Source organism: Gilliamella sp. LMG 34361, from assembly GCF_984569075.1.
On the sequence record NZ_OZ474903.1, the window covers coordinates 1 to 57671 of the forward strand.

At 35.6% G+C, this 57671-nt stretch carries 54 protein-coding genes; 25 read left to right on the plus strand and 29 right to left on the minus strand.

Annotated features, from left to right (window positions below; translation table 11 throughout):
• Positions 1-30: 30 nt before the first annotated feature.
• Genes dnaA through gyrB form a run of 4 tightly spaced genes read left to right on the plus strand, consistent with a single transcriptional unit; the run spans position 31 to position 6076 of the window.
• The gene (gene dnaA, locus AC5LXI_RS00005) at positions 31-1386 is read left to right on the plus strand and encodes a chromosomal replication initiator protein DnaA (RefSeq protein ID WP_493442983.1); all 1356 of its coding nucleotides are present in this window, start codon (positions 31-33) and stop codon (positions 1384-1386) included.
• Positions 1387-1400: 14 nt separating this feature from the next.
• Positions 1401-2504 carry a DNA polymerase III subunit beta gene (dnaN, locus tag AC5LXI_RS00010; protein WP_493442984.1) on the plus strand — a complete coding sequence of 368 codons (1104 nt, stop codon included), beginning with the start codon at positions 1401-1403 and terminating at the stop codon, positions 2502-2504.
• Between the two features lie 47 nt (positions 2505-2551).
• A complete protein-coding gene (gene recF / locus AC5LXI_RS00015; protein WP_493442985.1) occupies positions 2552-3622 on the plus strand; it encodes a DNA replication/repair protein RecF in 1071 nt (356 codons plus the stop codon).
• A 42-nt stretch (positions 3623-3664) separates the two neighbouring features.
• Entirely contained in the window at positions 3665-6076 is a 2412-nt protein-coding gene (gene gyrB, locus AC5LXI_RS00020) for a DNA topoisomerase (ATP-hydrolyzing) subunit B (RefSeq protein WP_493442986.1), read from the plus strand.
• A 575-nt stretch (positions 6077-6651) separates the two neighbouring features.
• On the opposite strand, the gene gss is transcribed toward gyrB, so the two are convergent.
• Complete coding sequence (gene gss / locus AC5LXI_RS00025) at positions 6652-8559, minus strand: bifunctional glutathionylspermidine amidase/synthase (RefSeq protein ID WP_493442987.1); 1908 nt, start codon at positions 8557-8559, stop codon at positions 6652-6654.
• A 188-nt stretch (positions 8560-8747) separates the two neighbouring features.
• Here gss and ybeD point away from each other — a divergent pair, with 188 nt between their 5' ends.
• Positions 8748-9014, plus strand: coding sequence for a DUF493 family protein YbeD (ybeD, locus tag AC5LXI_RS00030; protein WP_065577848.1), 267 nt, complete (start codon positions 8748-8750; stop codon positions 9012-9014).
• Positions 9015-9092: 78 nt separating this feature from the next.
• The gene (locus AC5LXI_RS00035; protein ID WP_493442988.1) at positions 9093-10370 is read left to right on the plus strand and encodes a bifunctional O-acetylhomoserine aminocarboxypropyltransferase/cysteine synthase; all 1278 of its coding nucleotides are present in this window, start codon (positions 9093-9095) and stop codon (positions 10368-10370) included.
• A 51-nt stretch (positions 10371-10421) separates the two neighbouring features.
• Here AC5LXI_RS00035 and adk read toward each other — a convergent pair whose 3' ends face one another.
• The 11 genes from adk to putP form a co-directional block, all read right to left on the minus strand.
• Complete coding sequence (gene adk / locus AC5LXI_RS00040) at positions 10422-11066, minus strand: adenylate kinase (RefSeq protein WP_493442989.1); 645 nt, start codon at positions 11064-11066, stop codon at positions 10422-10424.
• Positions 11067-11105: 39 nt separating this feature from the next.
• On the minus strand, positions 11106-11357 hold the full coding sequence (locus tag AC5LXI_RS00045; protein ID WP_493442990.1) for a YfgJ family double zinc ribbon protein: 252 nt from the start codon (positions 11355-11357) through the stop codon (positions 11106-11108).
• A 3-nt stretch (positions 11358-11360) separates the two neighbouring features.
• Positions 11361-12827 (minus strand): ribosome biogenesis GTPase Der, encoded by a 1467-nt coding sequence (gene der, locus AC5LXI_RS00050; protein ID WP_493442991.1) that lies wholly within the window; start codon positions 12825-12827, stop codon positions 11361-11363.
• Positions 12828-12845: 18 nt separating this feature from the next.
• On the minus strand, positions 12846-14018 hold the full coding sequence (gene bamB, locus AC5LXI_RS00055) for an outer membrane protein assembly factor BamB (protein ID WP_493442992.1): 1173 nt from the start codon (positions 14016-14018) through the stop codon (positions 12846-12848).
• Between the two features lie 26 nt (positions 14019-14044).
• Complete coding sequence (locus tag AC5LXI_RS00060) at positions 14045-14812, minus strand: YfgM family protein (RefSeq protein ID WP_493442993.1); 768 nt, start codon at positions 14810-14812, stop codon at positions 14045-14047.
• A 23-nt stretch (positions 14813-14835) separates the two neighbouring features.
• A complete protein-coding gene (gene hisS / locus AC5LXI_RS00065) occupies positions 14836-16113 on the minus strand; it encodes a histidine--tRNA ligase (RefSeq protein ID WP_493442994.1) in 1278 nt (425 codons plus the stop codon).
• A gap of 24 nt (positions 16114-16137) precedes the next feature.
• The gene (gene ispG / locus AC5LXI_RS00070; RefSeq protein WP_493442995.1) at positions 16138-17247 is read right to left on the minus strand and encodes a flavodoxin-dependent (E)-4-hydroxy-3-methylbut-2-enyl-diphosphate synthase; all 1110 of its coding nucleotides are present in this window, start codon (positions 17245-17247) and stop codon (positions 16138-16140) included.
• Positions 17248-17333: 86 nt separating this feature from the next.
• A complete protein-coding gene (locus tag AC5LXI_RS00075) occupies positions 17334-17774 on the minus strand; it encodes a helix-turn-helix domain-containing protein (protein WP_493442996.1) in 441 nt (146 codons plus the stop codon).
• Positions 17775-17830: 56 nt separating this feature from the next.
• Positions 17831-18697, minus strand: a complete 867-nt coding sequence (gene pdxY / locus AC5LXI_RS00080) for a pyridoxal kinase PdxY (protein WP_493442997.1) — start codon at positions 18695-18697, stop codon at positions 17831-17833.
• Between the two features lie 4 nt (positions 18698-18701).
• Entirely contained in the window at positions 18702-19973 is a 1272-nt protein-coding gene (tyrS, locus tag AC5LXI_RS00085; protein ID WP_493442998.1) for a tyrosine--tRNA ligase, read from the minus strand.
• 49 nt (positions 19974-20022) lie between these two features.
• On the minus strand, positions 20023-21510 hold the full coding sequence (gene putP / locus AC5LXI_RS00090) for a sodium/proline symporter PutP (RefSeq protein WP_493444324.1): 1488 nt from the start codon (positions 21508-21510) through the stop codon (positions 20023-20025).
• A gap of 265 nt (positions 21511-21775) precedes the next feature.
• On the opposite strand from putP, the gene nth reads away from it, so the two are divergent.
• Both nth and smrB read left to right on the plus strand, forming a co-directional pair.
• Positions 21776-22414 carry an endonuclease III gene (nth, locus tag AC5LXI_RS00095; protein ID WP_493442999.1) on the plus strand — a complete coding sequence of 213 codons (639 nt, stop codon included), beginning with the start codon at positions 21776-21778 and terminating at the stop codon, positions 22412-22414.
• Between the two features lie 6 nt (positions 22415-22420).
• Positions 22421-22966, plus strand: coding sequence for an endonuclease SmrB (gene smrB, locus AC5LXI_RS00100; RefSeq protein ID WP_493443000.1), 546 nt, complete (start codon positions 22421-22423; stop codon positions 22964-22966).
• A gap of 323 nt (positions 22967-23289) precedes the next feature.
• On the opposite strand, the gene cgtA is transcribed toward smrB, so the two are convergent.
• The 4 genes from cgtA to rplU form a co-directional block, all read right to left on the minus strand.
• Positions 23290-24453 (minus strand): Obg family GTPase CgtA, encoded by a 1164-nt coding sequence (gene cgtA, locus AC5LXI_RS00105; protein WP_493443001.1) that lies wholly within the window; start codon positions 24451-24453, stop codon positions 23290-23292.
• The gene (locus AC5LXI_RS00110) at positions 24453-25418 is read right to left on the minus strand and encodes a DMT family transporter (RefSeq protein ID WP_493443002.1); all 966 of its coding nucleotides are present in this window, start codon (positions 25416-25418) and stop codon (positions 24453-24455) included. Before AC5LXI_RS00110 ends, cgtA begins: the two co-directional genes overlap by 1 nt.
• 86 nt (positions 25419-25504) lie before the next feature.
• Positions 25505-25765: a 50S ribosomal protein L27 gene (gene rpmA, locus AC5LXI_RS00115; protein WP_034883716.1), complete on the minus strand. Its 261-nt coding sequence runs from the start codon at positions 25763-25765 to the stop codon at positions 25505-25507.
• A gap of 15 nt (positions 25766-25780) precedes the next feature.
• On the minus strand, positions 25781-26089 hold the full coding sequence (gene rplU / locus AC5LXI_RS00120; protein WP_034883717.1) for a 50S ribosomal protein L21: 309 nt from the start codon (positions 26087-26089) through the stop codon (positions 25781-25783).
• A gap of 232 nt (positions 26090-26321) precedes the next feature.
• Between rplU and narX the strand changes: the two genes are divergently transcribed.
• The 4 genes from narX to AC5LXI_RS00140 all read left to right on the plus strand — a co-directional run bounded on the left by narX (position 26322) and on the right by AC5LXI_RS00140 (position 29990).
• Positions 26322-28130 carry a nitrate/nitrite two-component system sensor histidine kinase NarX gene (narX, locus tag AC5LXI_RS00125; RefSeq protein WP_493443003.1) on the plus strand — a complete coding sequence of 603 codons (1809 nt, stop codon included), beginning with the start codon at positions 26322-26324 and terminating at the stop codon, positions 28128-28130.
• 3 nt (positions 28131-28133) lie between these two features.
• Positions 28134-28787 carry a two-component system response regulator NarL gene (gene narL, locus AC5LXI_RS00130; protein WP_034883720.1) on the plus strand — a complete coding sequence of 218 codons (654 nt, stop codon included), beginning with the start codon at positions 28134-28136 and terminating at the stop codon, positions 28785-28787.
• A gap of 215 nt (positions 28788-29002) precedes the next feature.
• The gene (locus tag AC5LXI_RS00135; protein WP_493443004.1) at positions 29003-29416 is read left to right on the plus strand and encodes a hypothetical protein; all 414 of its coding nucleotides are present in this window, start codon (positions 29003-29005) and stop codon (positions 29414-29416) included.
• Between the two features lie 187 nt (positions 29417-29603).
• Positions 29604-29990, plus strand: a complete 387-nt coding sequence (locus tag AC5LXI_RS00140; RefSeq protein ID WP_493443005.1) for a DUF4272 domain-containing protein — start codon at positions 29604-29606, stop codon at positions 29988-29990.
• A gap of 157 nt (positions 29991-30147) precedes the next feature.
• On the opposite strand, the gene cysG is transcribed toward AC5LXI_RS00140, so the two are convergent.
• From cysG to nirB, 4 genes are all read right to left on the minus strand, one after another.
• Positions 30148-31521, minus strand: a complete 1374-nt coding sequence (cysG, locus tag AC5LXI_RS00145; protein ID WP_493443006.1) for a siroheme synthase CysG — start codon at positions 31519-31521, stop codon at positions 30148-30150.
• 119 nt (positions 31522-31640) lie between these two features.
• Positions 31641-32408, minus strand: a complete 768-nt coding sequence (gene nirC, locus AC5LXI_RS00150) for a nitrite transporter NirC (protein ID WP_493443007.1) — start codon at positions 32406-32408, stop codon at positions 31641-31643.
• 18 nt (positions 32409-32426) lie between these two features.
• Positions 32427-32759: a nitrite reductase small subunit NirD gene (gene nirD / locus AC5LXI_RS00155; protein WP_493443008.1), complete on the minus strand. Its 333-nt coding sequence runs from the start codon at positions 32757-32759 to the stop codon at positions 32427-32429.
• A gap of 3 nt (positions 32760-32762) precedes the next feature.
• The gene (gene nirB / locus AC5LXI_RS00160) at positions 32763-35285 is read right to left on the minus strand and encodes a nitrite reductase large subunit NirB (RefSeq protein WP_493443009.1); all 2523 of its coding nucleotides are present in this window, start codon (positions 35283-35285) and stop codon (positions 32763-32765) included.
• 280 nt (positions 35286-35565) lie between these two features.
• Here nirB and AC5LXI_RS00165 point away from each other — a divergent pair, with 280 nt between their 5' ends.
• The 11 genes from AC5LXI_RS00165 to agp all read left to right on the plus strand — a co-directional run bounded on the left by AC5LXI_RS00165 (position 35566) and on the right by agp (position 46023).
• Positions 35566-36063, plus strand: a complete 498-nt coding sequence (locus AC5LXI_RS00165) for a MarR family winged helix-turn-helix transcriptional regulator (RefSeq protein ID WP_493443010.1) — start codon at positions 35566-35568, stop codon at positions 36061-36063.
• 58 nt (positions 36064-36121) lie between these two features.
• Positions 36122-37264 carry an HlyD family secretion protein gene (locus AC5LXI_RS00170; protein WP_493443011.1) on the plus strand — a complete coding sequence of 381 codons (1143 nt, stop codon included), beginning with the start codon at positions 36122-36124 and terminating at the stop codon, positions 37262-37264.
• Entirely contained in the window at positions 37261-38421 is a 1161-nt protein-coding gene (locus tag AC5LXI_RS00175; protein ID WP_493443012.1) for an ABC transporter permease, read from the plus strand. The genes AC5LXI_RS00170 and AC5LXI_RS00175 overlap by 4 nt, the downstream gene beginning before the upstream one ends.
• Positions 38422-38820: 399 nt before the next feature.
• Positions 38821-39603, plus strand: a complete 783-nt coding sequence (gene agaR, locus AC5LXI_RS00180) for a transcriptional repressor AgaR (RefSeq protein ID WP_493443013.1) — start codon at positions 38821-38823, stop codon at positions 39601-39603.
• 38 nt (positions 39604-39641) lie between these two features.
• Entirely contained in the window at positions 39642-40805 is a 1164-nt protein-coding gene (locus AC5LXI_RS00185; RefSeq protein ID WP_493443014.1) for an SIS domain-containing protein, read from the plus strand.
• Positions 40806-40848: 43 nt separating this feature from the next.
• Positions 40849-41337, plus strand: a complete 489-nt coding sequence (gene agaV / locus AC5LXI_RS00190) for a PTS N-acetylgalactosamine transporter subunit IIB (protein WP_493443015.1) — start codon at positions 40849-40851, stop codon at positions 41335-41337.
• 16 nt (positions 41338-41353) lie between these two features.
• On the plus strand, positions 41354-42136 hold the full coding sequence (gene agaW, locus AC5LXI_RS00195) for a PTS N-acetylgalactosamine transporter subunit IIC (RefSeq protein WP_493443016.1): 783 nt from the start codon (positions 41354-41356) through the stop codon (positions 42134-42136).
• Complete coding sequence (locus AC5LXI_RS00200) at positions 42126-43022, plus strand: PTS system mannose/fructose/sorbose family transporter subunit IID (protein WP_493443017.1); 897 nt, start codon at positions 42126-42128, stop codon at positions 43020-43022. The genes agaW and AC5LXI_RS00200 overlap by 11 nt, the downstream gene beginning before the upstream one ends.
• A gap of 8 nt (positions 43023-43030) precedes the next feature.
• Positions 43031-43468, plus strand: a complete 438-nt coding sequence (agaF, locus tag AC5LXI_RS00205; protein WP_198201668.1) for a PTS galactosamine/N-acetylgalactosamine transporter subunit IIA — start codon at positions 43031-43033, stop codon at positions 43466-43468.
• Entirely contained in the window at positions 43458-44618 is a 1161-nt protein-coding gene (gene nagA, locus AC5LXI_RS00210; RefSeq protein ID WP_493443018.1) for an N-acetylglucosamine-6-phosphate deacetylase, read from the plus strand. The genes agaF and nagA overlap by 11 nt, the downstream gene beginning before the upstream one ends.
• Before the next feature lie 157 nt (positions 44619-44775).
• A complete protein-coding gene (agp, locus tag AC5LXI_RS00215; RefSeq protein WP_493443019.1) occupies positions 44776-46023 on the plus strand; it encodes a bifunctional glucose-1-phosphatase/inositol phosphatase in 1248 nt (415 codons plus the stop codon).
• Positions 46024-46151: 128 nt separating this feature from the next.
• Here the strand turns inward: agp and AC5LXI_RS00220 are convergent, their stop codons facing one another.
• The 8 genes from AC5LXI_RS00220 to gatA all read right to left on the minus strand — a co-directional run bounded on the left by AC5LXI_RS00220 (position 46152) and on the right by gatA (position 52919).
• Positions 46152-46853 (minus strand): HAD-IA family hydrolase, encoded by a 702-nt coding sequence (locus AC5LXI_RS00220; protein WP_493443020.1) that lies wholly within the window; start codon positions 46851-46853, stop codon positions 46152-46154.
• Positions 46810-47664: a tagatose bisphosphate family class II aldolase gene (locus AC5LXI_RS00225; RefSeq protein ID WP_493443021.1), complete on the minus strand. Its 855-nt coding sequence runs from the start codon at positions 47662-47664 to the stop codon at positions 46810-46812. The genes AC5LXI_RS00220 and AC5LXI_RS00225 overlap by 44 nt, the downstream gene beginning before the upstream one ends.
• Positions 47665-47685: 21 nt before the next feature.
• On the minus strand, positions 47686-48624 hold the full coding sequence (locus tag AC5LXI_RS00230; protein WP_493443022.1) for a hexose kinase: 939 nt from the start codon (positions 48622-48624) through the stop codon (positions 47686-47688).
• Between the two features lie 156 nt (positions 48625-48780).
• Positions 48781-49554: a DeoR/GlpR family DNA-binding transcription regulator gene (locus tag AC5LXI_RS00235; RefSeq protein ID WP_493443023.1), complete on the minus strand. Its 774-nt coding sequence runs from the start codon at positions 49552-49554 to the stop codon at positions 48781-48783.
• Between the two features lie 92 nt (positions 49555-49646).
• Complete coding sequence (locus tag AC5LXI_RS00240) at positions 49647-50690, minus strand: alcohol dehydrogenase catalytic domain-containing protein (protein ID WP_493443024.1); 1044 nt, start codon at positions 50688-50690, stop codon at positions 49647-49649.
• Positions 50691-50810: 120 nt separating this feature from the next.
• Positions 50811-52160 (minus strand): PTS galactitol transporter subunit IIC, encoded by a 1350-nt coding sequence (locus AC5LXI_RS00245; RefSeq protein ID WP_493443025.1) that lies wholly within the window; start codon positions 52158-52160, stop codon positions 50811-50813.
• Between the two features lie 4 nt (positions 52161-52164).
• The gene (gene gatB, locus AC5LXI_RS00250; protein WP_493443026.1) at positions 52165-52449 is read right to left on the minus strand and encodes a PTS galactitol transporter subunit IIB; all 285 of its coding nucleotides are present in this window, start codon (positions 52447-52449) and stop codon (positions 52165-52167) included.
• A 17-nt stretch (positions 52450-52466) separates the two neighbouring features.
• Entirely contained in the window at positions 52467-52919 is a 453-nt protein-coding gene (gene gatA / locus AC5LXI_RS00255; RefSeq protein ID WP_493443027.1) for a PTS galactitol transporter subunit IIA, read from the minus strand.
• 437 nt (positions 52920-53356) lie between these two features.
• On the opposite strand from gatA, the gene AC5LXI_RS00260 reads away from it, so the two are divergent.
• Both AC5LXI_RS00260 and edd read left to right on the plus strand, forming a co-directional pair.
• Positions 53357-53887 carry a gluconokinase, GntK/IdnK-type gene (locus tag AC5LXI_RS00260; protein ID WP_493443028.1) on the plus strand — a complete coding sequence of 177 codons (531 nt, stop codon included), beginning with the start codon at positions 53357-53359 and terminating at the stop codon, positions 53885-53887.
• Between the two features lie 48 nt (positions 53888-53935).
• On the plus strand, positions 53936-55741 hold the full coding sequence (edd, locus tag AC5LXI_RS00265) for a phosphogluconate dehydratase (protein WP_493443029.1): 1806 nt from the start codon (positions 53936-53938) through the stop codon (positions 55739-55741).
• 94 nt (positions 55742-55835) lie between these two features.
• Here edd and AC5LXI_RS00270 read toward each other — a convergent pair whose 3' ends face one another.
• Entirely contained in the window at positions 55836-57557 is a 1722-nt protein-coding gene (locus tag AC5LXI_RS00270) for a thiamine pyrophosphate-dependent enzyme (protein WP_493443030.1), read from the minus strand.
• Positions 57558-57671: the final 114 nt, after the last annotated feature.

The following is a 57671-nucleotide window of genomic DNA, read 5'->3' on the forward strand; positions in this document are numbered from 1 at the left end:
TTGTTAGTATCCCAAGTAAAAGGAGTAGCCGTGTCTACCTCGATTTGGCAAGATTGTCTTTCTCAATTACAAGAATCGCTTCCTACAACAGAATTCAACCTCTGGATTCGACCGTTACAAGTAGAGATGGTTGAGAACAAACTCTATATTTATGCGCCAAACAGATTTGTATTAGATTGGGTGAAAAATAAATATTTAACAACTATTTCTCAATTATTGAATAATTTGTTAGATAATGATTCATTAAAATTATCTTTGGAAGTCGGTTCAACTGTATCTGTAGAGAAAAAATCCGAGGTCAACCAATCTAAATCTGATGTTATGCCTTCTTGGAAGACAACAAAAGAGAGTAATAACCACACTTATTATTCAGGTATTAACCATAAATACACTTTCAATAGCTTTGTTGAAGGTAAATCTAATCAACTTGCTGTTGCAGCGGCTAAACAAGTAGCCGAAAATCCAGGCAAAGCATATAATCCTCTTTTTTTATATGGCTCAACAGGTTTAGGTAAAACTCACTTATTACATGCAGTTGGCAATGAGATTATGGCGAGTAAAGCTAACGCCAAAGTTGTTTATATGCATTCAGAACGATTCGTTCAAGACATGGTAAAAGCGTTACAAAATAATGCTATTGAAGAGTTTAAAAATTATTATCGTTCTGTTGATGCTCTACTTATTGACGATATCCAATTTTTTGCAAATAAAGAGCGTTCCCAAGAAGAGTTCTTCCATACATTTAACTCATTATTAGAAGGTAATCAACAAATCATCCTAACATCTGATCGTTATCCTAAAGAAATTGATGGCGTTGAAGATCGCTTAAAATCGAGATTTGGTTGGGGATTAACCATTGCTATTGAACCACCCGAACTTGAGACTCGAGTTGCTATTTTGATGAAAAAAGCCGAAGAAAACAAAATTAAACTACCTGAAGAGGTCGCTTTTTTCATTGCTAAACGATTACGCTCAAATGTGCGAGAATTAGAAGGAGCACTTAATCGGGTTATTGCCAATGCTAATTTTACAGGAAAATCTATCACTATTGATTTTGTCAAAGATGCTTTAAAAGATTTACTTGCCTTACAAGAAAAATTGGTTACTATTGAAAATATTCAAAAAACGGTTGCTGAATATTATAAAATTAAAGTCTCTGACTTATTATCTAAACGTCGATCTCGTTCTGTTGCAAGGCCAAGACAAGTAGCAATGGCATTGGCGAAAGAGCTCACCAATAAAAGCTTGCCGGAAATCGGTGATGGTTTTGGTGGAAGAGATCATACAACTGTATTACATGCATGCCGAAAAATCGCAGAACTAAAAGAAGAAAGCAATGATATTAAAGAGGATTATTCCAATTTAATTCGAACATTATCAACTTAAAAAGAATTAATACTATGAAATTTACTATAGATCGTGAAAAACTTATCAAACCATTGCAACTTGTTAGTGCACCACTAGGTAGTCGCCCTACCCTACCTATTTTAGGTAATTTATTATTGCAGGTGAGTGAAAACACACTATCAATGACAGGGACGGATTTGGAAATTGAAATGATCTCTCACATTCCTCTAACCGAACCTTGTGAAGCAGGTGCAACGACAGTGCCAGCTAGAAAGTTTCTTGATATCTGTCGAAATCTTCCTAATGATGCGCAAATATTGATAAGCATTGACGATAATCGATTGATTATTCAATCAGGTCGAAGTAAATTTTCTTTATCTACACTACCTGCGTCAGATTTCCCTAATTTAGAAAATTGGCAAAGTGATGTTGAACTTTTTATACCGCAAAAAACAATCAAACGACTTATTGATGCAGTGCAATTTTCAATGGCGAACCAAGATGTTAGATATTATTTAAATGGTATGCTATTCGAAATTGAAGATGGATTATTAAAAACAGTTGCAACTGATGGACATCGCCTAGCCGTATGTGCTCAACCTGTTGGTCAAAATATATCAGAAACCTGTTCAGTAATTTTACCAAGGAAAGGCGTAATTGAGCTTGCAAAACTTGTTGGTGATAACGATGAGCTTGTTAATATGCAAATTGGTAACAATAACTTACGTGTAAGTCTTGGTGATTTTACCTTTACTTCAAAACTCATTGATGGAAAATTCCCAGATTATAAACGTGTAATGCCTCGTAACCCTGATAAACCACTTGAAGTATCATGTGAAGAACTTAGAAATGCCTTATCGCGAGTTGCGATTCTTTCAAATGAAAAATTTCGCGGCATAAGATTATATGTACATAGTAATCAGATAAAAATTACCGCAAACAATCCAGAACAAGAAGAAGCAGAAGAAGTGATTGATGTAAAATATGAATCTCAAGAACTTGAGATTGGTTTTAATGTAACTTATTTATTGGATATACTAAACACACTAAAATGTGATAGCGTACAATTATTATTAACTGATGCCACTTCAAGTGTGCAAATTGAAGATATCAACAACCAATCTGCAACTTATGTTGTTATGCCTATGCGCTTATAATTGACGATCATTTAAAACTTCCGGCTTCGGCCGGCAACTTTACCAGCATGATACTTTCTCAAATCAAAATTCATCACTTTCGAAACATTGCTTATGCTCAATTAACATTATCGAATCATTTCAATTATATAGTTGGTGATAATGGTAGTGGAAAAACCAGCCTGCTTGAAGCAATTTATATGCTTGGCCATGGTCGAGCCTTTAGGCATATTCAATCTAACCGAATAATACAACATGAAAAACCTGAATTAATATTATTTAGCCAAATTGAATCTTCACAACAAACTAGAACTATAGGTTTATCAAAAACCCGTCATAACGATAATACGATAAAAATTGATGGAGATGAGGGATTTCGCTTAACTGATTTAGCAAAGTTATTACCAATTCAACTTATTACACCAGAAGGATTTGATTTACTTACTGGAGGGCCTAAATATCGCCGCTCTTTTATAGATTGGGGTTGTTTTCATCACTATCCTGAATTTGTAGCACTTTGGAATAACTTAAAACGCCTTTTTAAACAGCGTAATGCCTTATTAAGGCAGTCATCAAACTATAATCAATTATTACCTTGGGATAAAGAACTTGCACCAATTGCTGAAAAAATAAGTCAGATTAGAGCTGACTATAGCCAAAATATATTTCCTCAAATTATAGAAACTTGTCATGATTTTCTACCAGAATACCAACTTAACTGCCAATATTACCAAGGTTGGGAACATGGCATCAATTATTCAGATATATTATATAGGCAATTTGAAAGAGATAAGTTTATTAGTTATACCTCACAAGGTCCACATAAGGCAGATTTAAAGTTACGAATAGATAATATTCCTGTCGAAGATTTATTATCTCGCGGACAATTAAAATTACTCATGTGTGCATTACGTTTGTCACAAGGCGAATATTTTTCAGAAAAAACGGGGCAATCATGTATTTATTTAATTGATGACTTTGCTTCTGAGCTGGACAAAAATAAACGTAACTTACTAGCAAAACGATTAAAATCTGCTCATTCTCAAGTTTTTATTACAGCGGTTAATCAAGAGCAAATAACCCACATGATCGATGAAAATGATAAGATTTTTCACATAAATTCTGGTATAATCTCTTAAATATACAAAATGATATAAATAATCAAATAAATCGAGAAATCCATGTCTAACTCTTATGATTCTTCCAGCATTAAAGTACTTAAAGGGCTTGATGCTGTCCGAAAACGCCCTGGTATGTATATTGGTGATACTGATGATGGAACAGGGCTTCATCATATGGTTTTTGAAGTGGTTGATAATGCCATTGATGAAGCATTAGCTGGTTATTGTCACCATATTGAGGTTACAATTCATCCTGATAACTCCGTTTCTGTGCGAGATGATGGTCGAGGGATACCTACTGGTATTCACGAAGAAGAAGGCATTTCCGCCGCAGAAGTTATTATGACTGTTTTACATGCTGGTGGTAAATTTGATGATAATTCTTACAAAGTATCTGGTGGTCTACATGGCGTTGGTGTTTCAGTCGTCAATGCATTATCAGATAAATTAGAATTAGTCATTTATCGTGAAGGTAAAATTCATAAACAAATTTATCATTTGGGAGTTCCAGAAGAACCGCTCAAAATTATTGGTGAAACGACTGAATCAGGTACTTATGTCCGTTTTTGGCCAAGCCCAGAAACTTTTTCTAATATTGAATTTGTATACGATCATCTAGCAAAAAGATTACGCGAACTATCATTCTTAAATTCTGGTGTTTCAATTAAACTCATCGATGAACGTACAGGTAAAAGTGAACACTACCATTACGAAGGTGGTATTCAAGCATTTGTTGAATATTTAAATAAAAATAAAAATCCAATCCATCCAAAGATTTTTTATTTTAGTACTGAGAAAGATAATATTGGCGTCGAAGTTGCACTACAATGGAATGATGGTTATCAAGAAAATATTTATTGCTTTACCAATAACATACCTCAACGCGATGGGGGCACTCACTTAGCTGGTTTTCGTGGTGCAATGACTCGTACATTAAATAACTACATGGAAACCGAAGGCTATAGCAAAAAGGCGAAAATCAGTGCTACAGGTGATGATGCACGTGAAGGGCTAATTGCGGTAGTATCAGTCAAAGTACCAGACCCTAAATTTTCATCACAAACCAAAGATAAATTAGTTTCATCTGAAGTTAAATCTGCAGTTGAATCAGTAATGGGGGAAAAATTAGCTGAGTATCTACTTGAAAACCCATCTGATGCCAAAATTGTGGTGGGTAAAATTATTGATGCGGCCAGAGCTCGTGAGGCCGCAAGAAAAGCACGCGAAATGACTCGCCGTAAGGGTGCTTTGGACTTAGGTGGTTTACCAGGTAAACTTGCTGATTGCCAAGAAAAAGATCCAGCATTATCGGAGCTTTACCTAGTGGAAGGAGACTCTGCGGGTGGCTCAGCAAAGCAAGGGCGTAACCGTAGAAATCAAGCAATTTTACCGTTAAAAGGTAAGATCCTAAATGTTGAAAAAGCTCGTTTTGACAAAATGCTCTCCTCTCAAGAAGTGGCGACATTAATTACTGCACTAGGTTGTGGTATTGGTCGAGATGAATATAATCCAGATAAAATGCGTTATCATAGCATTATCATCATGACCGATGCAGATGTTGATGGCTCGCATATTAGAACTTTATTGTTAACTTTCTTCTACCGTCAAATGCCTGAGATTATTGAACGAGGTTATGTTTATATCGCACAACCACCACTTTATAAAGTTAAAAAAGGCAAACAAGAACAATATATTAAAGATGACGATGCAATGACACAATTCCAAATTGCTTTGGCATTAGAAGATGCATCATTACATGTGAATGATCATGCTCCAGCTTTAGCAGGTGAAGCTCTAGAAAAATTAATTGCCGAATATCAGAAAGTCGAAAAATTAATTACTAAAATGGAACGCCGTTATCCTAAAGCTTTATTATCTGAATTAATATACCAAGATGTATTGGATGAGAATATCTTAAAAGATCAACAAAAAGCTGAAAACTGGGCAAAATCTATTGTTGATAAACTATCTAGTAAGGAACAACATGGTAGTACCTATCTTTATAGTGCCGATTACAACGAGAAAGCAGCGTTATACATACCGGTTATAAAAGTAAGAACACACGGTGTTGATACCAATTACGCGCTGGATCAAGTATTTATTCATAGTAATGAATATCGAAACATCTGCCATTTAGGTTCACAATTGAAAGATTTGCTTGAGGAAGGCGCATTTATACAACGCGGTGAGAGAAAACAACCGGTTAGTTCATTTGAGGATGCGGTTGATTGGTTAATTCGTGAATCTCGTCGTGGATTAACAATCCAACGTTATAAAGGTCTAGGTGAAATGAACCCAGAACAATTATGGGAAACTACCATGGACCCAACAAGTCGAAGAATGTTACAAGTTACCATTAAAGATGCCATTGAAGCAGATCAATTGTTTACTACATTAATGGGCGATGAAGTTGAACCTCGTAGACTATTTATTGAAGAAAATGCCTTAAAAGCTGCTAATTTGGACTTTTAATTGATTTTCTGATAAAAAACCAGACATAATGTCTGGTTTTTTTAACTATTTTATTAATAAATATTAAAAAGTTACTATATAATGATTTATTTATTCACATACAAACGGGCCTATTAATTTTTAAATCTGAAACAGTTTTATTCTTCTGCCTAATCATATCGTTAGGACTTTGTGAAATATATACTTTTCCCCCCTGTAGCATTAGCAATACAGTCTATTTTATGTTCGCCAGCAATATCTACGATATTTATTTTTAAACGAGTTTTTTTGCTGCAATATGATTAGCTAGAAGACAAATAAATGCAGTAATGGTAATCACATAGAAAATAGAACTAAACACACAATCAATAGTTTGCATATTCTCAATCACAGCCACTTTGTCATTATGCTCAAGCACTTTTAAGTTTTTTATATCACCACTTCAAAAGAATATCGTTGTCAACTCCAAATATAATATGATTTCTATCATCTTTAGTAACCTAAAGACAATTAAATTATAATTATTGAATATATAAAATGCTGGATGAGACCATTTATAATCAATAAATCAAATAACTAACTTGTCAAATTAGGACTCAAAAACCCTGTTCCTCAACTTCTTTTGGAATTTCTTTTAAAAATTCTGCATCGGTTAACACGCGCAGTGGTTGCATATCACTTTCGCCTTTTATAACCAAAGAAGGATCCGAACGTAAACATGCGCCACCATAATGGCCGCCAACAGTAAAAGTACAAACTTGCAAATAACGATCATCAACTTTGGGTAAACACCACAGTTCTTGATAAATATTTTCTTGTTTTGCAAATCGACCAACCGTTTTGTCCAACACTTGTTCATGACTACCAACTAACTCAATATCACTACCTCGACGCCCGGCAATAGGCTTAATTGCATAACCTTTTTTGATTAAATTGTCATTGAGTTGAAATGTAGATTCCAGCAGATAACGATGGTTTGGAAATAAAGACCACAGTACAGGTAAAATAGCTTTATTACTTGGAATTACCGTCCATAAGGGCTCAAAAACCGAAACTTCTGGGCGAAGTAATACATCAATTAATCTAACCGCATTTTCAGGATGCCATGTTCGAATCGGTAATCCAGCGATTTGCGCCTCAGTTTCTTGGCGTAATTGTTCAAGTACAGTTTCCCATGCCCAGGTTTTCCAAACACAGGTAACTTGACGATCGTCATCATCAACTAAACGCCCTCTTTTATCCCATCTAAGTCCTGTTAGCCCGCGTAAGATTTTGCTTTTAAATCCAGCTTGGGTTAGGGCCTTTTGCATAAATAATGCGTGATAATTTTCCTCACTGTCATTATCTTGCATAATGTGGACAAACGCTTTTGCGTCGCTATGCTTCCAACAGTTAGCCAATGCATTAAGCAATCCAGCACTCGGATTTACCCCAACATTTAACTCGGCTTGTATTGCCCAATTTTCCAAAATTTTGCCAGCTTCGGTATGACATGATGCCGAATCAGCATTATATTCATAAACTTTGAAACCTCGTTCATCCATACAAAAGTCTAATCGACCAGTGATCATTTGATAACGACGTTGTTGCCAAGATAATCTAAGCCTCGGCCAAAGAATTTCAGGAATATTGAAATTACATAGCAAATTATCATCTTTTAACACTTTATCTGTCGCATGCAAATACATTAAATGGAGCTCGTTTGTGGCACGAATAAGTTCTTGTTCAGCACTTTCAGAAATAGTGAAATAGCGATACTGATCATCATGGCTAATGGCATGACCAGTTGCTGACACATAAGCACTTTCTAAAGGATCGTTTTCATCTAACCATTTACCATCAAATTGACCATAATTTTTAATATGTACACTATGGATATCAAGTAAGTGTTTATCAGCATTAGGTTGCGGTAAACTGTGAAGTGTATTGTCAGTTTGTATCATCCAACCTAAAATTTTAGTATCGTCAAAAGTATCGTGTAAATAATAACCATCATCAGATACTGTCATGTCTAACTCGCGAGTCCATTGTTGGCCAATAGGAAGTCGAGTATGGACAACATTTTGTTCGGCAATTCGAATTTTATTGTCAAAAACTTCGGTAATAATGGCAACATGGCCAGTTCTATCAAACATACCGCCATCATCCCATATCAACAATGCGCCTGCTTCTGGCATTTTTTTGCTACCGTTAGCAAAAGCTTGTAATGGTAAAATGGCTTCGTTGATGACCTGACGAAGAAATCTTAACGAAAAAATCTCATGTGCCATACCAACATCGGTAAACACAATCCCATAATTTAAAAATAGAAATCTTCTAGCAAATTCAACACATTGCCACTTATACCCCATATATTCATGACCAGAATAGCTACGAAATGAAGCATCATTAGGAAATTGCTCAGGATCTAAATTTTCATAATCAGATGAATAAATTGCTACACCACCCGGTGCATAACCAAGTAATGTACCAAAAGGTTCTTTACTAGTAGATTGGGATAACATGTTTTTTTAGCCTTTTATAATAATAGTAAGGTAGGTTTTACTAAGCTATGTTAGAATTTGTTTATCATAGATCAAATTATTAGCTTTAAAAAGTGATGTTTATTGTTTATGGCTTGAAGAATAATAAACTGACTATATATATTTGCTAACGTTAGTAGTTATATTGACAAAACGAGAAAAAGACTATTATGCAACAAACAAAATTAAATGAATTATTAGATTTCCCTTGTTCTTTCACTTATAAAGTAATGGGTGAAGCAAAACCAGAACTAGTTGATAAAGTAGTATCTGTGATTCAACGTCATGCACCTGGGGATTATACGCCGTCGATAAAACCAAGTAGTAAAGGTAATTATCATTCAGTATCCATTACAATTAATGCAACCCATATTGATCAGGTAGAAAATCTATACAAAGAATTAGGTGAAATCGATATCGTAAGAATGGTTTTATAATCCTTTACTTTTCGATAAATTTTTGCACAAAATAAGAGCCTTATAGTTGAAAAATAATTGTAAATATGAGGCTCTAACATGAAACCAGAAACGATCGCTTTGCACACAGGCTATATCCCTGAATCAACAACTCATGCCGTCGCCGTTCCGATCTATCAAACCACATCTTATGCATTCGATGACACCCAGCATGGTGCCGATTTATTTGATTTAAAAGTTGCTGGAAACATCTATACACGTATAACCAATCCAACTAATGCCGTACTTGAAGCGCGTATTGCCGCACTAGAAGGTGGTATAGGAGCATTAGCGGTAGCTTCTGGAATGGCAGCAATTACTTATGCTATACAAGCCATTACATTTGCTGGTGAAAATATTGTATCGGTTTCCAAACTCTATGGTGGCACCTATAACTTATTGGCTCATACCTTGCCTAATTTCGGTATCACAACAAAATTTGCACCACACAATGATTTAAATGCGATTGAAAAGCAAATTGATGACAAAACTAAAGCCATTTACTGTGAAAGTATCGGTAATCCAGCCGGTAATATTGTTGATTTAGCAGCACTGGCTGATATTGCCCATCGTCATGGAATTCCATTAATTGTTGATAATACAGTTGCCAGCCCTGCGCTTTGCCGACCATTTGAATTTGGTGCTGATATAGTGGTACATTCATTAACTAAATATATTGGTGGGCATGGTAATAGTTTAGGCGGAATGATTGTTGACTCAGGTAGATTTCCTTGGAAAGATCATGCAGATAAGTATCCAATGCTCAATCAACCCGATCCTTCTTATCATGGTGTTTCATATACTCAAAGCTTTGGAGAGGCAGCCTATATTGCTCGTTGCCGAGTAATACCACTGCGTAACATGGGAGCAGCTTTATCACCATTTAATACCTTTTTATTATTACAAGGTCTTGAAACACTCTCTTTACGCATTGAGCGACACTGCCAAAATACCATTAAGGTCGCCAATTATTTGGTTACGCATCCTCAAGTTGAATGGGTCAATTATGCAGGGTTGGCTAATCATCCTGAACATCATTTAGCTGTAAAACAGATGGACAATGGTTTACCTGCTGGCATTTTGTCCTTTGGTATCAAAGGAGGTAAACAAGCTGGAGCTAAATTTATCGATGCCCTGAAATTGATTATTCGTTTAGTTAATATTGGTGATACCCGCTCATTAGCTTGTCATCCGGCATCAACTACCCATCGACAACTTAATGATGAGGAATTGCAAAAGGCTGGAGTAAGTCAAGAAATGATACGCCTATCAATTGGCATTGAACATATTGATGATATTATTGCTGATTTAGAACAAGCACTTAAGTTAGCAAAATAATAGATTGAATAAGATGAGGGATGAAAAGTCTATCATCCCTCTTAATAGCAATTAGCCTAAAATTTTAGTCAATTCATTGGTCACAGCGGAAACAGCTTGTGTCCCATCAATACGGAAATATTGAGTTCGACCTTCTTTGGCTTCATGTTGATAATAATTGACTAACGGTTTGGTTAAATCATGATATTCAACAAGACGTTTACGAACGATTTCTTCACTATCATCTTTACGAATTGTTAATGGTTCGCCAGTTACATCATCAATATTTTCAACTTTTGGTGGATTATGACGAACATGGTATACACGTCCTGAGCTTGCATGAATACGACGACCACTCATACGATCAATAATCACTTCATCAGGTACATCAAACTCAAGGACATAATCAACATCGATACCCGCTTCTTTCATTGCATCTGCTTGCGGCACAGTACGAGGAAAACCATCTAATAAAAAGCCATTTTTACAATCGCTTTGCGCAATACGCTCTTTAACTAATGCAATAACTAACTCATCAGTAACAAGCTTACCATGATCCATAAGCTCTTTTGCTTGTAGACCTAATGGACTTCCTGCTTTTACTGCTGCACGCAACATATCGCCAGTTGAAATTTGCGGAATTCCGTATTGTTGCATAATAAATTGTGCTTGGGTTCCTTTTCCTGCTCCCGGTGCGCCTAATAAAATAATTCGCATAAAATAACCTCTTATGGCTTTAAATATAGATACAATTTTCTATTCTGGTAAATAATGAAATATCACTTTACTGCTGGAAATTAAGCCATCAGTGTGACAAATATAGTTAATAGCGCCACAGCCTTTAACCATTTGCGCATTTTGTCGGCAAATTGGGCAAATATACTGTTCTTGATAATGCTGTTGGCAATGAGGACAATCATAATGTTGTGGCGAAACAATACCCATTCTATTATGACACTTAGGACAAATACCTTCTTGCCCACCATCTAGCATCTTTGTTTCTGTCATAAGTTATTTTCGACCTCGTACATGTTTCATTAAACGGCGACGTTTACGTTGTTGCGAAGCAGTCAAACTATTTTTTCGACCTTCGAATGGATTAGCGCCTTCTTTGAATTGAATTCGTATTGGCGACCCCATAATTTTTAATGAACGTCTAAAATAATTCATTAAATAACGTTTGTAAGAATCTGGTAAATCTTCAACTTGATTACCATGAATAACCACAATTGGCGGGTTATAACCTCCGGCATGAGCATATTTTAATTTAACACGACGTCCTCTGACCAATGGTGGTTGATGGTCATCTTGTGCCATTTGCATTATTTTAGTTAATAATGCGGTATTAACACGACGTGTAGCACAATCATATGCTTCTTGAATTGAATCAAATAGGTTACCTACGCCACTACCATGAAGCGCAGAGATAAAGTGTAGACGAGCAAAATCGATAAAATCAAGCCGATCATCTAACGTGGTTTTCACTTGTTCTTTGATATCTTGTGATAATCCATCCCATTTATTAACTGCGATAACCAGTGAGCGCCCACTATTAATAATAAAGCCAAGCAAAGACAAATCTTGATCAGAAATACCTTCTCGGGCATCAATGACCAAAATTACGACGTTAGCATCTTCTATTGCTTGCAGCGTTTTAATAACCGAGAATTTCTCAACGGTTTCGGTTACCTTACCTCGTTTACGAACACCGGCAGTATCAATCATGATATATTCACGATCATCACGTGTCATTGGTATATAAATACTGTCACGTGTTGTACCTGGCATGTCATAAACTACAACCCTTTCTTCACCTAGAATCCGATTAGTTAGTGTTGACTTACCAACATTTGGTCTACCAACAATGGCAACTTTGATTGGTTGATTGATGAGCGACTCGGCTTCATCCTCAATATCATCATAAGATTCAGGAAGCTCTTCATATTGTTCATCATCTGATAAGGCTTCATTTTGGTCATTTACAAAATGAAAAATAGGATCGAGTACCGTTTCGATTAACACATTAACCCCACGACCATGACTGGCGGCAATCGGATGTATGTCACCTAATCCTAAACTATAAAAATCAGAAATTGCGCTATCAGCGTCAATACCATCAATTTTGTTAGCAACTAAAAATGTTGCTTTTTCGCGACATCGAAGATGCTTAGCAATCGCATGATCAGCAGGCATGGTACCTGCTCTTGCATCAACTAAAAAAAGTACTATATCTGCTTCTTCTATTGCTTGTAGGGATTGTTCAGCCATAAAGGTTTCAACCCCATCTTCAGTGCCATCAATACCTCCAGTATCAATGACAATATATTCATGTCCTTTGATTTCTGCTCGACCGTACTTACGGTCACGAGTTAATCCCGGAAAATCAGCTACTAAGGCGTCCCGACTTCGAGTTAATCGATTAAATAAAGTCGACTTTCCTACATTCGGACGACCAACTAGTGCGACAACAGGTACCATATTTATTCTCTAATTACCTTAATTTTTTGTGAATGCATAAATATCACCATTTTTTGCTTGAACAATAATTTTATTGTCAACAACTAATGGTTTCGAAATCAATCCACTACTACTAACTTGTGTTTTAGCAACGACATTACCGTTATCTTTACTTAACCAATATAAATAACCTTCGAAGTCACCAACAACAATATAGTTTTCATATATAACAGGATCGGTTAATTGACGATGTAACAAATCAGCTTGAGTCCATAATACAGCGCCACCATTTTTGCTGACAGCTTGTACATTATCATCTTGATCTACCACAAATAATTGTTGCGTATCAACCGCAAAGCTATGAGTTGATCCCATCTCTTTACGCCATACAATTTGACCATTACTTAAGTCAAGTGCGACAACATTACCATTATATCCAATTGCGTAAGCTAAGTTACCTTCTATAACAGGTGTTGAATCAACATCATTTAATTTTGCGATTTCAGTTGAACCGCTTGGTTGTGAAATCCTTTGTTGCCAAATCAACTGTCCATCATTTATGTAGTAAGCATTTACATGACCAGTATCATCACCAAGTATAGCAGCACCATGTGCAATTGTTGGAGTTGAATTACCTCTTAATGAAAGAGGTGGAACTTCAAGCATGACATCCCACACATCTTCACCGGTATTACGGTTCAAAGCTTGTAAATTACCACTAGCAGTATAAACAATGAGTTTATCTTCGGAAGAAACAGGGCGGGCAAGTACTTCACCTTTAACTGGTTTTTCCCAAATAACACTACCGTCGTTACGATCTAAAGCATATACAACTGCACGTTCGCTACCAACATAAACATATTTATCATCAGCACTTACACCGCCAGAAAATAGCGCTGTTTTGCTACTAAATAATGTACTTTTTGATAAATTTTTGTCCCATATTGTATGACCATTAGATAAATCAATAGCTTTAACTTGCCCGCTTCGGCTAGCAACATAAATAGCATTATCATAATTAATAGGTCCTAATAATGAATAGATACGTGTATTACCTGATGTACTATTTCGCCATACTTCTTTTATTTGAAATTGGTTACTTACTGTCGGTGAAGGAGAAACTTGTACAATCTCTTCTTCACCACCAAACAATGAACATCCAGCAAGTGAAAAGATAAAAACACTAATAAAAAGATATTTTGATAACTTCATTGTACAAACCCTTATATCAGGATAAATTAATTTTTATTTTGTTGTGCAGCATTTTTTCTAGCTTCGACTTCTTGCTTAGCTTCCTCTTTGGCTGCTTCAGCTTCTTGTTCAGCTTGTTGCTTATCTTTAAGATATTGAGCCTGATTTAACTTCATTTTGATGTTTTTACCTAACTGTTCAGTAGGTAATGAAGCTTTAACAACATTTTTATCTGATTCATCAACAGAATCAGGAACTAATGCAATATTATAAGCAGCGACGGCTTCAGCATAATTATTCAGCTTCATATAGGCATCACCACGAATATCATTAACTACCGGCGTCCAACTTTTTTCAGTAACTTTGTTTAATGTTACTAAAGCATCTTGATAACGTTCAAGTTGATATTGTATTTTTGCAATACGAATATAACTGATTGATTTAATAACTTCTGAATCGGTTTTACTTAATGTATCAGTGAGTAACTTTTCAGCTTTTGGATAATCTTTTAGTTCTTCAACATAAAATTTCGCCGCTTTTAAATTAGCAAAAACACTATAGATAGTATCATCACTTTCCGCGAAAGAGACTAATTCATTTACTGAATCTGGATTATTTTTGTCTAAATTAGCAATTAATTGTTCATATCGATCAGAAGATTCTATCGTTTTTGCTAATTTGTGAGATTGCCAATAACGCCAGCCATAAAAAGCCAGTAATCCAATTACAATAACTGCAACAATGATTTTCCACTTTTTAGCAAGAAATTCTTTTATCTCTGAAATTTGTTCTTCGCCAGATAATTGATGACTCACGTTTTTCTCCTATTTTCCTTAATTTACAATATTGCTAAACAAGTTTGAACAATCTCTTTTTGTGCAACTTCAACTTGTTCGCCTGTTTGTAAATTTTTAATCGTTACTGATTGATTGGCAATTTCATTTTCGCCAATAATTACAGCTATTTTAGCACCTAATTTGTCAGCTTTGGTAAATTGTTTCTTAAAATTGCTACTACCATAATTTGTAACAATTCGCTTATTAGGTAAACCATCACGTAATTTTTCCGCCATTTTTTGTGCGGCAGATGTTGTTTTATCATCACCGGAAGATATCATATAAACATCAATAGAACTATCGCGATTTAATGAAGGATTAACTGCTCGCACAAGCAAAACTAAACGCTCAACCCCCATGGCAAAACCAACTGCTGGAGTTGGTTGCCCGCCAAGCTGGCTAACAAGACCATCATAACGCCCACCCCCACAAACAGTACCTTGAGCGCCTAAGTTAGTAGTAACCCATTCAAAAACAGTTCGATTATAATAATCCAAGCCTCGAACTAATCTTTGATTAATGTTATATTTTATCCCAGCATTATCTAATAAATGACATAACCCATCAAAATGATTTTTAGATTCTTCATCTAAATAATCAAATAATTTTGGTGCTTGGTTAAGTAATTCTTGAACATCAGGATTTTTCGAATCCAACACACGTAATGGATTAGAATACATTCTACGCAAACAGTCTTCATCTAATTTATCTTTATGTTGCTCCAAAAAGCTAACTAATGCGTTACGGTAATTTGCTCTTGCTTCAACTGAACCAATAGAATTAAGTTCAAGTGTTGTATGTTCTTCAATACCAAGTGCTTTCCAAAAACGTGCAGTTAATAAGATAAGCTCTGCATCAATATTAGGCCCTTCAAGGCCAAAGACTTCAACACCAAATTGATGAAATTGACGATAACGCCCTTTTTGTGGTTTTTCATAACGAAATGCCGGTCCTAAATACCATAAACGTTGTTCTTGATTATAAAATAGACCATGTTCAATACCAGCACGAACACAACCTGCTGTAATTTCTGGGCGAAGAGTAATACTTTCATCATGACGGTTGTTGAATGTATACATCTCTTTTTCAACAATATCGGTAACTTCACCAACTGCACGTTTAAATAATGCGGTATCTTCAACAATTGGTGTTCTAATTTCATTATAACCGTAACTATTTAGTACACTTTTGACAATTTTTTCAATTTGTTGCCATGTGGCACTATCACTCGGGAGTAAGTCATTCATTCCCCGTATTGATTGGATTTTTTTTTCTGTCATTTTTTTATTCTCTATCTAATAAGATTATAGTTCAGTCGTTGCAATTCTGTTTTTCAATATTAAGGCTTTAGCGCGTATTTTTGCTTCCAACTCATCTATCATTTGTTCATTATCAATACGACCTATGCGCACACCATCTTCATAAAAACCGCTTTTATTGTGCCCACCAGCGACCCCCATAGTGGATGCTAAGGCTTCGCCGGGACCATTAACAACACAGCCAATAATTGAAACATCCATTGGTGTTATAATATCTTCAAGTCGCTGCTCTAGCGCGTTAACGGTATTAATCACATCAAATTCTTGCCTAGAACAAGTTGGGCAAGCAATAAAATTAATTCCTCTAGCTCGGATGCGTAATGATTTCAAAATATCAAATCCAACTTTGACTTCTTCGGTTGGATCGGCTGCTAGTGAAACTCTTAATGTATCACCTATACCTTCAGATAATAATAAACCAAGCCCAATTGCTGATTTTACAGCACCACTTCGAACACCGCCAGCTTCAGTTATACCCAAATGTAAAGGCTGCTTAATTTGTTTTGCCAATAATCGATATGAATCAACTGCAGTAAAAACATCTGACGCCTTAACACTTACTTTAAATTGGTCGAAATCAAGTCGGTCAAGAATATCCACATGGCGCATCGCAGACTCAATTATCGCTTCTGGAGTTGGTTCGCCATACTTTTCTTGGATATCTTTTTCAAGCGAACCAGAGTTAACACCAATACGTATTGGAATATTCTTATCCTTAGCACAATCAACAACCGAACGAATTCGCGATTCATTACCAATATTACCGGGGTTAATCCTTAGGCAATTAACGCCATATTCAGCAACTTTTAAAGCTATTCGATAATCAAAATGAATATCGGCAATTAATGGTACTTTTACTTGCTGCCGTATGAATTTAAACGCTTCAGCAGCATCCATCGTTGGAATAGAAACTCGCACAATATCAACGCCAACGCGTTCAAGAGCCTGAATTTGAGCTACTGTTTTTTCCACATCGGTTGTACGAGTATTCGTCATTGATTGGACAGCAATCGGAGCACCACCACCAATAGGTACATCACCCACATAAATTCGGGTAGATTCTCGCCTAATAATTGGTGATTCTTGATGACTCATAAGATGCCTAATCATATTAAAAAATAACTAGGCCGCAATCTTAACAAGATTTGAGGCAAATGTCTGTATGTGAATTCGAAAATTTGCTAACTGTTAACGTGATCTGAAGGCCCTGGAGAAATATAATGACTAACTTCAACATAATTATTTTTGGTTTGACCGGTAGCGTAATATAACCCAATACCTAATAAGCAAATTAATATGAATAAAACAATAAAGAAAATCTTTTTATTGTGATACTTTTTATTATCTATTGATTTAAGTTTAACGGATTGTTTTGTTAAATATTGTTTTGCTAATGCGTCAAGGTAGGGTTGATATTCTTCATTTGGTAAACCAACAATCTCTGCATAAGTTTGAATGTAACCTTTAACAAGAACAAAAGGGGCTTGAACTAACTGGTTATTTTCAATTTCTGAAATAATTTCCGTTTTTATATAAATTTTAGCAGCAATATCTTTCTGAGTTAAACCCATATTAGCTCTTAAATCGGAAAGAATCTTACCCAACGAAATATTGTTTTCCATAATTCCCACTTACTTTGCTCTCCGTAAACTTGTATAATTTTTACTTATTTTAGGAATTAATCAATCCTTTTTGCATTAAACCACTGTTTTGGAGCTTCAATTTCACTTTGTGCAGCGACTAATTGTAACTCATATTCATTTTGTTTCAATGTTTCAAGCATTACCGCATAAACCGCAGAAGTAGTATGTTCTAACGCTTCAACCATCGATTTACCAAGCATTATATTCGCTAAGAACAACCCACTAGTCATATCGCCAACACCTACAGGTTGTTTAACACCAAAATCAACTAAAGGACGATCTATGTGCCAAGCTTCATCTTGAGTCACAAGCAACATTTCAAAACGATCTTTTTGATAACCTGCACGACTCAAATGCTTAACTAAAATCGCTTTAGGCCCTTTTTGACAAATTGCACGGCATGCTAAAACGGCTTCATTAACATTACTTATGACTTGTTTGCTATTAAGCTCCTCGAGTTCTAAAATATTAGGTGCCATGATATCTGCAACAGGCAAAGCAGTGTTACATAAAAACTCTGATACGCCGGGGGCGACAAAGCAGCCTTTTTCAGGATGGCCCATTACCGGATCACAAAGATAAATTGCTTCTGGATTTTCAGCTTTTACTTTTTTCACAATTTCAATAATTGCATTACCTTGTTCTGCTGAGCCCATATAGCCACTTAATACGGCATTACAGCGTTGCAATTCGCCAATAGCATTAATTCCATCGGCAATATCGGTTAAATGAGATGCTGGCATTACCGTTCCAGTCCATTGATGATATTGAGTATGATTGGAAAATTGAACCGTATTTAACGGCCAAACATTCACCCCCAAACGGCGCATAGGGAATACTGCTGCACTATTCCCCGCATGACCGAAAACAACATGCGACTGAATCGATAATATATTTTTCATGAAATCATCTCCAAATAAGTAGGCAATAGTATTTTTTACCTCGACGCAATAAGGTATAACGATTAAAGAGTTTATCACCATCTGAGAAACGATAATCCGTTGTTGCGTTACGTTGACCATTAACGGAAATAGCATTTGATTCAATCATGGTTCTTGCCTGACCTCTTGACGGTGCGAACTCGGCATTAACAATTGCTTGTTGTAAATCGAGATCTTCTTCAACGGTTAAAGTTGGCATACCATCTTGAGCTAGTTGCTCTAAATCAGCCTCAGATAAATCAGTTAATTTACCTGAAAATAAACTTTCAGTGATACGTTTAGCCGCGGTTAAACCTTCTTCACCATGAACTAGACGAGTCACTTGCTCAGCTAGCACATATTGAGCTCTTGGCGCTACGCCACTATTCTTATCTTCTTCTTCCAATGTATTAATTTCTTCCAATGACATAAAAGTAAAGAATTTAAGGAAGCGATAAACATCAGCATCAGCTGTATTAATCCAAAATTGGTAAAATTTATATGGACTAGTCTTTTTCGGATCTAACCATACCGCACCGCTTTCGGTTTTACCGAATTTGGTTCCATCAGATTTGGTAATTAAAGGTACAGTCAAACCATAAACTTGTTTCTGATGTAAACGACGGGTTAAATCGATACCAGCAGTAATATTACCCCACTGATCAGAACCACCAATTTGTAATACAACATTATGTGCTTTATTAAGACTTGCAAAGTCATAAGACTGTAACAAACTATAAGAGAACTCAGTAAATGAAATACCTGACTCATCGCGGTCAATACGTTGTTTAACCGATTCCTTGTTAATCATGGCATTAACAGAAAAATATTTACCAATATCACGTAAAAAAGATAAAACATTCATGCCACCAAACCAATCATAGTTGTTGGCAACAATAGCGGCGTTATCACTACATGTAAAATCCAAGAACGGTGAAACTTGTTGCTTGATTTTCTCACTCCACTCTATCACGGTATCTTCCGTGTTAAGTTTACGCTCAACCGCTTTGAAACTTGGATCACCAATTAGTCCTGTTGCACCACCAACTAACGCAATTGGTTTATGACCAGCCAATTGAAAACGTTTTAAACAAAGTAATGGAACTAAATGACCAAGATGCAAACTGTCAGCTGTTGGATCAAAACCACAATATAGCGCAATAGGATTTTGTTCAATTAATTCCATTAACGCTTTTTCATCAGTGAGCTGAGCAATCAGTCCACGCTCTTGTAGTTGTTTGATCACATTTTTTGTCATGATATTTTACCTATTAAATTTGTTACATTTCTATTTTATTAAATTACAGTTAATTATTATGATATCTTTTGTACGCTTGTTCAAAATGCTCTTCGACTATTCCATTTGGCTTTTTATCTAATAAACTAAAAATAACTATCGCTATTGATGCAAATAAAAAACCAGGAATTAGTGAATATAAATTAAACCAATTGAAATTAATCCAAAGTAAAACGGTAATGGCGCCAGTTATCATTCCAGCTAGTGCACCATTACGCGTCATTCGAACCCAAAAAACCGAAAATACAACAATAGGACCAAATGCCGCACCAAATCCAGCCCAAGCATGGCTAACCAAGTCAAGTACACTATTATTTGGATTGATAGCGAGTAATATAGCAACAATTGAAACTAATAATACCATTATACGGCCAACCCAAACCAACTCTCGCTGCTTAGCCTTTGGTCGGATAAAAGCACGATAAAAATCTTCTGTTAATGCACTTGAACAAACCAATAACTGACAACTTAAGGTACTCATTACTGCTGCCAAAATAGCGGCAAGCAATATACCAGCAATCCAAGGATTAAATAGTAATTTAGATAATTCAATAAAAATACGTTCATGTTTTCCATTATCAATTAAATAAACTAAGTTAGGGTTATTAGCAAAAAAAGCAATACCAAAAAAACCAACAGTAATCGCGCCAGCTAAACATAAAATCATCCATGTCATACTAATTCGACGAGCATTTTTCATTACTTCATGAGAATCAGCAGCCATAAATCTAGCTAAAATATGTGGTTGACCAAAATAACCAAGTCCCCAACCTAACAATGAAATAATGGCAATCAAATCCATATGAGCAAAAATATTAGTATAATCAGGATTTAATGATTGAATGTTAGCCATTGCATCAGTAAAACCACCGGCATTCACCATAACCATAATTGGCGTTAAGATTAGAGCAAACATCATTAAACTAGCTTGAATTGTATCGGTCCAGCTTACCGCTAAGAAACCACCGATAAAAGTATAAGCAATTGTCGCTCCCGCACCAGCTAGCATTGCCCAGCCATAACTAAGGCCAAATGTGCTTTCAAATAATTTAGCGCCAGCAACTACGCCTGAAGCACAATAAATTGTGAAAAAGATTAAAATTATCACCGCTGAAATAATTCGTAACAATGAACTATTATCATCAAATCGACGAGAAAAATAATCAGGTAAAGTTAATGAATTATGATTTATTTCAGTAAAAACTCTTAGCCTACCGGCAATTAGTAGCCAATTTAAGTAAGCGCCAATTATTAAACCAATTGCAATCCAACTTTGTGAAATACCAAATAAAAAAACCGCTCCTGGCAATCCCATTAATAACCAGCCACTCATATCAGAAGCGCCAGCAGAAAGTGCCGTCACCACACTACCGATACGCCGTCCACCTAATATGTAATCACCAAAATTACGGGTTGCACGAAATGCAAAGAAACCGATAGCAATCATTCCTAATATGTAAACAGCAAAGGTGACAATCATTGGTAATGACATTTTAATAATAAACCTTGAATGATGAAATTAAAAAATAGTTGGCTAGCTTACCATAAAAAGCGAATGCTAAAAAGCAGACGATTTTTGCAGATCAATATAATATGCAAAAGAAAGAAAAATAATTCCAATCACCTAGTAAAAATATTTTATAATTTTTTAAATAGATAGATTTTCAATAGATTTACCCTATATAAAAACTAAAGATATCCTACGGTTAAATTATAAATAAAGTATATAATATTAACCAACCATTTTATGTTTATAATATATTGTGAAACAATCAACTCGAATACAAATTTTAGAAAGACTAAAAGAGCATATTAAAGATCCGACAACAGAATTAGTATATCAAACTCCATTTGAGTTACTTATAGCTGTTGTACTTTCAGCCCAAGCTACCGATATTAGTGTTAATAAAGCAACTAAACCGTTATTTGCGGTTGCAAACACTGCTGAACAAATTTTGGCGTTAGGCGTCAATAGATTAAAAGATTATATTCGAACCATCGGTTTATATAATAGTAAAGCTGAAAATATCATCAAAACTTGTCAGATTTTGGTTGATAAATACCAAGGTGAAGTGCCTGAAAATTTTGATTCATTAATAGCTCTTCCTGGCGTAGGTAGAAAAACAGCTAATGTTGTTTTAAATACCGCGTTTGGTTGGCCAACTATTGCTGTCGATACACATATATTTAGGGTAAGTAACCGAACTGGCTTTGCTCCGGGTAAAACGGTTGAAGCTGTTGAAGAAAAATTACTTAAAGTAGTACCAAAAGAGTACAAAATAAATTGTCACCATTGGTTAATTTTACACGGTAGATATACCTGTATTGCTAGAAAGCCACGTTGTGGTTCTTGCGTTATTGAAGATTTGTGTGAATTTAAAGAAAAAGTTTATCCAGAGTGAGAATCAATGTCGAATAAATTTATATTAGATCATGAAGACATAGACTTATTTAAAAGTAGTATTGGTAAAACCAAACAACTTAAACAAGATACTGTGATTCATAAACCACAAAAGCGATCTCAAAAACTAATAGAAAAGCAAAAAATTCAACATGAAAAAGTAAATAATGAATTTTACTTTTCTGATGATTACCAACCGCTATTACAAGAAGATCCTATCCGTTATAGTCGTGAAAATTCAGATCCCAATGAATTAAAAAAATTACGCCGTGGATTTTATACACCTGAATTCTTTTTAGACTTACATGGTTTAACTCAACAAGAAGCGAAAAAAGAAATCGCTGCTTTGATTGCTGCTTGTTTAAAAGAAAATGCCAACTGCGCGTGCATTATGTATGGACATGGTAAAAACATATTAAAAAAGCAAACACCAATGTGGTTAGCCCAACATCCACATGTAATATGCTTTCATCAAGCGCCTAAAGAGTTTGGTGGTACTGCAGCATTACTGGTTTTATTTGATATCGATAACCCATCAGTTAATCTAAGATAATCTCTAAAAATTAAGTAATAAAAAAGCCAGCTTTGACTAAGCTGGCAAACATTGGAAGCAATGTGAGCAATGTCATACTTTTTCAGAAGTCTTTCGACGCTCTAACAAAGTACAATTGAATGATAATCATTCTCATTCTTGAATGCAAGATATTTTTTGACTTTTTTCAAAAAAACGACAAAAGCTTGGCAATTTGAAAAGCACTATAATATTAACTTATTGTTTTTATATAAACAATAGACAAGGAAGGAGCAGGATAATATCATCCTGCTATTTTGAAATATTTGGTATAAATGGAATATTAAAGCTAATTGACGATATTTCTATTTTTGATAGATAAATTCGACGCCTTCTTCATCACTTTCATCCCAATCATCAAAATCATCGTCATCCAAAGCATCATCCATCACTTGTTGATGGTAATCATCCCACATAAATTCTACTTTTTCAGGAGAGGCATTGTCCTCTTCCGTCTCCCTAGGATGCGCATTGATATATTCCATCAAATCCCAGCATAGTGCTTTTACACCTTCATGATTTACCGCTGAGATAACATAATATTTATCATCCCAATTTAAAGCTTGCGCAATCTCGGCTGCTCGTTTTTCGCTTTCTTCACTGCCTAATACATCCATCTTATTAAACACTAACCAACGCGGTTTATTGGCTAACTTTTCACTATATTGATGTAATTCTTGGATGATAACTTTGGCGTTTTCAATCGGATCTGAACCGTCAATTGGTGCAATATCAATTAAATGCACTAACACACGGCAACGTTCAAGGTGTTTTAAAAAACGAATTCCAAGCCCTGCACCATCTGATGCGCCTTCTATCAACCCGGGGATATCGGCAACCACAAAACTTTGTTCATTATCCATTCTAACCACACCTAAACTAGGCACTAACGTTGTAAATGGATAATCAGCTACCTTTGGTTTTGCTGCTGAAACGCTACGAATAAAAGTTGATTTACCTGCATTAGGTAAACCAAGCATACCAACATCAGCCAGTAATAAAAGTTCCAATAACACATCGCGTTTTTCACCTGGCGTACCATCGGTTTTTTGTCTTGGCGCACGGTTGACTGAGGATTTAAAACGGGCATTACCCAGTCCATGAAAACCACCTTTAGCAACCAGAACTTTTTGTTGATGATGAGTGAGATCACCAATAATTTCACCGGTATATTTATCAGTTATACGCGTGCCAACTGGTACTTTAACGGTAATATCTTTACCGCGTTTACCGGTACAATCTGAACCTTGGCCATTTTGACCTCGTTCAGCGCGATAGTTTTTTTCAAATTGAAAATCAACAAGTGTATTTAGATTTTCATCAGCAATAAAAAATACATCACCACCATCTCCACCATCACCGCCATCTGGACCACCTTTAGGTATATATTTCTCACGGCGGAAACCAACACAACCATTACCACCGTCACCAGCTTCGACGCGAATTGAAGCTTCATCTACAAATTTCATTATTTGTCCTCTTTATTGCGGTTAATTAGCCAGCCCTTTCTTGGTTGCCATAAATGGTGTCCAACTGTTGCAAACATGGCACCAGCCACCACAGATACCGCGCCAATATAACCTATAATATTTAAATATTGCATTGCAAACTTTTCTGGCCATAGTAAAGCAAATAGATCTGAAAAAATCAGTGCAAAAAGTGGAGTTAATGTTGTTATAGCACTTACTTGCGCCGCTTGCCATCGTTCCATTGCCATCACTAAAGCACCATATGCAATAATGGTATTTAAACCACAAAAAATAATTGCAAACAATTGACTAAAATCAGCATTAGCAATTTTAGTCGGTGATGCTAGTGGCCATAAAAAGATACTACATATAAGATAAATCAACCAAAGTAGCTGTTCTGCACGTAATTTTCTTAATAATACTTTCTGTGCTAATGCATAACATGCCCATGAAATCGAAGCTAATAAAGCCAACCATACCCCCTTACCATATGAAGACATATTAGCAAAAAGATCGGCTAGATTTTCATTGAAAAATAGTCCTAACCCAATTAACAATATAGTAATACCAATAATTTGAGTGGGTCTTAATTTCTCCTTGAAAATAAAAGCACTTGAAATCATAAATATAACAATACCGGTTTGGCCAACAACTTGAGCTGTAGTTGCAGATAAATACTGCACAGCTGTGGCAAAAAGTGCAAAATTACCTAATAAACCAAATCCAGCTATCATCAATAAAATAAAACGGCGACGTTTTTTGAACATAGCTAAATTAGGAAACTGTTTTTTATAAGCGAGCCAAAGTGTGATGCCCACTGCGGATATACTTAAACGAGACCAAGCTAATGTTAATGGATCAATAACAACTAATGCATATTTCATGGCAATTGGCACAAGTCCCCACATCACTGCGGTTAACATGGCTAGTGCAAAACCTAACTTGACATTTTGCTGTTTTATCATAATGAATGACTTTATATAACTTTCAAGAAATGAAAAAAGCCCCACAATAACTGTGAGGCTTCTATAACTTATGAACCGCTAGTTTATTAGCTGTTAGCAACTACACTAACATAACGGCGGTTTTTAGGTCCTTTAACTTCGAACTTAACTTGTCCATCAACTAAAGCAAATAGGGTATGATCACGACCACAACCTACGTTAGTGCCTGGGTGGAATTGAGTTCCACGTTGACGAACTAAAATGTTACCCGCAAGAACTTCTTGAGAACCATAACGTTTAACACCTAAACGTTTACTCTGGGAATCACGACCATTACGTGATGAACCACCAGCCTTCTTATGTGCCATTGTTCGATACTCCTATTAAGCGATTGCAGTGATCTTCACATCAGTGAACCACTGACGGTGACCTTGTTGTTTACGATAGTGTTTACGACGACGGAATTTAACAATTTTCACTTTCTCACCACGACCGTGCTCAACAATTTCTGCTTTAATTGTTGCACCTTCAACAAACGGAGCACCAACTTTGATGTCTTCACCATTTGCTACCATTAAAACTTTATCGAAAACAACTTCTGCACCTGTTTCGACTTCAATTTTTTCCAAGCGAACGACTTGTCCTTCGCTAACTCGGTGTTGTTTACCACCACTTTGGAAAACTGCGTACATACTTAACTCCGCAATAAATAGCAGACGATTCCTGATTTAACATATATGTCTGCATTGATTAATCTTATAGGGCGTGAATTTTACGCAAAATTTATGCTTGTTGCAAGCGCTGTTTAATAAAAGATCGCAAAAAGTCATAAAAAAGATCTTAGGCTAGCAATTTTCACGTTACAATAGACCTAAATTATTATTTATTTAAACAATATTTAATAGCAAAATATTGAGTACCAATATGTTAAAAAGAAAATTTTGCTACAGTGCATCCATTATTAATCGTTTAACACTTTTAATGTTTTTTTTAGGTGCTATAGCGTTATTGGCTTTGTCTTTATCAATACAAGTCGCGAATGAGACCAAAGGTAGCGCTTATATGATAAATCAATTAGGCTTGATCAGAATGAAAAGTTATCAACTTTTATCAATGATCCCCATTGAAAAACAGCACTATAACCAACTTAATATTTTTAATGATATGCCATCTTCTAAGCAATTAAAATTATTTGAACGTTACCATTTAATTGTTGAGTTTAACCAATTACAGTCTTTGTGGGTTACAGCTATTGCCCCGAAAATTAAACAAGCAAGTAATATATATGAAATAAAAAATGAAATTGATGATTTTGTTGCTCAGACCGATAAATTAGTTCATCAAATAGATCAAAAAACAGAAAATCAAATCCATTATATTTCGCAATTACAACTTGTTTTTATCATTCTCATTGCACTATTTCTTCTTGTGCAAACTTACTATTTACGTCGCTATCTTCTTGCACCATGGCGCAAATTAATTAATATGGCAGAATCGATTTCTCAACATAACTTTAGCCAACGATTCAACAGTAAAAAAACTAAAAAAAACGAATTTGATCTATTGGGACAAGCCTTCAATAAAATGGCTGAACAGATTGAATTACAGTACCAATTACTAGAAGAACGCGTCACAGAAAAAACCGCCGAATTACAACAAATCAATAAAATTTTGTCGTTTCAGTATCAAGCTATCAAACAGCTACATACATCGGATCCCTTGTGTGAACGCTTTTTAATAATACTGCGTAAACTTGAAGAATTAGTGCCATTAACACAGTTCCAAATTCGTTTTTATGAGTCAGATAATATTGAACATTATCAGCAAATCAGTTATGCCAACCAACAAAAACTCCCTTATTGCCAAAATTCAGAATGTAATGCTTGTCTTATTCCAGCAAAATCCTATCAAGAAAATGGATTTCAGCGTTATTGGTATCTTCAGGAAAAAGGAGAGAAATTTGGTATTTTATTCGCTGTACAACCCTCAAAAATGCATCTGAGTGCAGAACAAGAAAATTTAATTACCGCCTTAGTTGAGCAAATGACAACGGCACTCATGCTTGATAGACAAATAGAACAACAAAAACAATATCTATTAATGAAAGAGCGTTCAGCCATGGCAAGAGAGTTACATGACTCGATAGCACAATCGCTTTCCTGTTTAAAAATTCACCTTAGCTGCCTACAGATGCAACCCGATTTAACCTCACACACAAGTATTGATTTGCTAGCGACGATGCGTAAAGAGGTTAATATTACCTATTCTCAATTAAGAGAATTAATAACCTCTTTTCGTTTACGTCTTAACCAGACCGGTTTTTATGCTAGCTTAATGGAATTGATCGAAGAATTTAATCAAAAATTAAAATTTACCATACAAACTGAATATCAATTACCGCTTAATCTTATTAATAGCAAATATGCATTCCATCTATTGCAGTGTGTTCGCGAATCTCTAAATAATATTTATAAACATGCCAATGCCACACAAGTTAAAATAAGTTTAACTATTGATGAGAATCAAATTATTACTGTCAGCATAAAAGATAATGGAGTTGGTCTACAAAATAATACTAATCAAGATAATCATTATGGATTAATCATTATGCGTGATAGAGTTGAAATATTAAATGGCAATTTAACCATTAATAGTAAACCTAATTTGGGTACCGAAATTTTAGTAACGTTTAAAGCAACGACAATGATCCCAGTTAAAAGGATAGAAGAGTAACAAATGGAAAATATTAAAAGTTCAATATTGCTTATTGATGATCATCCCATGTTAAGAAATGGGGTAAAACAGCTAATTAACACCATCAATGATTTTGAAGTTATTGGCGAAACTGGCTCTGGTATAGAAGGCGTTAAGCTTGCACAAACGCTTGACCCTGACATTATTTTGTTAGATATCAATATGAACGATGTCAGTGGTTTAGAAATTTTACGTTATTTACGAGAAAAGAATATTTCTGCACGAATCATTATGTTTACCGTATCTGATGCCAAGGAAGATATCGTTACCGCGCTCAAAACTGGGGCTGATGGCTATTTGTTAAAAGATATGGAGCCTGAAAATCTTCTTAAAGCATTAAAAGATATTTCGGAAGGTAAAATCATCATGGATGAAGCAATTTCACATATTATTCTTGATTATATGCGTCATGGTGGTGGCTCGACTACCAATCAGAGCCATGATATTAATTTACTTACCCCAAGAGAACATGAAATATTTAATTTATTAGTCCAAGGATTATCCAATAAATTAATCGCTAAAGAGTTAGATATTGTCGAAAGCACGGTTAAAGTTCATATAAAAAGTATTTTTAAAAAGCTAAACTTTAAGTCACGTATGGAAATGACGGTATGGTATTTGCAGAGTAAAGAATAACCTTGGCAATGTATTAATGCCTATTTATATCATATATCAGCTTACGCTTTTAATTGGATAGAATATCTAATCCTAATCATTAAAAATCTTCCATAAAAACCGTTTTCTTTTACTTGATTCAATTGAAAAACAATATTTATAATCATTTAAATCAATTGAATTGATTTATTAAACAAAATTAAGAACAAAAAATTAAAAATAGGAGGAAGTTGTAAATGTCTCTATTAGTCAATGCTTACTCTACACTCACAAATCCAATAGCAATTAATTTTAGTTGTAAAAAATTAAATCAGCGTGGATTGAACTCACTAAATTTTACAGTTCACCTTAATGGTTTTATTGGCTATATTATGCAAGCAGGTGATGGTGAAATGAACTCACGTCGTTATGAACTGTATCGACATATCCAAAAAACTAATCATCAGTTTACGTTTGAGATAGAAGGAAATCAATTTGATGAACTAACGATTTGGGCTGAGCAAGCTAATGTCATTTTATTTATGCCCGACGGTACGATACGCAATCCTAACATAGACGTTTTACAAGATCCAAATGGGAAATTTGATATCAGTATTAAAATGCCTTATCCATCTGTAGCATTACAACGTAAAACAAAAACAGAGAAGTAGTTAGCAACGTTAGGATTACAGCCACTTACAAGTTTACCGCCTGTTGTTGCTGAATCTGAAGTGATACTTAGCCTCCCCTGACGAAGTAATAAAACGTACCTTGGCACTAATGTTAACCGACATTCAAGCCTAAAGCTTTCGAGAAAGTGCCCGATTAGATCCTGAAAAATTCAAAACGCGTTGTCCGTTGGGTTTTGCTGCTTTATCAAATATTGAACATGATTTTATTCACGATCCTCAACCGCAAGATGTTATGAATATAAGTTGGCGCTATGAAGCCTTATTACCACTACAATGGTCACTAAATTGGCAATCAACATTACCTTTTGCCGACACCTTTTGTGATGTATCTTCATTAGTTGAAACCGGTGTAGAAAATAGTAATCCCGAACTATCTACCTTAAGACCAACGAGTGAACTGCTAGATGCATTAGATTTAAAATACCACTTACATTGGTTAGCAAGAGATTATCGTCTTAACAATAAATCATTGCTGATAGAAATAATGGAAGGCGTCATTCAAGAAAGACAATATGCTTTAAATTGGCTAACGAATTTTGAAAATGCTGATTGAGATGATGTCGATACTCCAACCTAGATTTTTGATAAATAATGCAAAGTACATATTGTTATAAAAGACTTTTTAACAATATTATTTAGGCAAGTTGCTTGATTACAAAAGGCAAGAAAATAAAGAATTGTTTACCTTATCCTTTTCTTGCCAATTGATGCTAATTGTGAGAAAACCAGTTGAGTTTTTCTCGTAATGCCACCACCGGACCAACAATAATTAAACTCGGGCTATAAGCTTGTAAAGCTAGCTCACCAAGCTCGGATAATAAACCATCGATAACTTTTTGCTTGGTTGTGGTGCCCTCTTCAACAATAGCAACCGGCGTATCACCATTCATACCGTGTTTAATTAAATTTACTTTAATATTTTCTGCTTGTGATAATCCCATATAAAAAACCAGTGTCTGTTTTTCTGCCGCTAAGCTATGCCAATCTAGCTGAGTACCATCTTTCAAATGACCGGTAATTAAACGAACACTATGCGCATAATCACGATGAGTTAACGGTATACCACTATAGGCTGAGCATCCTGAAGCTGCGGTAATTCCTGGTATTACTGAAAAAATAATATTCGCATTGAATAATGTTTCCAGCTCCTCTCCTCCCCGACCAAAAATAAAGGGATCACCACCTTTCAGTCTGACTACTCGCAACCCTTTTTGCGCTTGCTCTAATAATATTTGGTTAATTTGTTCTTGGGGAACGCAGTGAAAACCGGGGCGTTTACCAACAAAAATGCGTTGAGCATCTCGCCGAGCAAGATTCATTATTTCATTGGATACTAATCGGTCGTAAACAATAATATCGGCTTGTTGAATTTGTTGCAGACCTTTTAATGTCAATAATCCCGGATCACCAGGACCGGCACCAACCAAAACCACTTCACCGCGATAATCAACCGGCTCTGCAAATAATTGATTAGTTAGTCTTTCAACATTTTCTGAATCATTATTAGCTACAGCTTGCGCTAATCTATCATGGCTAAATAGCTTTTCCCAAAATCGTCGCCGTTCAGTCATACTTTGGTAAGTTGCTTTTACTTTATTACGTAAATAACCTGCATATTTGGCTAATTTGCCAATATTTTGTGGCAATATCGCCTCTAATTTTTCGCGTAATAATCGTGCTAATACGGGAGCATGACCTTCGGAAGATATCGCAACCATTATAGGTGAACGATCAATAATAGACGGCATAATAAAACTAGCGCCTTTAGGTGAATCGACAACATTACAAAATATCCGACGCTTTTCTGATTCTGTGCTGACTTGTTGATTGGTTTGCGGGCAATCGGTTGCAGCAATAACTAACCATTTATTATCAAGCAGTTGGGTAATAAATTCACTTTGCACTAAAACTAGTTGCTTTTGTTTCTGCCAACAGAGAAACTGCTGAGTAAATTCGAGTGCATTAACCGTTAACTTTGCGCCTGCCTCAAGTAATAACCGAGCTTTACGCTCGGCTATTTCTCCACCGCCAACTAACAAGCAATCACGGTTTTCTAATTTACAAAATAAAGGTAAATAATCCATAGACTTTTAAAACAACCATTTATATTAATATCTTATTGAACTAAAAAAATTTTCGGTTAGCAATCCAACAACGATTAAAAACCAGCAATTTGCGCAATTAAAATCCTATTCTATACTAATTAAGGTCGCTCTGCCTTAGGTGTTGAAAACCAATATCCTAAGCCCATAAATAGTGCTCCTGACACCAAATTACCTAATGAAACCCATAATAAGTTATGACCGATTCCGCCTAACGTGTAGGCATCAGGATGATTGCCAAACCAAGAGAGTGAGAATAACGTCATATTAGCGACACTATGTTCATAACCACAAGCAATAAATGCCAGTAGGCACCACCAGATGGCAATAAATTTGGCCGTACCTTCAACTCGATTTGCCATCCAAATAGCCAAACAAACTAACCAATTACATAAAATTCCACGGAAAAATAGTGCCGTTGCCGGTGCAGATGTTTTTGCTAATGCCGCGGCATGCACCAGAGAAGTATCAGTTGTCAATAATGGACTAGCCCCCCAATAAAATAGCGCAGCGACAAAAATTGATCCCAGCAAATTGCCTAACCATGTTTGTGGTAATACACACCACATTTGGCAATGGGTAATTTTTTTTGCCTGAACGCCAAAAGTTAAAAACATGGTATGGCCAGTAAATAACTCCGAGCCGGCAATCACAACTAAAGTTAATGCTATACCAAAGGTTGCCCCCATAACTAAAGGTCTAACCGATGGATCAAGCAAATTACCTAGTGTAAAAATTAATATAATTCCTAAACCAACGTAAGCTCCTGCCATTGCAGAACTTAACCAAAATCCAATTGGGTTGGTTTTAGCTAGTCGAACGATACGTGCAGCATTAGCCGCACATTTGTTAATTGTTTCTGTATACATTTTCTATTCCTTAAGTAATTAATTAGATTTTATTTGTACAAAATCTTCGTTATCTACTTCGACCTCATAATGAGCAACAGAATAATTTTCATTTTCAAGGCAATAACCATCCTTCAAACGAAAACGTTGTTTTTTCAAAGGACTAGCTACCCACAACTCATTTTCATGTTCAGCAATAATACCTCGAGAAAGAACGCTAGCATTAGCAAAAGGGTCAATATTACTAATGGCATAAAGCTCATTGGTATTGTAGGGACGAAAAACTGCAACATGTTCTTTGCCGATTAGCGCACATATTCCTGTTTCAGGTAAAATATCTTGTAATTTACAAATAGTAATCCATTGGCTCATGATCTATTCTCCTAACATAGCTTGACGTTCTTCAAAAGTAGCGGGGCGATGTTGATCGCGCTCAGGCACAAATTGAATATTATCATCACGTTTAGAACTATTAACAAAATGGGCAAAACGGATTTGTGCTTCAGGGGTATCCACGGTTTCTTTCCATTCACAGACAACTAATTTGCGAATCCGTGTCATCTCTTTTTCTAGTTCGGCATTAATACCTAACTTGTCATCAATAATCACGCTACGTAAATAATCGATTCCTCCTTCAAGATTCTCAAACCAAACGGAAGTTCGTTGTAATTTATCAGCAGTGCGAATATAGAACATGATAAAACGATCCAAATAACGTATAAGCGTCTCTTTATCTAAATCCGCAGCAAGTAAATCAGCATGACGAGGCTTCATACCACCATTACCACAAACATAGAGATTCCAACCTTTTTCGGTAGCAATAACACCAATATCTTTACCTTGTGCCTCCGCACACTCCCGAGTACAACCTGAAACACCCAGTTTAAATTTATGAGGTGCTCGAATACCTTTATAACGATTTTCTAATTCAACGCCAAAACCAACACTATCGCCAACACCAAAACGGCACCAAGTACTACCCACACACGTTTTAGCCATACGTAACGCCTTCGCATAGGCATGACCACTTTCAAAACCAGCGGCTATTAGCTCTTTCCAAATCGCCGGAAGATCGTCTTTTTGCGCACCAAATAAACCAATCCGTTGAGACCCGGTAATTTTCGAATACAGATTGTATTTCCTAGCAATTTGTCCTATGGCAATTAAACCTTCAGGGGTAATTTCTCCACCAGCACTACGCGGAATAACTGAATAAGTACCATTTTTTTGGATATTACCTAAAAAAATATCATTACTATCTTGTAACGGCACAAGATCAGGTTTAAGAATATAATTATTCCAACATGACGCTAATATGGAACCGACTGTTGGTTTACAAACTTCACAGCCATAACCGGTACCATGTTTTTTTATCACTTCATCAAAAGATGTTAATCCTTCTACACGAACTAAATGAAAAAGTTCTTGGCGAGAATAGTTAAAATGCTCACAAAGCGCATGGCTTACTTCGATACCTTGTTTCGCTAACTCCAAATTGATGATTTGTGTTACTAACGGAATACAACCACCACAGCCAGTTCCCGCTTTGGTTTCAGCTTTAATTGCAGCGACAGTATGACAACCAGCATGAATAGCCTGAACAATTTTCGCTTTCGTCACATCAAAACAAGAACAAATTTGTGCGCTATCCGGTAATGCATCCGCGCCTAATGCAGGTTTAGCGCCGGCGTGAGAAGGTAAAATTAAGCTATCTGGATGTTCTGGCAAATCCATATTATTAAGCATTAATTGTAATAAATTACTATAGTCTGATGTATCACCGACCAAGACAGCGCCAAGCAATTTACTATTATCATTTGAAACCACTAATTTTTTATAGACCGGAATATTTTCGTCTAAGTAAACATAACTCCGGCAACCGAGCGTCTTCGCTTTGGCATCACCAATACTGCCAACATCGACGCCCAATAATTTAAGTTTAGCGCTCATATCAGCGCCTTCAAATTTAGCATTTTCGCCGCTCAAATGGGCTAAAGCGACCTGTGCCATTTTGTATCCTGGGGCTACAAGGCCATAAACTTTACCTTGCCAACAAGCGCATTCGCCAATAGCATAAATATCCGGATCGGATGTTTGGCAATAATCATTAACAACAATCCCGCCACGCGGGCCAATATCGAGCTCACATGCTTTAGCTAATTGATCGCTAGGTCGAATACCGGTAGAAAAAACAATAAAATCAATTTTAAGTGATGAACCATCAGCAAATTGCATAATTTTACCTGATGGAGTATGAATAATTTCTTGGGTATTTTTACTGGTATGAACACCAACCCCCATCGCCTCAATTTTTCGACGTAATTGCTCACCGCCCATCGCATCAAGTTGTTCCGCCATGAGTACTGGTGCAAATTCAACAACATGCGTCTCAATACCTAAATTCTTAAGCGCTCCGGCAGCTTCCAGCCCTAGCAACCCACCACCAACAACAGCGCCGGTTTTACAATTGCTAGCACAATCACGAATAGCATCAAGATCTTCAATAGTACGATAAACAAAACAATTCGCACCATCGGCACCTTTAATTGGTGGTACCCATGGATAAGATCCAGTTGCAATAATCAACTTATCATAAGGAACTATACGCCCTGTTTGTGAATGCACTTCTTTACATTGTCGGTTAATTAAAGTAACCGGCTCATTAAGTAAGATATTTATATCATTTTCTTGATATAAACCTTCTCGAACTAAAGATAATGCTTCTGCGCTATGGCCTGAGAAATAGGAAGAGAGATGAACACGATCGTAAGCAACTCTTGGTTCTTGGCAAAAAATAGTGATGTTGAACTTATCTGCCTGCATTTTATCGATAATTTCTTCGACAAAACGATGTCCAACCATCCCATTGCCAATAATGACGAGATTGGTTTTACTCATAAAAAGCTCCAAATATATTTTTAATTCAATTAGTTAATTTTTATCTATTTGATATTTTAAGGAACTTTAAACAGAATATAATTACCCTCAAGAATTACCACTTTAGTGGTAGTCAAAATTATAATTTTGAAAACAATAAGTTATCCATTTTTACCATTTTGATATCAAAAATATATTAGTAGATTAGTGTGATAAACATCTCAAATCCCTAATAAAAAAAGATTGCCAATTAGGGTTAAACTAGTATAATTAGCCGACTAAATAAATTAGGTAATAACAATTGAACTACAATTCAAGAATACTTCCTTCACGCGAAACTTTAGCAAAAGCGCAAAGATTTAATGATGAAATTATCGAGGTTTCAGGCGTTGATCTGGTCTTAAGTTTAATCACCACCGCCGATTTAATTCGATCAAATATCTATGCGCAACTGGCAAAAGATTATGATGTATCAGAAGGAAAATTTGCGTTACTCATGTCACTGTATAGTGAAGGTGAAACCTGCGCTAGCGAGCTAGCATTGAGAGTGGGGGTGACGCCTGCAACCGTTTCGGTAATGGTAAAACGAATGTTAGCCGCACCAGATCCCTTGATATCCATGACCAAAAGTGGAGAAGATGGCCGTTCTCGACTAATCACGCTTACCGCAACCGGTGTAACGCTTATCCAAAAAGCATTACCTAATCACTTAAAATCGATTCGTGCTTTTGCTCAGGTTTTAAATCCACAAGAGCAGGAATCCTTAATTGCAATGTTACGCAAGCTATTGCGCAAATAATTGCCATTAATCACCAATCATCATAGTGTTTTAACCATATACTTAGCTGACTAAATAAATGAAAAATAAACTAAACTTAATTTCAAATTTACCCAAAAACATTAAAATTCCTGCTATATTCTTGTTACTACTTTTAGTTGGATCAACGTTAATTTGTCTTGGTTCAAGAAACGATGCGGTAACTGTGGCTAAAAGTATCAAATCAGGGGTATTAACTGCTGATGAAATCAATGTTGCCTTCCAAAATGTAGGCGGCAAAGTTGTTAAACGCTTTGTTCAAGAATCACAATTTGTCAAAAAAGGTGATCCACTAATGCAACTTGAAGACGTTGATACTCAGCTATCAATAGATCGTTTACAAGCGCTAGTTGATAGTCAAACCGCCGCCGTTAAACAAGAACAAGCGGCTATTGAAATCACTGAAAATGAAACGAATCTCAATGAATTATCTACATGGCGCAAAATAGAAGAAGTCAAAGCTAATTTAGAAGCAGCAATCTCTTCTCGGGATTTAGCTAATACTGAATTTCAACGCCATACTCAATTAAGAAAAACTGGTGGAACCTCACAATCACAACTTGATGCAGCCCGTAATGCCTACATTAGTTCCAAAATGCTCGTCGTACAAATTGAAAGTCAACTTTCAACATTGATGATTGGAGCAACACCTGAACAAATCGCGCAGTTTGAACAAACTAGAAATGCGACAGGTATGACATTGCAGTCCATCACAATTGCTAGACAAAAACTGCAAAATCGCCAAAATCAGCTTGCTCAAATTCGTGCTCAACTAGCACAAGCCGAAGCAGATTTAAAACAACTAAAAGTAAACTACAGTCGGCTTACCTTAGTTGCACCCGAAGATGGCAAAGTGTTAAAACTCATGTTTGAAGATGGAGAAATGGTTCCAGCTGGTGCACCTGCAGTACTGTTAGAAACCGATCGTAAATATGTTGATATCTATGTTAATGAAAAAATGGTTAATGATTATCAACCGGGTACAAAAGTAAAAGCTAATGTTATTGCTCTGGACGAAACCGTAAAAGGTACAGTTCGATTTGCTACAGCTGCGCCTTCATTTGCTGACTTACGCATGACACGTGAACGAGGGCAAGCTGATTTAACATCTTACCAAGTCAGAATTTATGTTGAATCTATCCCACATCTATTAACTGGTATGACAATTGAGGTTGATCAATGATGCGACAAAACATCATTAAATCTATGCTTGAAGAGCTTGATGCTATGTTATCAGGCCACTTCATCCCTTATTATAAAGTGTGCTTGGGTTTAGCCGCTATCGTATCGCTTGTGTTTTCAATAGTACTAAGCCATGGTTCGGTTTTCGAAGGAAAGATCGCGGTTATTGATCTTGATGGTTCTAATTATTCAACTGAATTAATCAGCAAGGTGAATACCTCACCATTTATCGAAATAACAGAAGTGATTCGTTCACCAGTTAATCCAATTACCTTAGTTTCGCACGATCGTAATTTAGGCGTGCTATATATTCCCAAAGGACTGGAAAAATCTTTAAAGAAAGGTGATCAATCTGTTAAATTGGGTTATTTTGCTGATGATTCAAACGACGCACAAAATGCCAAAGTAATGCAAAGCCTTAATGAAATTATCCCTGAATCAGGTGCAGAGCTGAGCGTTGGTAAAGTTGCGGCATTAGGACTTGGAAGAGAAGCAACCGAAGCAACCCTATCACCAATGCAATTAAAAACAAGAACTATGTTTAATCCGTCTAGTTCATCAACAATATCCACTATTATCTATTTCGTTTACTTTTTTTCGTCATTAACGTATGGATTAACCTCATTGATGATCATTGGTCGATTAAAAACTATGGGTATGTGGAATACAGTAATAGAGCGAGGTTTCCTACCGCTATTAGCTAGAACGGTGCCTTATGCTCTATTTTATACCACAGCTTTAACCTTAATTACCGCAATACTGGTTTTATTTGGACAATTACGCTTTGATGGTAACTACTTCACTTTCGTGCCAAGCGTATTTATGACAGGACTTGCTTTTGGTTGGTTGGGTTTCCTATTATCTTGGAATACCCATCATCCAGGTGAAGGGGCCAGCAGAATGATTTTCCTTGTTCCTCCAGGATTTATTATGGGGGGCTCAACCATGGCGGTAGGCATTATGCCAATTTGGGCATTTTATGCCAGCCACGCCTTTCCATTAGTTTGGCTATTTCGCTTCTTCCGAGATATCGGTATACGGGGGCGTTCATTTGTAGATATGCTATCAACATATGGGATCTTTATTATCTATTTAACCGTTATTGCATTTATCGTAATGCTATTTGTTAATCGAATTAAAAATAGCCAGTCAGAATAAATAATAACCTCATAAATTATTGAAACACCAATCGGTGTTTCAATATCAGTATCAAACGCTGTATTCTCTTAATTATAATTTTCGATTAACAATCTTATAATCAATGAAATTTACAAATTTGTGACATAGATCACTCTAAACAGTGAAAGCGGATATTTTTTTATTGTTTAGTTATCTTTCTTTTATATGATTTCTCTTTTAAGTTAAAAATTTGAATAATAACATTAATATTCTTTTTACTGCTTATCTTTCACATTGAAAGCTTTCGTTTTATTTTAAATGGAAATAATATTTCAATTTTTTCTTACCTAACCAATTTTGTGACCTATCTATCATTTTTCGATCTCTTATCTATGTTTAAATTTAATAAAGAAACAAAAGTCAAATGAGTGGCAGAAAATGAATAAAGAAATAATCAACACTTTACAACGTAGAGAAAAAATTATTCATTTACTTGATACAGAGAATACCGTATCAGTTAACAAATTAAGTAAATTATTTAAAGTATCAAGCGTTACCATCCGAAACGATTTAAGACACCTTGAAGAAAAAGGTTGTATATTGCGCTGTTATGGTGGCGCAATGTTAAATAAATCCTTTGCTTTAGATAAGCCATTATTAGACAAAAGCCGTATCAATTCGAACATTAAAAATAAAATTGCCCAGCGAGCAGCTGAAATGGTTAATGATGGAAACCGAATCATTCTCGATTCAGGATCGACAACAGCAGCTATGGTTCCCTATTTACGTAACAAAAAAAACTTAATTGTCTTTACTAACGCAGTAAATATTGCCTATGAATTATCAAATAATAATGACATAGAAGTAATTATTGCTGGTGGGAACATCAGAAAAAAAGCTTACTCTATTTCTGGTCCTACAGTAGAACAACAATTAAGAATGTACCATTTTGACAAGCTTTTTTTAGGTGTTGATGGTTTTGATCTAAATGCTGGTATTACTACACCAAACTTCGGTGAAGCCAATGTCAATAAGGTAATGTGTCAAGTTTCAGAGCAAATTATCGCAATGACTGACTCAACAAAATTCGGTCGTAAAAGTTTCTGCACAATAGAAAACGTTAATCCGATTAAAACAATAATCACTGACAGCAAAATTCCCAAAGATTATCTAGAGCAATTACATACATTAGGAATAAATGTAGTAATTGTCGATTTTTAAACTTATAGATTTATTGAAACGAAAAAAGGATGTAGTTTATGCAAAAATATTTAAATTATTCATTAGATTGGTTAGAGCAACGCAAAGCTCAACATACGGCAAAAGAGATTTGTCAACAACCGCAAATTTGGCGAAATTTATGGCAAATCATCGCTCAACAACAAAATCAATTACAGTCATTTTTACAACCCTTACTTTCCGACCCAAATTTAGAAATAATCTTAACCGGAGCTGGCTCGTCCGCTTTTGGTGGTGTTGCTCTCGCCCCGTGGTTAAGAGAACATACTCATCGAAATGTTTATGCCTATGGCACAACTGAAATTGTTGCTGACCCACTACAATATTTTACACCAAATAAAAAAACGTTAGTGGTGTCATTTGCTCGTTCAGGTAATAGTCCGGAAAGTGTGGCAGCAGTTAAATTAGCCGATCAATTAATTTCTGATTGTTATCACTTATTTTTAATATGTAATCCCAACTGTGCTTTAAGCGATTATGCAACTAATAACAATTCATCAAACCGTATTTTTCAACTGGTTATGCCAGAAGGTGCTCATGATTTAGGTTTTGCTATGACCTCAAGTATTAGTAGTATGATGCTGGCTGCATTACTCCTTTTGGGTAATATTGATCAAGTGATCGCACATGAGGCAATAATGGAAATTGCTAGTATCTGTGAACAAAAAATAGCAAGCTGGCAAGAAATAACCAAACAATTAGCCCATAAAAACCATCAAAGAGTTATCTATGTTGGTAGTAGCTGTTTTACTGGTATTGCCCAAGAGTCTGCATTAAAAATTCTTGAATTAACAGCGGGTAAAATAGCCTCTCGATTCGATTCTATTTTAGGGCTACGCCACGGTCCTAAATTCATGATTAATTCACAAAGCTTAGTTGTCTGTTTCTTCTCTAACGATCATTATATCCATCAATATGATACTGATTTGTTTGATGAATTAGTTCATGACCATATTGCAACAGATGTGTTTGCACTCAGTGGAAAAAATAGTGGCAATAAACAAAATATCCTTGCATTAAATAGTAATTTAGCCGATTGCTGGCTCATCTTTCCATATCTGGTTTTTGCCCAGATGCTCGCATTCGAGAAATCATTAAGTAATGGTTTAACACCGGATAATCCTTGCCCAACAGGTGAAGTTAACCGAGTGGTTAAAGGCGTTACTATTTATCCATTTAATTAAATTTAAAGTATCCCATTATCACAAAAAGAAGGATGTAAAACATATGAGCACGCCTAATATTCTTATGACACGTATTGATAATCGTTTAGTTCATGGTCAAGTTGGCGTAACTTGGGTTAATGCACTTGGTGCGAACCTATTATTAGTCGCCAATGACAGTGCTTCGCAAGATCCCGTACAACAAAATCTAATGGATATGGTTATCGCCGAAGGGATTCAAACTCGTTATTTTACCTTACAAAAAACCATCGATATTATTGGCAAAGCATCAGAAAGACAAAAAATTTTTATTGTCTGTAAAACACCACAAGATGTATTAACCCTCGTTAAAGGTGGTGTACCAATCAAATTTGTCAATGTTGGTAATATGCATTTTTCCGAGGGTAAAAAACAAATTCATAAAACCGTTTCAGTTGATGAATCAGATATTGCAGCATTTAAAGAACTTGAACAATTAGGCATAACTTGTGAGATCCGCCGAGTACCTGATGAAGCTGGTGAAAAAATAACGGATTTAATCAATCTATCTTAACTCGAGGGAGCATACTATGTTAATGGATGCATTATTAATTGGGCTTCTAGCCGGTATAGCTGGCGTAGATTTATTTGATGGCCTGACTCATTTACACAGACCGATCGTAATAGGACCGTTAGTTGGATTCATTTTAGGCGATATTACAACCGGTTTATATGTTGGAGGTTCATTAGAACTGGTATGGATGGGAATGGTACCGTTAGCAGGAGCACAACCACCTAATGTGGTTATCGGTGGTGTGATTGGCACCAGTTTTGCAATCTTAACTCATGCAGATCCTAAAGTTGCAATAGGTATTGCCGTACCATTTGCTATTGCAGTACAAGGATGTATCACTATTTTATTCACCATATACTCACCAATGATGCATAAATGTGATCGCTTCGTTGATCAACTCAATTTTAAAGGAATTGAATGGGTTAACTATCTTGGCATGATTATTCTTTTTGGTTTCTATTTTATTGTTGCTTTCTTACCTATCTACTTTGGTGCTGACGCAGCAACAGCACTAGTTAAAAAATCACCGCAATGGTTGCTTGATGGTCTTAGTGTTGCTGGTGGTATGATGCCGGCCATCGGTTTTGCAATGTTAATGAAAATTATGATGAAGAAAACCTATATTGCTTATTTCATTTTAGGTTTTCTTGGTGTGACTTTCCTTAATTTACCAATTTTAGCGATTGCATTAGGCGCGCTAGCTATAGCAATGATTGATTTCTTTAATTATGGCCGTGAAAACAACGATAGTAACAAGCCAGTAAGCTCAGATTCAATGGAGGTGGAAGATGGAATTTAATAACGATCACGATAAAAAAATGGCCGAGAAAGAAGCAAAACGTATGGAACAAGCATTAGCGACAAGCAAAGCCACAGCCGATACTTTTTATGATCAAAGCCAAGATGTAACACTAACCAAAGGTGATATTAACCGAATGGCATTTCGTTCTCTTGCTTTACAAGCGTCATTCAACTATGAACGTATGCAAGCTGGAGGTTGGCTTTATACTATCTTACCAGCATTACGTAAAATACATAAAAACCAAGATGATCTTAAAAATTCGATGCATATGCATATGGAATTTATTAATGTCCATCCTTTTGACGCCACTTTCCTTTCTGGGTTAGTTCTTGCCATGGAGAGAGGCAAAGAAAATATTTCAACTATACGCGCGGTGAAAGTCGCTTTAATGGGACCATTAGGTGGAATCGGTGACGCATTATTTTGGTTAACTTTACTACCAATATGCGCTGGAATTGGAGCATCATTAGCCTTAGAAGGTAGCTTTTTTGGACCAATAATTTTCCTACTAATGTTTAATATTGTGCATTTTGGTTTACGTTTTGGTTTAGCTCATTATGGTTATCATGCCGGTACCAGTGCTTTACCTTTATTAAAAACACACACAAAACGTATCTCACATGCTGCATCTATAATTGGTATGACGGTAATAGGCGCATTAGTTGCCTCATATGTACATTTATCTACACCGTTAGAAATAAATGCAGGACAGGCTCATGTTGCGCTACAAGCTGATGTATTAGATAAATTGATGCCCAATATATTACCACTTGGTTTTACCTTAATTGTTTATAGTTTAATGAAACGTAATTTCTCACCAGTAAAATTAATTGGATTAACCGTTATTATTGGTGTTGTAGGTAAATTAGTTGGATTTTTATAGAGGAAATTATGTTAGGGATAATATTAACCGGCCACGGTAGCTTTGCTACCGGGCTTTACGAAGCCGCCACCCAAATTATTGGTAAACAACCACAATTTACGGCTATAAATTTTCCTGATGGTATGAGTAGCGAACAATTAGAGGAACAATTGCACCAAGCATTTCAGGAAACTAATTGTGGTGACGGCGTTTTATTTTTAACTGATATTGTCGGTGGTTCACCATTTCGATTAGCGGCGGTTCTAAGTTATCAACACAAAAATATTGAAGTAATTAGCGGTGTTAATATGCCGCTGTTACTTGAAATTTTGTTACTACGTGAAAATTTAGATATCACAACCATTCGTCAAGAAACTATTGAAAATGGTAGACAAACAATAACTAGCTTATGGCATGAACATCAAAAACAGTCAACTATTGATAAGGAATGTTCTGATGGAATTTAAACAAATTTGTGCTCAAAAGGTTTTAACACCTGTTGGTTGGATTGATAATGCAATTATCAGTATTAATAATGGAAAAATTATTGATATTCAGCCTAATGATAAACCTTGTATGAACCAAATAAAACTGTTACCAGCGCTCATAGATACTCATATTCATGGTGTTATGGACGCTGACACTATGGATGCTACTCATGAATCATTAAATACCATAAGCTGTTTTTTAGCAAAACACGGAGTGGGTGCTTTTTTAGCAACAACAGTAACTGAAAGTTATGAAAAGATTGAAGCAGCATTAATACAAGTCAAAAACAGTATAAAAAAAGGCGTTTCAGGCGCAACAATATTAGGTTCGTATTTAGAAGGACCTTTTTTTAGTGATATACATAAGGGCGCTCATCCTGAAGAGTTTCTATGCGCACCTGATCGTGCAATAATTGAAAAATGGTTATCATTGGCTGAAGGGACATTAAAATGCATTGCTTTAGCACCAGAATACCCAAATACCCTCGCTATTATCAAATGGCTAAATGAACAAAATATCCGTGTTATGTTAGGTCATACTAATGCCGACTATCAAACAATTAAAGATGCAATATTAGCTGGTGCCAGCGGCGTGGTACATTGCTATAACGGTATGTCCGGATTACATCATAGACAACCAGGCGTTGTTGGTGCAGCATTTAGTATCGACAACTGTCAAACCGAAATTATCGCCGATGGACATCATGTTCATCCAGCTGCGATTAACATCGCCCATAAATGTTGTGGAAAAAATCTGTTACTAATTACTGATGCGATGCAAGCAACGGGGATGCCAAATGGCGATTATTATCTAGGTAAATTACAAGTACATATGCAAGATGGTGTTGTTCGGACTAACAATGGTGGTTTAGCTGGTAGCACGTTGACCCTTGAGCGTGCGGTAACTAATTTTGCTGATTATACTAATATACCTTTCGAACAGGCTTGGTTACATGGTAGTTATTATCCAGCTAAAGCATTAGGGATTGATGATACTTTAGGTAGTATTGCGCCAAACAAATTAGCCAATTTAGTATTATTAAATGATGATAATCAGATTGTTGCAACCATTATAAATGGTCATGTTGTTTATAAATCATCCGCTGATCTTAGCAAGGTTTTAGTTTAACAATCTGTTTTCTTTTGTTTTATGCTATTAAAGTTGATGAGTATATAGAATAAAAACAGACTATTTAATTAAAGGAATTACTACTCACCTGCCACTCATAACAGAAATCGAAAGGTGATCTTATCTCGTCAAACAATATTTAAAAGGATGTTTATTTATGAAAAAACTAAAAATAATATTAGGTTTATCTTTGGTTTTCTCTTTTTCGGCACCAGCAATAGAAACATTAGATAATTATACCTTAGAACAAGTTGTCGTATTTAGCCGACATGGTTTAAGAGCCCCACTTTCCAGTCCAACAAGCACTCTTGGTAAAATTACCCCCAATCAATGGCCACAATGGGATACTCCTGCCAGTTATTTGACGACACGTGGCGGGGTATTAGAAAGCTATTTTGGTCATTACTTTAGTGAATGGTTGGTTGATAATAAACTTTTAACCGAAAATACCTGCCCGAGTGAAAATGAGGTGTATATGTACACCAACAGTTTACAACGTACTATCGCAACCGGCCAGTACTTTACAGTTGGCGCTTTTCCTGGTTGTATTGTACCAATTATTCATAAGGAAAAATTAGGTACTATGGATCCAGTGTTTTTTCCTGTGATTAGTGATGATAACCTGGAGTTTAAACAAGCGGCAATCACTTCAATCAACCAAACAGCTAACGCAAAAGGTATTGAAGGGTTAAATCAGAAACTTAATAACACCTATCGAGATCTGTCTAATATTATAAATTATACCCAATCAACTAATTGTTTGACCGATAAACAGTGTGATTTTAGCGAATTACCAACCAAACTTATTATTGAAAAAGGCAAAGAGCCCGGCATAACTGGTCCTCTTCGAACTGGAACATCAATCGCTGATGCCTTTATTTTACAATATTATGAAGGCGCTCCATTGCAAGATATTGCTTGGGGAAAAATAAAAAATAATAAACAATTTGAACAATTAGTTGCTATAAAAGAATATTACAATACCGTTTTATTTGGTTCACCCGTTATTGCAAAACAGGTTGCCGCCAATTTAATTAACTATATTAATCAAACTTTCTCAGAAAAAAATCATACCAAATTTACATTTTTAGTCGGTCATGATTCTAATGTGGCATCTTTATTTGCAGCATTAAAAATTAAATCTTATACACTCCCCGATCAATTTGAAACCACACCAATTGGTGGCAAAATAGTATTCCAAAAATGGCGTAATAATCAAAGTGGCGAAGCATTGATGAAAATTGAATATTTTTATCAATCAACTGAACAAATCCGCAATTTGAGCCAATTAAATCGTAGCAATCCACCCCATAAAGTAACATTAGCAATGGAAAATTGTCCAATTAACACTTTAGGTTTTTGTTCATTTTCAACCTTTAAACAAATCATCGGTAATATAAATTAATAATGGATAACACCGTTGATAATATGTTCAAATTAAGCAAATATTGAACATATTATCAACAATTACTCAATAAGATATTTGCTGATTCAGATGTGATTAAATAAAGTAATAAATTTACTAATCATACTTCATACCTTATTTTTCAAAATTTCAAAATTGTTCTGGTTTAATTTATTGATAACTAACTCGTCAAAAGAATTGATATTTAACATAGGATTATCATCAAGTGAGTTAGGAGTCTTAACAGTAATAATTTGACAATTCGCATTAAATGCTGATTCAATGCCCGCTTTAGAATCTTCAAAAACAATACACTCATCAGCAGGCAACCCGAGTAAATCTGCACCTTGTAGATAGCCATCAGGCGCAGGCTTTGTTTTAAAAACCATTTCACCGGTAATAAAAACTTTCGGTTTAGCTACATTGAGAATAGCAAAGCGAGAATCCGCTACTTTTTTGGTACCAGAGGTTACAATTCCCCAAGGAATATTAAGTGAAGATAACTGTTGTAAGAAATGACTTGCACCAGATATTTCATCAATATCTTTGATATCTTGAGCCTCTAATTGTTCCAGCCAATGATACTCTTGTGCGATAAAACTTTCTGGCTTATTAGGTAAGAATAGTTTTATATTATCGATAGCTTTACGGCCATGAATGGTTTTTAATACATAGGAATGATTAAGTTGGTGGCGCTCGGCAAAGCCTAACCAGCAGCGTTCAACTGCTGGTAATGAGTTAACTAATGTACCATCTAAATCAAATAAAATACCCTTTGCTTGCATATTATAATTTACCTGCACTGCCACAAATGCGAATTTTTTCTTCAACTATTTTCTTCATCGCTGCTTTAGCCGGTTGCATATAGTGTCTTGGATCATTAGCATCTGGATGTTCTTTAAAGTCTTGTTTTAAAGCATCAGAGAACGCAATTTTTAATTCTGTTGCGACATTTACTTTACAAATTCCTAATGAGATAGATTTTTTGACCATTTCCTCTGGAATGCCGGAAGCACCATGTAAAACTAAAGGAATATCAACTTTATCTCGAATTTTTGCTAATCGTTGAAAATCAAGTTTAGGTTCTCCTTTATATAATCCATGAGCAGAGCCAATCGCTACCGCTAATGAATCAATACCGGTTCTTTCAACATACTCTTTAGCAGCATCAGGATCGGTGAAAGCGCTTTGTTTATCATCGACAATCAAATCATCTTCTTGTCCACCTAGACGACCAAGTTCGGCTTCAACACTTGCATTATATTTATGGCTAAAAGCGACCATTTTCTTTACTATATTAATATTCTCTTCAAATGGATAATGAGAAGCATCAATCATAATTGAACGAATACCTGCTTCGATTTTAGATTCAATATCACTCAAATTTTCATGATGATCTAAATGCAAAGCAAATGGGAAATGATGAATCTCAGCGGCTTTTTTACAGATACTAATTAAATATGGTGTACCAGCATAATTATAGGTAGCTGGTGTTGCAGCAAGTATAACCGGTGATCCTAATTCTTTAGCAGTATCAACCACAACTTGAATTGTTTCAAGATTATGAATATTAAACGCAGGAACAGCATACTGCTCACGTTGAGCTTTTTTCAACATTTCTTGGCTGGAAATAAGATACATAATTTACTCCTAATTAAAATTTTAAATAATTTTTTTAACTTCAACTTGTTGATAATATTTATGGTAGTTATTCATATTAACAAACCCAGTTTGAGCTTCCATGGCATTTAGCATTCCCATAGTCATGGCACGTTTTAACATAACGTCTATTGATTCATTTTCATGTAGGCTGACCGCAAGCCCTGCTAAAGTGATATCACCAGAACCTACTGGATTAACAACATTGATTTTCGGGATGGAAACTTGGTAATAGTGATTAAAACAACGAGCAAAAGCACCATTTTTACCTAATGAAATAACAATCAAAGGGATATCAACAAGAGTATCGTGTTCAAGTGCTTTTATTAATGAATGACTATCATTAACATCTATATCCATCTGAATAATCTGTTTTAATTCTTCTTGATTGGGTTTTATTAAATAAGGTTTATATTGAGATTTCAGTGTGGCTAGCAACATTTGTCCTGAAGAATCAAGCAAAACAGGTATTTGATATTTATTTGCTAGCTCAATTAGATTGACGTAGAAATTGACGGGAAAACCCTGAGGCAATGATCCTGAAATTGTAATAATTTTTACATGATTGAGTAACTTTCTATAATTTTGTAAGAATTGCTCAACATCATCATTATCTAACCTAGGACCTGCTTCTAGAATCTCGGTTTGATTACCTTCGTGTAAAATTGCAATGCAATTTCTTGATTCTTTTTGTGTTACATAAAAGTTATAAGCTATTTTGTCTTCATCTAACTGCTCTTGAATAAATTTACCGGTAGTTCCACCAATAATCCCTGTCGCCAAAACAGGAATATTTGAAAAATTTATTCCTCGCGTAACATTAAGACCTTTTCCACCAGCTGTTTTACTTACATTTGATACTCGATTAATATCATTAATAACTAATTTATCTAAAGAGTATGAAATATCGACAGATGGATTCATCGTAATTGTTAATATCATTTTCTCACCTACCCATTTACATCGTTGTGAGAAATAACAATCTTAAATGATCTTGACTTTCAAATATGGTCAATATCGTGTTGAATTACGATTTATTATTTCACCCAATATTTGTGATCAATATTAAAAAAGATATAAAAATCGACAATGAAACGATTAAACTGCTATCAAATTAATGCCTTGCTTTTCGAATTCTTGTTTGTATTTACTATCTACACTAGTATCTGTGATGATGACATCAAGTTTGTTCAGTGGTAATACAATATTGATACCATTACGCCCAAATTTAGATGAATCCAAAACAGCAACGACTTTCTTTGCAACATTCGCCATTACACTGCTAATTGTATAACCTTCATTAAATGTTGTTATTCCTCTTTGTGCATCAATACCATCTGCACCGACAAATAAAATATCAGCTGATATACCATCTAAAGATTGTTCGGCAATTTTTCCATGAAAAGAGCGGGTTTTATGTCTAAGTGTACCACCACAAATTAATAACATAATGTCACTATTATCAGATAATATAAAAGCAGAGGTAAGGCTATTGGTAATGACTGTAATGTGTTTAAGTTTTACCAATTCTTCTGCTATCAACATAGTTGTACTACCACTATCTAAGATAATAATATCACCTTCTTTCACTTGTTTAACTGCCTCTAAAGCAATACGTTTTTTGGCCTCAATAAATCGCTGATAACGTTCTTCTAATTGCAGTTCTTTAAATGATTTAATATCATCGTTATCTATAATTTTGGTTGCACCGCCATGAAATCGAGTAAGCACTCCTTGTTTTTCCAGTAATCGAAGATCTGTCCTTATGGTCACTTCAGAAACATCATATTTCTTGGATAAATCACACACCAACACGGTACTGTTCATATTAAGAAGTTCTATTATTTCTTGGCGTCTTTCACTTGCATTCATAATATTTCCTTTTTCGAAATTATTTCAGCAGTGTATAACAAACAAAATCAAAAGATAAGTTTTCATTTTCAACGATTAAATTAAATCAAAAACTACATACAATTTAGTAATATCTTCCCATTCATAGGATGACCATTTAATTCGGTAACTTGTTTAATAAACGCATCAAAGTCACCAATGCTTGTTATAAGTGGTTCAAGTTTTATTTTTCCTTCAAGGAAAAATTGGCTCACAAGTTGCCATTCCTTACCCGGCCAAGGTGCAGAATAATTCATCCAGCTCCCCAAAATGTGCAATTCTTTTCTTAAAATTAATCCGAAGGTTTTTTCAGAAAGTGTAACGTCATTATGTAAAGTACCAACTAAACCAATTTTTGCTCTAGGGCCTGCTATCTCAATGGCTAACTTAACGGTAGCAGGTGAACCAGCAGTTTCTAGAACAACTTGCTCAAATCGATTTATTGATAGCCCCTGATATATTTCTTCTGCACTAAGATTTTTAGAATTGTAAACTTGATCGGCACCTAATGATTTAGCAAGATCTAAACGAGCATCATTGATATCAACAACGGCTATTGATTTAGCTCCCATGGCTTTGGCACATTGCATAGCAAGTAACCCAATTGTTCCGCCGCCGACTATAATGACATTTTTATCTCTGCAACCATCCGCTAATAAAATAGCGTGCATTCCAACAGTCATTGGTTCAAAGAAAGCCCCTTCAAGAGGGGTTACACCTTTTGGTAATTTGAAGGCATTGTTTTTATTTAATACAATATATTGAGCAAAACCACCACTGATTCTTGAGCCTACAAACGTGTAATTTTTACAAAGTGAATAATAATGTTTTTGGCACTCATCACATTCAAAACAAGGTAATAAAGGTACACAAGAGATTAAATCACCAATAGCAAATTCTGTAACATCACTACCAATTTCCGTTACTGTACCACTAAACTCATGACCGAGAGTTATCGGATAATAGTGAGCGCCTTGATGAAATATTCTTGGAATATCTGAACCACATAGTCCAGAATAAGCCACTTTTACTAAAATTTGATTTGAAGATGTTATTTTGGGTTTTTCCATTTCTATAACAGATAAATTACCCCCATCATTAACGATAACTACTTTCATTTTTTTTCCTTATAGCTAATAAATGATGTTTGTTTATGGCTTTCACTGGTTTTCCAGTGAAAGCTTGCAAATGACATATTTATTGATTGTGGTTAAATTGTTTCAAGTTATTTAGTCCATTTATTCTTTAACTGATGATTGATATTTACGCGCCCTTTTCCATGTCAAAAATAAACACAATAGATAAAATAATCCAATAGAGGCAAAGCCTATAGGTTGTTTTAAATTAACAAGTTGAACCATAATATAAGTAATCGGTGATCCACCTTGATCCATTGCACCAACCAAAATATTATTACCATCAGTAATAGTACCGGCATTAACTGCCAATTGTGTGGTTAATGGGATCATTTGTGTCGCAATCCATAATGTAATGGCAATAATGATTGCACCCGAAATAATAATTCTAAATAAATTCCCTTGATGAATAGCCACCCCCATAGCAACAAAAAAGCCAATGGTTGCTAAGTCACCGAATGGTAAAACCTCATTACCAGGTAGGATAATGGCAATAAAAATACTTAGAGGAATAAAGATTAAACTTGCTGAAACAACTGTTGAATGACCTAATAATAAGGCAGGATCTAAACCAATAAGAAAATCTTGTCCGCCAAATTTAGATTGTAAATGTTTTCGAGCTTGTTTAGATATTGGTGTCAAACCATCCATAATTGGTTTAATTACTCGTGGCATAAGTAACATCACTGCTGCGGTTTGAATAGCAAGTTGTAATGTCTCTTTCACGCCATATCCTGCCAATAAACCTAATAAGATCCCCATAAATAAACCAACAGTTACCGGTTCACCAAAAGCACCAAACTTCTTTTGCATATCAACAGCATTAAAATTAATTTTGTTAACGCCGGGGATTTTTTCAATAACAGCATCTACAAATACCGCTATAGGTCCACAATAAGCTGAGGTACCATGAGGAACAGCAATACCATCAAGTTCAAAAAACTCTTTGGTATCTTTAGCAAACCAGTCACCCAGTTTATAAGCGATAACAGCATGTACTATGACTCCAGCTATACCTAAATAGTAAGAATCTGTAGCAATATAAACAAGTGCACCGGTAAAAGTCATATGCCAGATATTCCAAATATCCACATTGACAACTCTCGTTAATCGCAAAACTAACATTAGAATATTAACGGCAATAGCAATTGGTATCGCAACTAAGGCAATTTGTGAAGCCCATGTCATTGGCGCTGCGCCCGGCCAACCAACATCCACGACTTTCAAACTGATATCAAATCTTTCAGCCATTGCTTGAGCGGCTGGCCCCACCGAACTAGTTAGCAATCCCACAACTAAGCCAATACCCACAAATCCAATTCCAATATGAATACCTGCTTTTAGTGCATCACCAATTTTCATTCTTAATATTAATGAAAATAGAATAATAACAATAGGCAACATTACTGATGGACCAAGATCCAAAATGTACTGCATAATTTCAGTAAACATATTCTTATCCTTTTAAAATCAATAATATTTTATCTTTCAGCTGATCAATCCCAACGCCTGAAACAAAAGGCATACCATGAACAATAGGGATATTTCCAAAGGTTTGATCCATTCTCGCAGTAGTACAGATCAAATCAACATCATCAATAAATGTATTAATTTCATTAATACGGCATTGAACAAGATCGAGATCTATATTGTTTTCTTTGCACAACTCTTTTATTTCTTCTGCTGCCAACGTTGATGTTGCAACAGCACCTCCACATGCCACAATAATCTTTTTTTTCATAATGCCTCCTAGTCAATTTATTGTTTAATAATCACTTTTTTAAAATACTCAGAAACTTCATTCGCTTCAGCACTCATTAAAAAGTGATAAAACTCTTTATTTTGTAAATTTGAAAAAAGTGCTTTTAATAGATTCAGTTGATCTTCTGGAGAAGTAACAACCAGTGAAATAATTAATGAAACTTCAACCGTACTATCCTCATCAGCACGATTGAAAACAACAGGAGATTGAGTACGAATAATATAAATAGCAGGGCTAATAGCATGTTCAGCTTCACAATGAGGGATAGCGACAGCATAACCATCAAGTGCAATACCGGTAGGAAATAAAGCTTCTCTCTCTATTAACGCTTTTAAATGACTTCTTTTAACAATATGCTTTTGTTGTAATTGTTCACTAATATATGTTAAGGCATCAAGCTCATCTTTAAGCTTGATATTGTCTTCTATCAAAAATTGACATTCATTCATGTTTGATCTCCATTATCAAATTTTACTTTCGTTTATATTTCGAAATCAAAAGTTATAACGAAAGATTATTAGCTTTCGAAATTAAAAGCAAATAACAAATATCATTTTTGTGATCGAAATCTATTTTTTAAAAAAGTTCAAAAACCTAAAGTTAAATCGATTAGATATGGCGCATTATTATGTGAGATTAAGATGAATTTATTTTTATATTGATGAATCATTGATAATAACGAAAATTCATTTTATGAAAAATAATGATAAATTATTAAGTTAATTAATTACGTATTTATTTTAACTAAAACTATTCAAAAAAGATGTCTACTCTAATTATTAGCAAAAATATGATCTAAATCACAAAAATTACTTTTTTATATTGCAATAAAGGTTTATAGTGACAAAATGTTACCCGTAACAGATGATTTTGGAGAAATTGTGTAATGACAAAACAAAGGAAGCATGTTTTCGTATTCATGGGTGTATCAGGTAGTGGTAAATCGGTTGTTGCCAAACAGATAGCCGATAACCTAAATGCCGCATTTTTAGATGGTGATTTTTTACACCCAAAGACCAATATATTAAAAATGCGTAGCGGTTCCCCCCTAAATGATGATGACAGAATGCCTTGGTTAAACTTAATTAGTAACGCTGCATTTGCAATGAGTAATGTGAGTGGCATTTCGGTCATTATTTGTTCAGCATTGAAGCGACAATATCGAGATATTATTCGTGGTGAAAATGAAAATGTGCACTTTATTTATTTAAAAGGAAGTTTCGATGTAATCTCACAGCGTTTAGCTAAACGTCAAGGACATTACCAAAAAACTGGCATGTTACAGTCACAATTTGACACACTGGAAGAGCCAACAGCTGATGAAAAAGATATCTATGCAATCAATATTGAACAGTCGCTAAATGAGGTCATTCAAGATGCTACACGGGTGATTAATTCAATACGCCATTGCGAATAAATTGATAAAAGCTCAAAAATTATAATAAATAAAATCCAAGAGGTTAATGTGAATCCAACTATTTTAGCTGTAACTCAGCGCATTATTAATCGGTCTAAAGCAACACGTGAAGCTTATTTGCAAAGAATAGAACACGCTATGTTAAAAAAAGTGACACGCGCAAGCTTACCTTGCAGTAACTTAGCTCATGGGTTTGCCGCTTGTTGCCTTGATGAGAAAAATGATCTTAAAAATATATTAAAAAGTAATATTGGCATTATCAGTTCTTATAACGATATGTTATCAGCGCATAAACCTTATGAATTTTATCCAGAACAAATCCGCAAGGTCTTACATGAAATAGGTGCTGTTGGACAAATGGCTGGCGGTGTACCCGCTATGTGTGATGGGGTAACTCAAGGCGAACCGGGTATGGAAATTTCGCTAATGAGCCGAGATGTGATTGCCATGTCAGTTGCCGTTGGGCTATCACATAATATGTTTGATGGTGCACTTTATTTGGGTGTCTGCGATAAAATCTTACCAGGGTTATTTATTGGTGCTTTATCATTTGGGCATTTACCCGCCATCTTTGTTCCTTCTGGACCGATGCCTTCAGGGTTACCAAATAAAGAAAAAGTTCGCATTCGTCAACTTTATTCGGAAGGAAAAGCCTCACGCGAAGATCTATTAGAATCTGAATCAGCCTCATACCATACCAGCGGAACTTGTACTTTCTATGGTACCGCAAATAGCAATCAAATGGTCATTGAGTTAATGGGATTGCATTTACCTGGAGCGGCCTTTGTTCATCCTGAAACCACATTACGTTATGAACTCACCAATGCTGCAGCAAAACAGATCACTCGTTTAACCAACCAATCGGGTAACTATATGCCAGTTGGTAAAATGGTTGATGAAAAAGTGATTGTTAATGGCTTAGTCGCGCTTTTAGCAACAGGCGGTTCAACCAACCTAACTATGCACATTGTCGCGATGGCTAAAGCGGCGGGTATTATTATTAATTGGGATGATATTTCAGACCTATCCACTGTTGTGCCGTTATTAAGTCGAATTTACCCAAATGGGCCTGCTGATATCAACTACTTCCAAGCAGCTGGCGGCACTTCTTTATTGGTTAGAGAATTATTATTTGCTGGTTTATTACACGAAGATGTTGAAACGGTAGTTGGTCGAGGACTAAGCCGTTATACTAAAGAACCCATTTTGGAAAACGGTAAACTCATCTTCCGTGAAGGCCCAAGCAAATCCTTAGATGAAAATGTTATTGCTTCAATTAACAAACCTTTCAACTCGCATGGTGGATTAAAGGTGATGTCGGGTAATTTAGGACGAGCCATAATGAAAACATCTGCGGTTACTGCTGAGCACCAAATAATTGAAGCACCAGCCGTGGTATTTAATAGTCAGTATGATTTAGATGCAGAATATAAAGCCGGCAATCTTAACAAAGATTGTGTTGTAGTGGTGCGTTATCAAGGGCCAAAAGCTATCGGGATGCCAGAATTACATAAATTAATAACACCTTTAGGCGTTTTGCAAGATCGTGGTTATAAAATTGCTTTATTAACCGATGGACGACTTTCTGGCGCATCAGGCAAAGTTCCAGCAGCTATTCATGTTACACCGGAAGCCTATGCTGGTGGATTATTAAGCAAAGTTCAACAAGGCGATATGATTCGCGTCAACGGTCAAACGGGTGAAATAACATTACTGGTTGATGAGGTTGAGCTGGCAGCACGAAAAGCCGCAACAATTGATTTAAACGATTCTCATCAAGGCTTTGGTCGAGAACTCTATACCGTTATTAGAGAAAATCTCACTTCAGCAGAAGAAGGGGCTGTTAGTTTTTAACCCAACTTATCTGCCGCAAAATGCGGCAGATATCGTTAAAGTCACATCCAAAACCCCTTTCCTCAACTTTTTTAGATAAACAAAGGTGCTTCGCTTACTTTTTCACAAAATTATCCACCAACAAATTAACCACATCTTTCATTTTTCCGCTCAATGATGCTCTTACACTATAAAGCGCCATCCCCATTACTTGCGAGGTATGAATTTCAGGTGGCATAACCAATTCATATTCGCTCGTTTTAACATCTAATAACGCAGGTCCAGAGTGGGCTAAGAATGATTGCACTGCTGCTTCAAGTAAATCAGAACTATCAACACGAATAGCAAATAATCCCATCGCACTAGCTACTTTAGCAAAATCAGGATTTTTTAAATCAGTATAGTGATCAACCAACCCTTCTGATTTTTGTTCTAATTCAACAAAGTTAAGTGAACTATTATTAAGTACGATAACTTTGATGGGTAAATTCTCTTGGACTGTGGTCAATAAATCACCTAACAACATACTAATACCACCATCCCCTGATAAGGTAATTACTTGACGATGAGGAAAGGCTTTTTGTACACCTAATGCTTGTGGCATTGCATTGGCCATAGTGCCGTGTTTTAAACTAATGACGGTACGTCTTTTACCATTAGTTGAAAAGTGCCGACACGCCCAAACCATGGCGGAGCCAACATCAGCACAAAGCACGGCATCATCATTTGCATGTTTATCAATTAATTCGGTTAAATATTGTGGATGAATAACGGCTTTTGATGGTATCGCTTTTTTATTTAATTTATCGATTGCTTTAGTATGTAATCCACGGCATTTGTCTAAAAATTCGCTATCTGTTTTTTCATCAACCAGTGGTAATAAAGCCGCTAAGGTTGGTTTACTAGCACCGACTACACCAATATCTACACTGTGACGGTGACCAAGATGAGTTGCATCAATATCTACCTGAATAATTGTTGCGTTATCAGGATAAAATTGTGACCAGGCAAAATCAACGCCGAACATCAAAAGTACATCACACTCTTTAATGGCCGTTGCTCCAGATGCCATGCCAAACATACCGGTCATACCAACATTATAAGGATTGTCATATTCAACAAAATCCTTAGCTCTTGAAGTATGAACTACCGGTGATTTTAATTTCTGGGCTAAGGCAACTAATTCATCATGAGCTTCTGATACGCCATGACCAGCAAATATAGTCACTTTACTGTTTTTATTTAAAATTTCAGAAATTTGTACCAGCTCTTCATCAGATGGACGGATGATTGGTTTAGGGTGATAAATTTTGTGTCTGTTATTATCCTCAACTTTAGCTAAACTAATATTGTAAGGAATGACTAAAACCGCAACACCTCGCTCATTTATCGCCGCTTGAACCGCCGCTGTGGTGATTCGTCTTGCTTGTGTGGGATCGGTAATTTGCTGACAAAAGACAGAACAGTTTTTATAGATAGCTTCAAAGTCAACTTCTTGCGGAAAATCAGTTCTTTGCTGGGAAGTAACTAACTGACTAGCCAATAAAATCAGTGGTACTTTATTACGTTGGGCTTCATAAATACCATTGATAAAATGTAAGCTACCGGGTCCACAAGAACCAGCACAAGCAGTTATTTGATCGGTAAGATAGGCTTCAGCGCCTGCAGCAAATGCACCAACCTCTTCATGACGGACATGCACCCACTCAATATCACTTTTTTTAATAGCAGAGGTGATTTGATTTAAAGTATCACCAACAATACCATAACAATGTTTAACACCGGCTTGAGATAAAACATCAACAACAATTTGTGCAACTGACTTTTTTGATGACATACTGTCTCCTCAAAATGGTTTTCAGATTAAACAGCTTAAGTTGACTAAATTACACCTTAGTATTGTGAATGCGAATAGTATAAAAATAAAACAGCAGAAAATGTTAAAAATGTC

What these genes read in the sequence shown, in the direction of transcription:
- dnaN (WP_493442984.1), top strand. Translation starts at nt 1,401, where the DNA reads ATGAAATTTACTATAGATCGTGAAAAACTTATCAAACCATTGCAACTT.
- recF (WP_493442985.1), top strand. Translation starts at nt 2,552, where the DNA reads ATGATACTTTCTCAAATCAAAATTCATCACTTTCGAAACATTGCTTAT.
- gyrB (WP_493442986.1), top strand. Translation starts at nt 3,665, where the DNA reads ATGTCTAACTCTTATGATTCTTCCAGCATTAAAGTACTTAAAGGGCTT.
- gss (WP_493442987.1), bottom strand. Translation starts at nt 8,559, where the DNA reads ATGTTATCCCAATCTACTAGTAAAGAACCTTTTGGTACATTACTTGGT.
- ybeD (WP_065577848.1), top strand. Translation starts at nt 8,748, where the DNA reads ATGCAACAAACAAAATTAAATGAATTATTAGATTTCCCTTGTTCTTTC.
- AC5LXI_RS00035 (WP_493442988.1), top strand. Translation starts at nt 9,093, where the DNA reads ATGAAACCAGAAACGATCGCTTTGCACACAGGCTATATCCCTGAATCA.
- adk (WP_493442989.1), bottom strand. Translation starts at nt 11,066, where the DNA reads ATGCGAATTATTTTATTAGGCGCACCGGGAGCAGGAAAAGGAACCCAA.
- AC5LXI_RS00045 (WP_493442990.1), bottom strand. Translation starts at nt 11,357, where the DNA reads ATGACAGAAACAAAGATGCTAGATGGTGGGCAAGAAGGTATTTGTCCT.
- der (WP_493442991.1), bottom strand. Translation starts at nt 12,827, where the DNA reads ATGGTACCTGTTGTCGCACTAGTTGGTCGTCCGAATGTAGGAAAGTCG.
- bamB (WP_493442992.1), bottom strand. Translation starts at nt 14,018, where the DNA reads ATGAAGTTATCAAAATATCTTTTTATTAGTGTTTTTATCTTTTCACTT.
- hisS (WP_493442994.1), bottom strand. Translation starts at nt 16,113, where the DNA reads ATGACAGAAAAAAAAATCCAATCAATACGGGGAATGAATGACTTACTC.
- ispG (WP_493442995.1), bottom strand. Translation starts at nt 17,247, where the DNA reads ATGAGTCATCAAGAATCACCAATTATTAGGCGAGAATCTACCCGAATT.
- AC5LXI_RS00075 (WP_493442996.1), bottom strand. Translation starts at nt 17,774, where the DNA reads ATGGAAAACAATATTTCGTTGGGTAAGATTCTTTCCGATTTAAGAGCT.
- pdxY (WP_493442997.1), bottom strand. Translation starts at nt 18,697, where the DNA reads ATGAAAAATATATTATCGATTCAGTCGCATGTTGTTTTCGGTCATGCG.
- tyrS (WP_493442998.1), bottom strand. Translation starts at nt 19,973, where the DNA reads ATGACAAAAAATGTGATCAAACAACTACAAGAGCGTGGACTGATTGCT.
- smrB (WP_493443000.1), top strand. Translation starts at nt 22,421, where the DNA reads ATGTCGAATAAATTTATATTAGATCATGAAGACATAGACTTATTTAAA.
- cgtA (WP_493443001.1), bottom strand. Translation starts at nt 24,453, where the DNA reads ATGAAATTTGTAGATGAAGCTTCAATTCGCGTCGAAGCTGGTGACGGT.
- AC5LXI_RS00110 (WP_493443002.1), bottom strand. Translation starts at nt 25,418, where the DNA reads ATGATAAAACAGCAAAATGTCAAGTTAGGTTTTGCACTAGCCATGTTA.
- rpmA (WP_034883716.1), bottom strand. Translation starts at nt 25,765, where the DNA reads ATGGCACATAAGAAGGCTGGTGGTTCATCACGTAATGGTCGTGATTCC.
- rplU (WP_034883717.1), bottom strand. Translation starts at nt 26,089, where the DNA reads ATGTACGCAGTTTTCCAAAGTGGTGGTAAACAACACCGAGTTAGCGAA.
- narX (WP_493443003.1), top strand. Translation starts at nt 26,322, where the DNA reads ATGTTAAAAAGAAAATTTTGCTACAGTGCATCCATTATTAATCGTTTA.
- narL (WP_034883720.1), top strand. Translation starts at nt 28,134, where the DNA reads ATGGAAAATATTAAAAGTTCAATATTGCTTATTGATGATCATCCCATG.
- AC5LXI_RS00135 (WP_493443004.1), top strand. Translation starts at nt 29,003, where the DNA reads ATGTCTCTATTAGTCAATGCTTACTCTACACTCACAAATCCAATAGCA.
- cysG (WP_493443006.1), bottom strand. Translation starts at nt 31,521, where the DNA reads ATGGATTATTTACCTTTATTTTGTAAATTAGAAAACCGTGATTGCTTG.
- nirC (WP_493443007.1), bottom strand. Translation starts at nt 32,408, where the DNA reads ATGTATACAGAAACAATTAACAAATGTGCGGCTAATGCTGCACGTATC.
- nirD (WP_493443008.1), bottom strand. Translation starts at nt 32,759, where the DNA reads ATGAGCCAATGGATTACTATTTGTAAATTACAAGATATTTTACCTGAA.
- nirB (WP_493443009.1), bottom strand. Translation starts at nt 35,285, where the DNA reads ATGAGTAAAACCAATCTCGTCATTATTGGCAATGGGATGGTTGGACAT.
- AC5LXI_RS00170 (WP_493443011.1), top strand. Translation starts at nt 36,122, where the DNA reads ATGAAAAATAAACTAAACTTAATTTCAAATTTACCCAAAAACATTAAA.
- AC5LXI_RS00175 (WP_493443012.1), top strand. Translation starts at nt 37,261, where the DNA reads ATGATGCGACAAAACATCATTAAATCTATGCTTGAAGAGCTTGATGCT.
- agaR (WP_493443013.1), top strand. Translation starts at nt 38,821, where the DNA reads ATGAATAAAGAAATAATCAACACTTTACAACGTAGAGAAAAAATTATT.
- AC5LXI_RS00185 (WP_493443014.1), top strand. Translation starts at nt 39,642, where the DNA reads ATGCAAAAATATTTAAATTATTCATTAGATTGGTTAGAGCAACGCAAA.
- agaV (WP_493443015.1), top strand. Translation starts at nt 40,849, where the DNA reads ATGAGCACGCCTAATATTCTTATGACACGTATTGATAATCGTTTAGTT.
- agaW (WP_493443016.1), top strand. Translation starts at nt 41,354, where the DNA reads ATGTTAATGGATGCATTATTAATTGGGCTTCTAGCCGGTATAGCTGGC.
- AC5LXI_RS00200 (WP_493443017.1), top strand. Translation starts at nt 42,126, where the DNA reads ATGGAATTTAATAACGATCACGATAAAAAAATGGCCGAGAAAGAAGCA.
- agaF (WP_198201668.1), top strand. Translation starts at nt 43,031, where the DNA reads ATGTTAGGGATAATATTAACCGGCCACGGTAGCTTTGCTACCGGGCTT.
- nagA (WP_493443018.1), top strand. Translation starts at nt 43,458, where the DNA reads ATGGAATTTAAACAAATTTGTGCTCAAAAGGTTTTAACACCTGTTGGT.
- agp (WP_493443019.1), top strand. Translation starts at nt 44,776, where the DNA reads ATGAAAAAACTAAAAATAATATTAGGTTTATCTTTGGTTTTCTCTTTT.
- AC5LXI_RS00225 (WP_493443021.1), bottom strand. Translation starts at nt 47,664, where the DNA reads ATGTATCTTATTTCCAGCCAAGAAATGTTGAAAAAAGCTCAACGTGAG.
- AC5LXI_RS00230 (WP_493443022.1), bottom strand. Translation starts at nt 48,624, where the DNA reads ATGATATTAACAATTACGATGAATCCATCTGTCGATATTTCATACTCT.
- AC5LXI_RS00235 (WP_493443023.1), bottom strand. Translation starts at nt 49,554, where the DNA reads ATGAATGCAAGTGAAAGACGCCAAGAAATAATAGAACTTCTTAATATG.
- AC5LXI_RS00240 (WP_493443024.1), bottom strand. Translation starts at nt 50,690, where the DNA reads ATGAAAGTAGTTATCGTTAATGATGGGGGTAATTTATCTGTTATAGAA.
- AC5LXI_RS00245 (WP_493443025.1), bottom strand. Translation starts at nt 52,160, where the DNA reads ATGTTTACTGAAATTATGCAGTACATTTTGGATCTTGGTCCATCAGTA.
- gatB (WP_493443026.1), bottom strand. Translation starts at nt 52,449, where the DNA reads ATGAAAAAAAAGATTATTGTGGCATGTGGAGGTGCTGTTGCAACATCA.
- gatA (WP_493443027.1), bottom strand. Translation starts at nt 52,919, where the DNA reads ATGAATGAATGTCAATTTTTGATAGAAGACAATATCAAGCTTAAAGAT.
- AC5LXI_RS00260 (WP_493443028.1), top strand. Translation starts at nt 53,357, where the DNA reads ATGACAAAACAAAGGAAGCATGTTTTCGTATTCATGGGTGTATCAGGT.
- AC5LXI_RS00270 (WP_493443030.1), bottom strand. Translation starts at nt 57,557, where the DNA reads ATGTCATCAAAAAAGTCAGTTGCACAAATTGTTGTTGATGTTTTATCT.